Source organism: Rahnella selenatireducens (assembly GCF_046449555.1).
GTDB classification, from domain to species: domain Bacteria; phylum Pseudomonadota; class Gammaproteobacteria; order Enterobacterales; family Enterobacteriaceae; genus Rahnella; species Rahnella selenatireducens.
Map to the genome: position 1 here is coordinate 57,672 of NZ_JBKEZJ010000012.1, position 57,671 is coordinate 115,342.

A 57,671-nucleotide genomic window follows, 5' to 3' on the forward strand; every position below is an offset into this window, starting at 1 on the left:
ATTTCACGCGGTGAATTACCGCCAAACCCGGCAGAGTTGCTGATGCATGAGCGCTTTGGGAAACTGGTGAACTGGGCATCGCAAAAATACAGTCTGGTTATTATCGATACACCACCGATTTTGGCAGTGACAGATGCCGCTATTATTGGTCGATATGCCGGAACCACCTTGTTAGTAGCACGCTTTGAAATGAATACCGTTAAAGAAGTAGAAGTAAGCATTCGCCGCTTTGAACAGAGTGGTGTGGCTGTCAAAGGATGCATACTGAATAGTGTAGTGAAAAAGGCCAGTAGCTATTATGGCTACGGGTATAGCCATTATGGTTATGCTTACGCTGAACATAAATAGTGAATGCCGTTGTAGCCGGTTCTCGTGAGTCGGCTTGTTATCTAGATTTTTTAATCGCTACAAAGGTATTTTCAATGGTTGCATCATTAAGGTCTAAGGCACTGACCGGGTTAATATGGAGTGCTATTGAAAGGTTTTCAGTGCAAGGTGTTCAGTTTGTAGTAACTATCATTCTGGCTAGGTTGGTTTCTCCAGAGGATTTCGGGCTGATAGGTATGATAACGGTATTCATATTACTATCAGATATTATAATTAATGGCGGGTTTTCTCAGGCTTTAATACAAAAGAATAATCGAACACAGGTGGATTATTCTACTGTTTTTTATTTTAACTTATGCATAGCAATCATCTTGTATCTGATAATATATTTTTCCGCTCCTTATGTAGCGGATTTCTATAGTCAGGATAAATTAACAACGGTGTTAAGGGTTCTGGCTATTTCAATTGTGATAAAGTCACTTTGTGTTGTGCAGAACGCTATTGTATCTGTAAATTTGAATTTTAAGCTCAGGACTAAAATAAATTTAATTAGTGCACTGATAAGTGGAGGTTTAGCTGTCTTTTTTGCTTATCATGGGTATGGTATTTATGCGCTAATTTATCAGGTGATAATTTTCTCATCACTTGTCTCACTGTTTTCTTTTATGTTGATAAGATGGTTTCCGTCAGTTGCATTTTCTTTTCATTCGTTGAGAACGTTATTCAATTTTGGTTCGAAATTGCTTATAGCAAGCATGGTAAGAACTGTGGTTGATAACTGCTACGCGATATTGATAGGCAGATTTCTTTCAATCAGAGATGTTGGGTTTTATACGCAGGGAAGAAACATCCCCGACGTGCTATCTATGAATTTATTCAACGTTTTACAAAATGTATTTTTCCCTTTGATGTCTTCCGTGCAGAATGATAAAGAAAGATTATTAAGAATCTATATAAAAAGCATAGAAGGGACTGCGTTTATAATTATACCTGCAATGGTAGGTTTAATGTATATAGCGGACCCATTCGTTATGTATTTCTTATCAGCTAAATGGGCCGGCGCGATTGTTGTCATTCAATGGATAGCCCTGTCACGTATTATTATTCCTATTAGCGCATTGAATTGCAGCATAATGAATGCGATTGGACGATCGGATGTGTATTTACGCGTAGATTTAATGAAACTGCCACTGACAGTTGGCGCACTTCTCATAACATTCTCGTATGGTCTGCAAACTATCGTTATAGGTAACATAGTTGTTTCTATTATTTGCTATTTTATAAACGCTTACTACCCGGGTAAGTGGTTTGGTTTTGGTGCAATAGCCCAATTGAAACGTATTATGCCAATTGTTGGTTGCACATTGCTTATGGCAATAGTCCTTCATTTTGTTTCCTCGCAGAATCATTTATTAGAAATCATTTACAAGGTTATTATTGGTGCGCCTGTTTATATTATAGCAAGTCTATTCTTTAAAATAAGACCGTGTGTCGAATTGATAAAGATCTTGTCAGAGAAAGTTAAGTCAAGAAAACCCAGAGGGAAAAAAGATGAAAAGTATTCTGATTATAAATGAAAGTTGCTCTGATAATATTGGTGACCATGCGATAAATTTTGGGGTTAATAATCTTGTCGAGCAGTCAGGTTTTGTTCCGGTGAATCATGGTTTTGATGCTGATAAAAAAAATGAAACTCCAGTGGTTATAAAAAACGAAACGCGTGCTTCCATAATCAAAGGGAATGTAAGAAAATTTCTTATCAGTAATAACCAAATTCTTAAATACACCGTTTGGGTAATAAGAAATATAAATCGGATAAAGAAAGTTACTGATGGCAGTTTCCATGCGGTGATAATTGGAGGAGGGCAACTTGTCCAGACAGGCGGTACTTTTCCCATAGCGATGTATATATGGACGCTTTTATGTAGTTATAGGAATATCCCTGTATGTGTTTTAGGTGTTGGTTGTGCTGAACATTTTAGCATCATTGATAAATGGTTATTCAGGAAATCATTTAAACGAACAAAAGAAATATATGTACGTGACAATGCCTCGATCAGAAAACTAGAATCTTTTTTTAATGCAAAAGCAAACTATATACCTGATATTGCATATGCATTGTATGAAGAAAGTGAAAAGCATAAAAATAATATTACCGTTATTGGTGCAACTGCTTATTATGTATATCTGAAAAACATCAAAGAGCTCGCTCAGTCAGTCAAGATTTCATTAGATGACTACATACAATTATGGGTTGATAAAGTCATTTCAGAAGTCGAAGGCGGCAATAAAGTATTACTGGCATCGACGACAATCCAGGATGCTGTTCTAAACAAATTAGTCTTCGAACGGATAGTGTCGAGAAAAATTAATGATAATGGTGCCATCGAGCTGTTATCTGATGTCCCCACGACATTCGAATACATAGAAATTTTGAAAAAATCTAAGAAAGTATCTTCAGGGCGAATGCATTCACTTATTCTTGGTCACATTTCTGGATGTGAGTTAGAACCTTATAACATTAATAAGAAAATCGAACTGTACATGAATGAATATTCATCCAAGGATCCGAAAAATATTCATAAAATGTTGGGGGATATTTTTATGAAAGCTGTGTCTATTTAGTGCTAACTCGTAATTCGAGTGGTTCTTTAAGAAATAGCAGTACAGGAGGTTATGTTGAAGAATGTATTAATACTGACAAATGAATATTATCCATTTAAAGGTGGAATTGGTCGTTATTGTGAAGAGGTTATTCGGGAAATAAAAGATGACTTCTCTGTTACGCTGGTCGCTCCAAGCTATGATGGTTCTCTCCGAGGTCATAAATTATCAGATGGTTTGAATTTGAATCTAATTGGTGGTGGGCAGTTCAAATATTGGCATTTCCCCGCGCTAATTAATAAAATAATGTCGATTGATTTTTCGAAATACGACAAGGTATTAGTCGCTGACTGGCCATTCTGGATCGCACTATGTTTTGTTAATCGTTATCTTCCCTGGAAGAAAACGATTGGTTTTTCTTTGATGCTTCATGGGAGTGAAGTTCTTAATCTTAAGAATGGTAAAGCCTCTGTTTTTCCTAAATTTATTAATATTTTCCATGGTGTAAAAAATATCTATACAAACAGCAATTATACGAAAGATATTTTGTTCTTACATCATAAAGTTCCTGTGAACATCCCTGTGGAAGTCACTTACTTAGGGGTTTCTCAATCTGATAATTTGAGTAATGAAACCTACAAAGAAAATGTTGACGATAGTGCTTTAGAGCTGTTATCGGTTGGTCGCCTGGATGACCGTAAGGGATATGACCATGTTATTAATTCAATTGGGCTTCTACAACAAGATGTCAGAGAAACTATAAATTACACCATAGTAGGCAATGGAACAGATGAGTTTAAAAGTCAGCTTAAGTCTCTTGCGGATAAGCAGGACGTAAGGATACATATCCTTTCTGGCATTAGCGATGAAGAATTAGACCGTATTTATCTCCGAAGTCATATTTTCATATTAGCAGCTAAAGAAAATGAACGAAAAATTGAAGGTTTCGGACTGGTTTTTCTTGAGGCTGCAAAATACGGTGTTCCTTCGATTGCGACTGATGTTGGGGCAATTAAAGAGGTTGTAAAACATGGTATGACCGGTTTTGTCGTGAAGGAGAAGGTCGAAGACATATCACAAGCAATTTCGTGTTGCTACAACGACAGAGGACAGTTGAAAATTTTTTCTGATAATTGCATTTCAAATGTCAAAAATTATAAATGGTCAACGTTAGTAAGGAAAGTATTCAGGGATTTATATGCATAATAATATGAAAAAGAAGAAAATATTATATGTTGATACTTGTCATGATGTGGCAGGTGGTCAACGAAGTCTGATAGCACTTTTAGAAAAGATAGGTGATGAAATTGAATTCGCTATCCTGATAGACAGAGATAATCGTCAATATAGGAATGAGTTATTAAAGTCTGGTATCAACGAAGCTAAAATTTGTTATATAGACAGTAAACCAATGAGTTCGCGAATTTTGGGAGGGGTAAGTCTGATATTCAAAACATTCATTAAAAGCAAGAATTACTCGATTGTCCATTGTAATACCTTTTACGATGGTTTGTTTGCAATGCCTTCCTTCAGAATTCGGGGAAAGAAAACAGTTTTCAGGGCTCGTTGCGGTATTGAGTTATCTGATCATGGTTTTGTTGATAATATTATTTATAATCTTTCTTCGGTAGTTTTAGCTAATTCCGAGTATGTAAAAAGCACATTCGTTAGGGTATCAAATTCTCTGTCAAAGGTTAAGGTTATATACAACCCGTTAGACCTGAAATTTCTTAGGGAATCAGAGGGTGAATGTTCAAATAAAACAGACGGTGATAATAACTACGTTATAGCCGTTATTGGTGCAATCACGGAAGTTAAAAATCAGATGGAGGTTTTAAAAGCTTTTGCACTAATGAGCGACAATTCCGTAAAACTTCGTTTTATTGGCGAACCAAGAAGTTCCGAGAAAGATAAAGATTACTATAAAGAAGTACAGCGATATACTCAGAAGCATAATCTTCAGGATCGTGTAGAATTTACGGGGTTTATCTCCGACGTCCGTGATCAGTTGCAAGATGTTAATCTGGTTTGTGTACCTTCAGACCGGGAACCGTTAGGGCGAGTTATCTTCGAAACACAACTTTATGAAATTCCTATTTTAGCATCGAATTCTGGCGGGAATGTTGAATTAATTGAAGATAATCACACGGGATACCTCTATGAGTTAGGTAATATAGAGCAACTTTCCGAGAAACTACAACTCGTAAAGAATGATCACGCAAGAGTCATAGCCAGTGCCAGAAGTTTTATAATCAGCCGATTTTCTCCAGAACAAACTTATCTTGCTGAACTAAATTTATATAGTGATCTTATAAAATGATGAAGGTTTTTAATGCAACTTGTAAATAAAGATAGTATTGCAATTCAATTTTCGTGTCTTGCCATGGCAATCATTACGTTAATACCCTTTGGAAGGGGGAACCTATCTGGATTAGAAGTTGCATTTCCATTTTCTATGCTATCTTTGTTTTTTTTTCTGTTAACGAAAAAGAAAAAAAATGGACTTTCTTTATACATTATATTATTTATTTCTATCTGGTTTGTGTGGGTGTTGTTAGGGGTCACATATAGTTATCTCTATTATCCAGGGGCGATAGATCACATACCTGCATATTTAAGATACCTTAGAATGCTGGAAATGTATGTTCCTGGTGTTCTTATATTAGCTTTCGGCCGTGGAGTTACTGATAGCCAGCAGAAAAGAGTAGCGTATTTTTTTATAGCCCTTTTTGTGTTAGTGACTCTTGAAGCATGTATTGGCTTTTTTCTACAAAGTGAGGCTTTGACAGCGACGCAAAGGTATAAATATCCTGGAATGGGCTATGTATTTAGAGCCGGTGGCGTTGCAAAGGATTCAAGTGCTTATAGTAATCTGGTTCTTCTTTTGGGGCTCACTGCATTTATTGAGCTCAAGAAATCTGGAAAAAATGTTCTAATTTTTACCGGTATTTTACTTTGTTTTATGATTAATATTTATCTGTCGATGTCCAGAAGTCTCATCGTGGCTGTATTTGTCTATCTTGCTATAGCATTAGGAATGGAACGCAAGATAAAGCCTGTAACACTCATGTTTATATCTGCATTTATTATTTCAATTTTTATTTTTGGCATGAATAATGATTACCTTAACTCTTTTTGGGGAAGGATTTCAGGAGCTAATCAGGACGATATCAGTTCAGGAAGATTCACGACCTGGGCGCTGCTTTTAGGCTTGATAGGTGATAATCCGTTACTAGGTGTAGGTTATCGTTTATCAACAGAAAAGTATGGCTTGATACCAGATAATATGTTTCTTTCACTTTCAGTCGAAACCGGAGTCATTGGCTTGATTCTCTATTTTTCTTTCTTGCTTTCGATGTGTATATTCGTTTATAAAAACAATAAGGAAAAATTCCCATTGGTTATTGCTTACATAACCTCTGGTGTGTTCATTGACGTATCAACTTTTTGGGTAAGTGTGCCATTGTTTTTATTCACGATGAGTTTATACAAAAAAGACATTCATAAGCCATGATGAGGGTAATCAAAGATGAATCAAGATGAATATCTGGAAGAATGTATAAATTCTGAAAGACGATTGTTTTTAAAGAATTCAATTATCGGTTTGCTGGGAACATACTTTTTTGTTAATAATTCTTGCTGTGCAGTTACGAAACCTTCTGAGGAAAACTTATTAAATATCATGGATTTTGGGGCGCGAGGTGATGGTATAAACGATGATGCATCAGCTTTTCAAGACGCCTGTGATTATGCTTTCAAGATAGGGGGGGCAAAGATACATATTCCTAAAACGGCTAACTATTATAAATTAAGTTTCCCGGTGTATTTATCTGATAACACAGAGGTTTTTGGGGATGGTAAAAATACGCGAATAGTCTTTGAAGACCCTATATTTATTAAAGGGCGTGGAGGTTTTGTTATAGGTTCCAGTCAGGAGGCAAATAAAAAAATTGCTAATAACTGGTATAAAGACAAGAAAAACCCCACGACTATTAATCTTGATTTTTCAAACCCATCCCAAAGAGAATACCTCCGAGATAATCCTCAATTCTTACAAGCCGAAAATGCATTAATCCATGATGTTTTTTTGGAGGCAAGATTCACAAGAAAAAATGCAAGAGGGTGGGGAGGCTATGGGATTAATTTCGTCAATGCCCGTGATTGTCATGCTTATAATATTTGGGGAAGTGGTTGGACGCAATTGATTGGGATGGGGTCTGATGTTCCTCCTGAAACCCCTTCAAACCATAATTGTTCAGCACGTAATTTATATGTTATTAGCCCGGATCTGGAGAGGACATATTATTCCATTGGGTTTATTGCAAACTCAACAAGTTGTATAATTGATAACGCCGTTCAATATAGTCCAATGACTCCGGGCAGCCTGAATGGTAGTGGTATAGCCACAAATCTTTGTGAAGACTGTACGATAAGAAACATTCGTATTCCCGATCTTGGCTGGACAGAAACGTCAGAAGGCATTCTCATTAATAACTCATCTGGTTGTCTGGTTGAGAATATCTATATTGGTAATGCTAAAACTGCCGTGTCTGTTTTTTATAGTATGCCTGAAACATTAAATAGTAAGAAAAAAAACATATTCAATAATATTGAAGGAGTCAATTGTGATGTTGTGATGGCAGTTTATTCAAAATTCAATATTATAAAATCGATCTCTGCTGTTAACAGCAGGTTTAAAATTATTCTAAAAAATAGTAATGCGACCAATAATTATATTTATTCACCCTCTGGCGATGTTACTGTTTCTACAAATCTCCGTCGCAGGCTCCTTTTAGATGATAAGTTCATTACTTCCCAGTTAAGATAGTAAATTTCGTTTGTAATTATGATTGCCATAATTATATCAGGCTATATTTTTCTTGAAAATATTGTTATAAAAACTGATGCTAAAAAACTTGCAGTATCGCTTTTCGCAGCGTAATTAAATTTTTATAAATACGTACTGTAATGTTCACATTTTTCATGATTATTTCATTATACCTGTCTCAACATAAAATAAACCCCAATGTAATTGGCGGATTTTTTTTAATTTTACACGTCATTCTTCCTTCTTAAATATAAATAAATTCATTTTAATTATAAAGTGATTTTATTCATGTTGAATTATAAATAAGTTGAGGGTAATCATGATCCTTCCAGTAATCATGGCCGGTGGAACCGGCAGTCGTTTATGGCCAATGTCTCGTGAACTTTATCCTAAACAATTCCTTCGTCTTTATGGCGAGCAATCGATGTTGCAAGAAACGGTCACGCGATTAAAGGGTTTAGGGGCTTCTGAACCTTTGGTTATTTGTAATGAAGAGCACCGGTTCCTTGTTGCAGAACAATTACGGCAGATTAACCGGTTATCAAAAAATATTATCCTGGAACCTGTGGGGCGTAATACTGCGCCGGCGATTACGCTGGCGGCGCTCAGTGCAATCGATGAAGGCTGCGACCCCTTATTACTGGTTCTGGCCGCTGACCACGTGATTGAAAATCCCGAAGCCTTTCATCAGGCGGTGCAGAATGCCATTCCGTTTGCCGAGCAGGGGAAGCTGGTAACGTTCGGTATTGTGCCGACCGGCCCTGAAACTGGGTACGGGTATATTCAGCGTGGGATGGAGCTGGGCAGTAACACAGAATCTATTTATCGGGTACAGCGTTTTGTGGAAAAGCCCAATTTACCGACGGCACTGGAATATCTTGAAACAGGGGAATATTACTGGAATAGCGGGATGTTTCTGTTCCGGGCAAAACGTTTTCTCGAAGAGATGGCTACATTCAGGCCCGATATTCTGCAAGCTTGTCTGAAAGCTATAGAAACACTGGTGCCTGATGAGCAGCAGAATTTTATCCGCGTAGATAAGGAATCATTTTCGGCCTGTCCGGATGAATCTGTCGATTATGCGGTTATGGAAAAAACGACTGATGCCATTGTGGTTCCGTTAGATGCGGGCTGGAATGATATTGGTTCCTGGGCGGCATTGTGGGATGTCAATAATAAGAATACCGCCGGGAACGCCGTTACCGGCGACGTGTTTACCCATAATGCTGAGAATTGTTATATCAATACCGATGAAAAACTTGTGGCGGCAATTGGCGTTGAGAATCTTGTTATTGTTAATACCAAGGATGCCGTTTTAGTTATTGATAAATCCCAGGTGCAGGACGTTAAGAAGGTCGTTGAATATTTAAAGAGTGCTCAGCGCCGCGAATATCGTTTCCATCGCGAGTCTTATCGCCCGTGGGGCAGAAACGATATTGTTGTTAATACGCCGAGATATCACGTTAACCGAATAACAGTTAAACCGGGCGGTCAGTTCTCCCTGCAGATGCATCATCATCGTTCTGAACACTGGGTCATTCTTTCAGGAACGGCCAGAGTCACAATTAATGATGAGAACTTTCTGCTGACTGAAAACCAGTCAACGTTCATTCCTATCGGGGCGCAGCACAGATTGGAGAACCCCGGCAAGATCCCACTCGAACTTCTTGAAATTCAGTCAGGCTCCTATCTGGAGGATGACGATATTGTCCGTACGCAAGATCACTATGGTCGTTGTTAATTTGGGGATGAATTATGTCAGATAAATTGACCTGCTTTAAAGCCTACGATATTCGCGGTGAACTGGGTGTTGAACTTAATGAAGATATCGCTTATCGGATTGGTCGGGCTTACGGTGAATATTTAAAACCAAAAAAGATGGTATTAGGCGGGGATGTTCGTTTAACCAGTGAAGCGTTAAAACTGGCACTCGCGAATGGTTTACAGGATTCAGGAACAGATGTTGTCGATATTGGTGTGACCGGGACTGAGGAAATCTATTTCGCGACGTCTTATCTGGCACTGGATGGCGGAATAGAGGTGACAGCCAGCCATAATCCGATGAACTATAACGGCATGAAATTAGTTCGTGAAGAATCTAAACCTATAAGCGGTGATACCGGGCTTGGGGAAATACAACGTCTGGCAGAAGAGAACAATTTTTTACCCGCCGATCCTGCACAACGCGGAGCCTACGAAAAAGCGTCGGTGCTCGAAGCCTATATCGACAAATTACTCAGTTATGTCGATTTAAAGAATTTTACCCGTCCGCTGAAACTGGTCATTAACTCGGGTAATGGCGCTGCGGGGCATGTTATTGATGCCATCGAAGCGCGCTTCAAACAGGCCGGTGCGCCGGTTGAGTTCATCAAAGTACACCATCAGCCAGACGGCACTTTCCCTAACGGGATCCCCAATCCGCTATTACCAGAATGTCGTCAGGACACCACCGACGCCATTATCAAACACAACGCCGATATTGGGATTGCGTTTGACGGTGATTTTGACCGGTGTTTCCTGTTTGATGATCTGGGGAATTTCATCGAAGGTTATTATATTGTCGGGTTACTGGCAGATGCTTTCCTTGAAAAATATCCTCAGTCACGGATTATCCACGACCCGCGTTTAAGCTGGAATACGATCGATATTGTTAATGGTGCCGGTGGCATTCCCGTAATGTCGAAAACCGGCCATGCTTTTATTAAAGAACGTATGCGACAGGAAGATGCAGTTTACGGCGGTGAGATGAGCGCCCATCATTACTTCCGTGATTTCTATTATTGTGACAGCGGGATGATCCCGTGGCTTCTGGTCGCGGAATTATTGCATGTAAAAGGCAAGTCACTGCGGCAACTGATTAATGACCGTATTAATGCCTATCCGGCTTCGGGTGAAATAAACAGTTTCCTGCATCACCCGAAAGAATCCATTGCGCGCGTGCTGGCAGTTTATGAAGGCGAAGCGATTCATGTCGATCATACGGACGGTATCAGCCTTGAGTTTGATGAATGGCGGTTTAATCTTCGCAGCTCAAATACGGAACCGGTTGTGCGGCTGAATGTGGAGTCCCGGGCTAATTCAAAACTGATGCAGGAACAGACCAGGAAAATTCTTTCTATTCTCCGCAGTATGTAATTTTTCATAAATACCCATCAGGTGAGTAATAACCACTTACTGCTGAGTCCGTGTTACTCACTTTTATTATTTAAATTTTTTCGGTTTTATGCTTGTTTGTTTTTTCTAACCATCATACCAAAATAATAATTTATGAGGTTTTAATGATGTCACAAGAAGTGAGTGTTGGGATTGTCGCTGACTGGTTGGTGACTTTTGCCGGGGCAGAAAAAGTTATTGCAGAATTTATAAAACTTTATCCTGAATCAGAGCTTTATTCGGTTGTTGATTTTCTCTCTGATAAATCCAGAAAACAATTTTACGGTAAAGATGTTAAGACATCTTTTATTCAACGCCTGCCGTATGCAAAAACAAAATATCAGCAATATTTGCCACTGATGCCGTTAGCCATCGAGCAGCTGGATGTCACAAAGCACAATATTATTCTTTCCAGCAGCCATGCCGTAGCAAAAGGGGTTCTCACCGGGCCCGACCAGCTGCATATCAGTTATGTCCATTCTCCGATACGTTATGCCTGGGACTTTCAGCATCAGTACCTCAGGGAAGCTGGTTTAGATAAAGGCCTCAAGGGTAAATTAGCACGATGGTTTTTGCATAAAATACGCATCTGGGATTGCCGTACCGCTAACGGCGTGGACCATTTTATCGCTAATTCACATTTCATCGCGCGGAGAATTAAAAAAGTCTACGGGCGTGATGCAGATGTTATTTATCCGCCGGTGAGCGTGGACCGTTTTACGTTGCAGGAAAATAAAGACGACTTCTATTTTACCGCATCCCGTATGGTGCCCTACAAGCGTATCGATATTATTGTGGAAGCGTTCAGCCAGATGCCGGATAAAAAGCTGGTGGTCATTGGCGACGGATCTGAGATGGCCAAAATAAAGGCAAAGGCGGGTAAGAATATTGAGATTTTAGGGTATCAGCCGGACGAGGTCATGCAGGATCATATGCGTCGTGCGAAGGCGTTCGTTTTTGCTGCCGAAGAAGATTTTGGCATCACGCCGGTTGAAGCGCAGGCCTGCGGTACGCCGGTTATTGCTTTTGGCAAAGGCGGCGTGCTGGAGTCCATCCGGCCTTACGGCGAAGTAAATCCTACCGGTATTTTCTTTGCGGAGCAGACGGCAGATTCACTCCTGCGCGCTGTTTTGCACTTCGAGACCATTCAGGAATCGTTCCTGCCAGTGAATTGCCGCAACAATGCATTGCGGTTCTCTGAGGAACGTTTTCACAGTGAACTGGATGACTATATTAAAACAAAGTGGCACGCGTTTAATGAAAGTAAGAAAGTCATCTATTAATTCTTAACGGTTCACTTATGCCATTTATTAAACCGTTTCTGCATCTTAATTCTGGTTCGCTCTCTGCCTTCCGGTGAACAACCTTACGATTATAATCGGACATCATTCCAGATGTGTTTATTAAATTGTAATCAAAGGATCTTATATGTCTAAAGTCGCACTGATTACCCATATAACCGGGCAGGATGGTTCTTACCTTGCCGAGCTTTTATTAAAGAAGGGATATACTGTTCACGGGATTGGCGGGAATGTCGTTCCGCTTAGTATCGGTAATGCGGGCAGTAATTTTCACGATAAATCCTCTGATGTTCATATTTATGCCTATGCTGATATCAGCACGGGCACGGCCCGCGATTTGCTTGCTATTATCCGGCCGGACGAAGTTTATAATCTGGGCGGAGCGGGTCAGTTTTCTGAAAACTCTGACTCCGCAGATGATCTGTTTTCCACGGGGGAATTCAGTGCGCTGAAGGTGCTGGACGCTATCCGTATTCTCGGGCTGGAAACGAAAACGCGTTATTATCATGCGTCGCCTTCGGCGTTATGCGGTCTGGTGAATGGCATCGCGATTAATGAAATGGTGAGCCTGAATATTTATCCTTCCTGGTACGCTACCGCTATTTCTGATTTCTGGACCATTGTGAATTATCGCGAAACCTTCGGGTTATATGCGTGCAGCGGCATTCTTTTTAATCATGAATCACCGCGCCGCAGCGAGAACTTTGTCACGCGTAAAATTACCCGCAGCCTGGCCAATATTACGCAAGGGCTGGAGAAATGCCTGCATTTGGGGAATCTGAATGCGCTGCGTGACTGGGGCCATGCCCGGGATTACGTCAAAATGCAGTGGCTGATGCTGCAACAGGATAATCCCGAAGATTTTGTGGTGGCTACCGGCGTACAGTATACCGTCCGCCAGTTTGTGACGTTTGCCGCGCTGGAGCTCGGGATCAAGCTGCGCTTTGTCGGTAAGGGCGTGGAAGAGAAGGGGATTATTACCGCTATCATCAGCCCGGTTGCGGCGGCTCTGAAAGTTGGGGATGTGATTGTTGCCGTCGACCCGCGTTATATCCGGCCTGCCGAAGCCTGTAAGGTTAATGCCAATCCGACCAAAGCACGCCGTAAACTCGGCTGGGCACCGGAAACCTCTTTGCAGGATATGGTGATTGAGATGGTGCAGGCAGACCTTGCTTGCGCGAAGAAAGCTGCACGGCTGAAATTGTACGGATAACACCAGTTGCTGTTTCTGAGATATATAAAAAAGCCGGAGAATGCGCTGACATTCTCCGGCTTTTTTTCGCCTGCTTTTTACCGTCCGTATTCCAGCCAGAGTACCAGTAAAACAGCAGCGATATTGGCAGCGATACTGAGCATAAATCTCGTTCTGAAAGGTTGCTTCTGCGTTTTATGCCGGAAAAGTTGCTGACCCGCCAGCGCACCAGCCCAACCGCCGAGCAACCCGAACAGCAGTAATGTGTTTTCCGGTATCCTGCGCCAGCTTTTGCGGGCGGCAAGCTTGTCGGCACCGTAAATCAGCAATGTCAGCAGGTTGATCAGCAGTAAGCCAACCGGGACAGGATAAGGAGAGATGAGACTGACACCGGCCGCCAACATCAGCAGGACATAACAGACAGCGTTCATTGAAATATCACCGGCAATTGAAGGAAGACCCTGAGTAACTATAAAGAAAATAAAGGACAGAAAGCAAAAAACCAGCCGTTAAGCTGGTTTCTTTAAATATGGTGCCCGGACTCGGACAATGCTGCGAAGCAGCTTTGAACAGCGCTTGCGCTGGCCCCGAAGGGGTGAGTCTCAGCATGAGACGAATAATCGAACCGAGTTCGATGGAGAGTCCGTAGCTCAGAAAGCAAAAAACCCGCCATAGGCGGGTTCTTCTAAATAGTGGTGCCCGGACTCGGAATCGAACCAAGGACACAGGGATTTTCAATCCCTTGCTCTACCGACTGAGCTATCCGGGCAACGGGGCGCATTAAACCGTATTGGGCATGTGCCGTCAACGGCTTTTTGTCACATCGGTGGGGTTCATCACACGACTGATGCTTTTTACCGCATTTTGGCGATTTAACTTACGATACCGGGAAAGTGCTCGTCAAAGCAGGGCGTGATGGGGTGAGTTTTCGCGTTTTGTGATGTCGCATTCTGTAAGAATTTCCCGCAATGTTCAGGGTTGAACAGGGGAATAAAAGATGCCATTATTGCGCCGATTTATTAAACAACTCTGATCCCGTTTTCACGCGACAGCTCAAGAGGGTTGCGGCATGGCTGGTTTATCACATCGCGCTTTTCATAAGTGCAGAAAAAATCTGATGATGATCTCCGGGTGCTGTAAACACCACGATTTCAGTTTTCCTCCTTTTGCAGATCCTTTCATGCGGTAAGGCTACCGTTTGCCTGCTGTTAGATATTAGTAAAAACAGAGCGCACCTCTGATTTTACTGTTGTCTATCAGACGTGGCCGGGCCTGAACGTCGATTTGTTACCACTTTGCCCCTCTGGCATCGTTTCATCGCAATCGTCACCGCGCTCAAGCCAACGTCATTTGTCGGGCTGGACTCTGCGCACTATACCTTTTAAGACGTAAGAACCAGCTCATTGCCGTGCCCTGTGGCACACCCTCTTACTTAACCGTTTGAGAGTCTGAATGAAACACTTAAAACTTGCAGCAAGCGCTTCTGTCGCCCCTTATCTCCAAACGTCCCGCCTGGTCGTCGATCTGCGTCGTGCCGATTATGCCGACGTGGCGGCCATCATTATTTCTGTCGGGGATCTGAATCACGGCAGGCTGGCGGAGATAGAAACGCTGGGATTCGGGATCCCCGCGTTTGTTGCAGTGCAGGGAACGGAGCAGATTTCGCCGGAGTTTTTGCCGTCGCTGAAAGGCGTGATTACGCTGTCCGATGCCAATCAGGCATTTTATGCCGCGCAGATTGAATCAGCTGCGCAGGGCTATGAAGAAGCTTTGTTCCCGCCGTTTTTCGACACGCTGAAAAAGTATGTTGAGATGGAGAATGCGACCTTTGCCTGTCCGGGGCATCAGGGCGGTGAGTTTTTCCGTCGCCATCCGGCAGGGCGTCAGTTCTATGAGTTTTACGGCCCGAACATTTTCCGTTCTGACATGTGCAACGCCGACGTCAAACTGGGCGATTTGCTGATCCACGAAGGCTCGGCGAAGGATGCGCAAAAGTATGCGGCGAAAGTCTTCAGCGCGGATAAAACCTATTTTGTGCTCAACGGGACTTCTGCGGCGAACAAAGTTGTGACTAACGCGCTGCTGACCCGCGACGATCTGGTGCTGTTCGACCGTAACAACCATAAATCTAACCACCACGGCGCACTGCTTCAGGCGGGCGCGACGCCGGTGTATCTTGAAACCGCGCGCAACCCGTTTGGTTTTATCGGCGGCATTGACGCAGCCTGTTTCGATGAAGCCTATCTGCGTAAGCAAATCAAAGAAGTGGCGCCGCACCGTGCTGCGGAAAAACGTCCGTTCCGACTGGCGATTATCCAGCTCGGCACGTATGACGGCACCGTGTATAACGCGCGTCAGGTGGTCGATAAAATCGGGCATCTGTGCGACTACATTCTGTTTGATTCTGCATGGGTCGGTTATGAGCAATTCATCCCGATGATGAAAGAGTGCTCGCCGCTGCTGCTGGAACTCAACGAAAACGATCCGGGCATTATCGTCACGCAGTCCGTGCATAAGCAGCAGGCCGGGTTCTCGCAGACGTCGCAGATCCACAAAAAAGACAATCACATCAAAGGCCAGAAGCGTCATTGCAGCCATAAGAAGCTCAATAATGCGTTCATGATGCACGCCTCGACCAGCCCGTTTTATCCGCTTTTTGCCGCGCTTGATGTTAATGCGCGTATTCATGCCGGTGGCAGCGGTAAACATATGTGGATGGAGTGTGTGAAGCTGGGTATCGAAACCCGTAAAATGCTGCTCGATCAGTGCGCTATGATTCTGCCGTTTGTTCCGCCGGTGGTCGGTGGAAAGCGCTGGCAGGATCATGAAACCGCTGAGATGGCGAACGATGTGCGTTTCTTCGATTTTGTGCCGGGCGAGCGCTGGCATGCCTTCTCAGGTTACGCGGAAAAACAGTATTTTGTTGATCCGTGCAAGCTGCTGCTGACCACGCCGGGCATTGATGCGTCCAGCGGGAAATATACCGAGTTTGGTATTCCTGCGACGATCCTGGCGAACTACCTGCGTGAGAACGGCATCGTGCCGGAGAAATGCGATCTCAACTCAATTCTTTTCCTGCTGACGCCAGCCGAAACGCCGGCCAAAATGCAGTTGCTGGTGGAAGAGCTGGTTCGCTTCGAGCAGTACATCGAAGAAGACGCGCCGCTGAGCGAGGTGTTGCCGACCGTTTACCGTAAAAACGAAGACAGATACCGCAACTACACCATCCGCCAGCTGTGCCAGGAAATGCATAACCTGTACGTCAGTTTTGATGTGAAAGAGCTGCAAAAAGAGATGTTCCGCGAGAAGAGTTTCCCGAAAGTGGTGATGAACGCGCAGGACGCTCACAACGAGTTTATTCGCGACAATATTGAACTGGTGCCGATCGGTGAAGCCGAAGGCCGTATCGCGGCGGAAGGTGCGTTGCCGTATCCGCCGGGCGTTCTGTGCGTCGTGCCGGGCGAGCTTTGGGGCGGCGCTGTGCAGCGTTACTTTATGGCGCTGGAAGAAGGGATTAACCTGTTGCCGGGCTTCTCACCTGAACTTCAGGGCGTTTATATCGAGAAAAAACCGGTCGGCTGGAAGCGCATTATGGGCTACGTCGTCGCGGAGTAATCTGCACGTTTTTACGCTCACGCAGAAATGAGAACGGAGGCCAGCTGGCCTCCGTTTTTTTGTACCGCAATCACATCAGTCTACGCGACGATAGCTGCGCTGCGTGTTGTTCACTTTATACAGATAGCGGCGCGATTCGGCTGACGGATGTTTGGTGGTCAGCGTGGTATAGACATCGCCCGGTGCCATGTTGTTGATGATGTTGAACGCCTGCGTTTTGTTCTGTGAGAACACGCGCAGCACGCTGCCTGCACCGCCATTGTAGGCCGTGATCACGGCGTAACGGCGCGACGTCGGGTTACTGATGTTCCCCAGATACGTCGTTTGCAGCATCGCCAGATACGCGGTGCCGGTATTGATATTGTTCTGCGGATCAAACAGATAGCTTCGGCTCGGTTTGCCCCACTTGCCTTCGGATTTAAAGACGTCAACCCCGGCGGAATGCTGCACAACCTGCATCAGGCCCAGCGCATCGGCGTTACTGACCGCATACGGGTTAAAGGCGGATTCGGTTTGCATGATCGCCAGGATCAGCGACTGATCGACGCCGTATTTGGCGGAGGCTTCGCGGATCATCGGCAGATATTTATGCGCACGCTGATTCAGGTGGTTGGGCACCATCTGGATCGTGACGGAATAAATGATATGCATGCCGGACTGGCGGCGCATCAGTTTGTTTTGCACCAGATAATCGGCAAAACTGTTGGCACGGCCGACCCAGCGGATAGGCTGCCCGGTGTTGTCGAGAACCTGCCCGTAAAGCATCGGCTCACGGCTGATCTGGATATCGTTGGCGTCGGAATAGAGGTCAACATTGCCCGGATCATCGCCCACCAGTAAGGTGCTGACGATCGCCTGACGCAGGCTCGCGGCCGGATCGGTGCCGGAAATGGTTTCAATCGTGATGGTACCCGCATCAAAGTTGATGTGGCTGCGGGTGTAATACTGATCGCTATACTTTACGTAGTCCTTCGGACCCGCAATCAGGACTTCATTCATACCCCAGATATTTTCGATGTTATGAGCGAACTGGCCCATCAGAATATCGAATCCGTTGGTGTCTTTTACAAAAGCTTCGTCGAACTGGTTTTTTTTACTGCCGGAGCAGGAAATCAGCATCGGTGCGATAACCAGCAAAGCTAAAATTTTCTTCATCTGAAAACCATTTCTGGTGAAAGAAGCAGGCCACGCACGAGCCTGCCTAAATTTCTGTTCATGAACGTTATTTTGAAGGCGGGGTGTAGCCTTCAATATGAACATCCTGACCTTCAAACAGGAAATTAACCATTTCCTGTTCCAGCAGTTTGCGGTCGTCCGGGTTCATCATGCTGAGTTTCTTTTCATTGATCAGCATGGTTTGTTTGGTCATCCACTGAGACCAGGCTTCTTTCGAAATTTCGTTGAAAATACGTTTGCCGATCTCACCCGGATAAAGCTGGAAGTCCTGTCCTTCGGCGTCGCGTTTCAGAAAAGTACAAAAAATCGTTCTGCTCATGCTAATTCCTTATGATCATTCTGTTGGGACGGTTTTTTGCCATCGGCCTGTTTTGCCAGAGAGGTCAGCAAACGCTCGACCGGCGCGGCCAGCCCGACCTGTTGGGGTTGCGCTAAGTTATACCAGAGACCCGCACCTTCATCCATGCAACCCGCTGTCGTTCGCAGATTTAACCACATCGGGACGATATCCAGATGGAAATGGCTGAAAGTGTGGCGAAAAGCGGTCTGCTGCTGCAACTGATTTTGCGTAACACCGTATTTTTGAAGCCCCCGCGCCAGTTCTTCTTCTGTCGCAAATTGCGGGAAGCAGAATAAACCGCCCCACAGGCCCACCGGCGGCCGCTGCTCCAGCCAGACTTTTTCGTCCTGCTGGATCATCAGCATAAAGGCCGTTTTTTCCGGCAGCGTCGTCTTGGGTTTTTTACCCGGATATTTTGCCCAACTGTGATGTGCGTAGGCTTCGCAACCGGATTTCACCGGGCAAAGTTCGCATTTTGGTTTGCTGCGGGTGCAGACCATCGCACCTAAATCCATCATCGCCTGATTAAACTGCGCAACGCCTTCAGCGGGCGTGACGTCTTCGCTTATCTTCCACAAACGGTTTTCAGTTTTCTTTTCGCCCGGCCAGCCGTCAACGGCATAGCACCGGGCCAGCACGCGCTTCACGTTACCGTCTAAAATGGGATAGTGCTGGTTTAACGCCAGCGACAATACGGCGCCTGCGGTAGAACGACCAATGCCCGGCAGCGCGAGAATTTCATCAAAGGTGGTCGGAAACACGCCATTGTGCTGAGTGGCAATAGTTTGCGCCGCTTTATGCAGGTTACGCGCGCGGGCGTAATAACCCAGGCCGGTCCACAGGTGCAGCACTTCATCGAGCGGGGCGGCGGCGAGATCTGACACCGTTGGGAAGCGTTCCATAAACCGTTCGAAATAAGGAATCACGGTCGCGACCTGCGTTTGCTGCAACATCACTTCTGAAAGCCAGACTTTATAAGGCGTTTTGGCGATTTGCCATGGCAGCGTTTTACGGCCATAGCGCTGATACCAGTCGAGCACCAGCGGCGAAAAAGTGAGGGCTTCCATCATGGGTGAATTACAGTCCGGCAGGGTTAAAAGACGGGGCTGATCACATCACAGTTCCCGTCTGGCTGTAAACCGGAACTTTCCGCACTGTATTGACGGATTTCCTGCCCGCAAGCCTTGCTAATCGGGAGTAAGTTTGGATAATGCGCCATTCTTAACAGTTAATGACCAAAATACAGCAGTGACTGAATACCGCGTCTTGCGTAACGGAGTGGAAACACCATGAAAAACGACGTCATTTCTCCGGAGTTCGATGAGAACGGTCGCGCGATGCGCCGTATCCGCAGCTTTGTCCGCCGTCAGGGCCGTCTGACCAAAGGTCAGCAATTTGCGCTGGATAACTTCTGGCCGGTGATGGGCGTGGAGTTTCAGCCGGAAACGCTGGCAATTGATACCTTATTCGGTCGCTCCGCACCTGTTGTGCTGGAAATCGGTTTCGGGATGGGCACCTCGCTGGTCACTATGGCGCAGCAGAATCCGGACCAGAATTTTATCGGCATTGAAGTCCACTCACCGGGCGTCGGTGCCTGTCTGGCGACCGCGCACGAAGAGGGCGTCAGCAACCTGCGCGTGATGTGTCACGATGCGGTCGAAGTGCTGGAAAAAATGATTCCGGATGGCTCGCTCGACATGGTGCAGCTATTCTTTCCTGACCCGTGGCATAAAGCGCGTCATAATAAGCGCCGTATCGTGCAGCCTGAATTCGTTGAGAAACTGCGCAGGAAGTTGAAAGTGGGTGGCGTATTACATATGGCAACCGACTGGGAGCCGTATGCAGAACACATGCTTGAGGTGATGACCAGTCTCGAAAGCTGGGCAAACCTGTCGCAGGAAAACAACTATGTACCGCGCCCGGAATCGCGCCCGGTAACCAAGTTCGAAATGCGTGGCCAGCGTTTAGGCCACGGCGTATGGGATCTGATGTTTGAGAGGAAGCAATAATGGCTACAAATCGCAGTCGTCGTTTACGTAAGAAGTTACACATTGCCGAGTTCCAGGAACTGGGCTTCTCTGTAAAATGGCGTTTCCCGGAAGGTACCGCGGTAGAAACCATTGACGAATCACTGGATAAATTCATTGACGGTGTGATCGAGCCAAACAAACTGGCCTTTGACGGCAGTGGCTATCTGCAATGGGAAGGTCTGGTTTGCCGTCAGGATATCGGTCACTGCACTGATGAACAGCGCGCTCAGGTCAAAAAATGGTTAGAAGACCATAAAATGGAAGACGTTGAGGTATCAGACCTGTTCGATATCTGGTGGGATTGATTCTGCCAGCGGTTGAACACTGAATCTTTTAAAGGTGCCTTTCCGGCACCTTTGTTACATCTGGAGGAAGGACGTTGGGTACCGAGCTCAATAACAGTTTGCTGGAAGATATTCTTGCGCAGGTCAGGCCGCTGATAGGCCGTGGCAAAGTCGCCGACTATATTCCCGCGCTGGCAGAAGTCAGCCCTGATCATCTGGGGATTGCCGTGTGTACCACGAAAGGTGAGATCTTTCGTGCCGGTGATGCCAATACCCGGTTCTCAATCCAGTCGATTTCTAAAGTGCTCAGCCTGACACTGGCGCTGACCCGCTATCAGGAAAGTGAAATCTGGCAACGCGTGGGCAAAGAGCCTTCCGGCCAGCCGTTTAACTCGCTGGTTCAGCTTGAGCTGGAACAGGGGAAACCGCGCAATCCGTTTATTAACCCCGGTGCTTTGGTGGTTTGCGATATGCTGCAAACTCGTCTGACTGCGCCCAAGCAAAGAATGCTGGAAGTGGTGCGTCAGCTGGCCGGTTCGGCCGATCTCAACTACGATCGGCACGTTGCGCGTTCTGAATTCGATCATTCCGATCGCAACGCCGCCATCGCTTACCTGATGAAATCTTTCGGTAATTTCGATAACGACGTCATCACTGTGCTGCATACTTATTTCCACTATTGCGCATTGCGCATGAGTTGTGAGGAACTGGCTCGGACGTTCGTTTATCTTGCGAACAAGGGCCATCCGCTGGGCAATGAGCAGCCGCTGATTGATGCCCGTCAGGCGCGACAGATTAACGCAATGATGGTGACCAGCGGCATGTACGACGGTGCCGGTGAATTCGCTTACCGCGTCGGCATGCCGGGCAAGTCCGGTGTCGGTGGCGGCATTATTGCTATCGTGCCGGGAGAGATGTGTATCGCTGTCTGGTCGCCGGAACTTGATGCGGCGGGGAACTCTTTGGCAGGTATTGCTGCCTTAGAATTACTGGCGCAACGTATTGGCCGTTCAATTTTTTGAGTTTGCTGTCTTAAGGGAGAGTACATGTTAGTAAAAACTGGATTTGTTAAAGCATCCGTAGCGGCCTTGCTGGCGCTGACAGCGTGGAGTGCGCAGGCGGATTATCAGTGCGCCGTGCAGCCGAAAGATGATGTGATCATCAAACCGCAGACCGTGCAGGTTGTAGGTAACAGCGGTGATTTGCTGATCACGCCAAACGGCAACGTGACTCTCAATGGAAAAAACCTTACCCTGAGCGCGAAACAACGCCAGGAAGCGATCGATTATCAGGCCTCGCTGCGCCGTGATTTACCGTGGATTGACCAGGGGGCCACCGCGCATCTGGAAAAAGGCCGCGTCGCCGTGGATCGTGTGATCGTGAACAAACTGGGCAGCGACAGCAATGTGCGTAACCGTCTGGTGACCCTCGACAAGCAGCTTAAAGAGCAGATGAACCTTATCCTTGAACATCGCCCTGATGGCCTGACCTTCCACCATAAAGCCGTGGAACAGGTGAAACAGAACGGTCAGAAGCTGATGGAACAAACCATGGGCGGCGTCATGCAGGACAGCATCAATGAGATGGGCCTGAAACAAGCCACAAGCGGCGGTAACCCGCTGCAGGCGATGATGGGCAATCTCGGCGGTCTGCAACAAGCTGTGCAGGAAGAGTGGAACAAACAGGAAAAAGAATTCAAAGCCTTCGGTGACGATGTCTGTAAACGCGTCACAGCGCTGGATACTCAGCATAAAACCTTGCTGACGGATTTGAAGCAGTAACTTCGTTCCTCAAAATTCAGAAACAAAAAAACCGCAATTAAGCGGTTTTTTTGTTGGGAAAAGCAGTTAGCGCTACATCTCCCTGGATCCTACTTTCGTGAATATCGCGAAAGCCAGCACTCCAATAGCGGCGATATTATACCCAATTTAGTCCCACGACAAATACTGACTATGCAGATTCAATGGCTGAATTTGTCAAGGGTAGCGCCAGCTTTACTCACCCAAAAACAGCTCCAGCAGTGAATTCAGGAACAGTTTGCCTTTGCGGGTGATCTGCCAGTTCGTTTCGGTTTCCAGCAGATATTCTTTGCTGATGGCTTCATCGAGCTGCGCGCGGATAACCGATTCATCCAGCCCGGTATACAACCCAAACTCTTCGCGTGGTGCGGCTTCGAGCAGACGGAAACGGTTCATGAAGAATTCAAACGGCAAATCTTCTGTTTCCACCGGATGCTGTTTGTCCATGTAACGTCCCTGCATATAACCACGCGGATGCTTGGTTTTGACCGTGCGCAGGATTTGCCCGTCGGGCTGTGTCAGCTTGCCGTGCGCACCGCAACCGATGCCGAGATAATCCCCGAAGCGCCAGTAGTTGAGATTATGCTGGCACTGATAGCCGGGTTTAGCATAGGCAGACGTTTCATATTGCTGATAACCGGCGGCCGTCAGCAGCTGATCGCCTTGCTCAAAGATATCCCACAGCGCGTCTTCATCCGGCAACGTTGGCGGACGTGAGGCGTACATTGTATTAGGCTCGATGGTCAGTTGATACCACGATAAATGCGGCGGATTCAGTGCGATGGCCTGACGCAAATCGTCCAGCGCTTCTTCGAGTGTCTGATCCGGTAAACCGTGCATCAGATCCAGATTAAAACTGCGCAAATTCAGGCCGGTCGCCAGATGGGCGGCGCGTTTTGCTTCTTCCGGCCCGTGAATACGGCCCAGACGCTCCAGTTTTTGCGCATCGAAACTTTGCACACCAATTGAAATGCGGTTCACACCGGCGCGCTGATAGCCGCTGAAGCGGTCTGCTTCGACGGTGCCCGGATTGGCTTCCATGGTGATTTCTGCATTTGCATCAAGAGGCAAACGCGCGCGTACGCCGTCGAGCAGGTTTTGCATTGCTTCGCTGCTCAGCAGGCTTGGGGTTCCGCCGCCGATAAAAATTGTCCCTACGCTTCGGCCAGCGGCCAGATGCAAATCTGCATCCAAATCGGCCAGCAGGTGCGCGACATAGTCGTCGTGCGGCACTTCACCCTTTAACGCATGCGAGTTGAAATCGCAGTAAGGGCATTTTTGCACGCACCACGGAATATGAATGTAGAGACTCAGCGGCGGCAACTTACGCATTCTTCTGTACAGCCTCTTTCATCGCCGCCAGCAGCAGTTTCAGCGCCTGACCACGGTGCGATACCGTACTTTTTTCTTCACGCGTCAGCTCTGCGGCTGTTTTGCCCAGTTCCGGAACGAAGAAAATCGGGTCGTAACCAAAACCGCCTTCACCGGCTTCTGCAAAGGCAATTTCACCCGGCCAGCTGCCGTGACACACCAGCGGCGTCGGGTCTTCTGCGTGGCGCATGTAAACCAGAACGCAATGGAATTGTGCGCTGCGCTTGCCCTGCGGCACGTTTTTCAACGCGACGAGCAGTTTGTCGAGATTTTGCTGATCGCTGGCATCAACACCTGCATAACGCGCGGAATAAATCCCCGGCGCGCCGCCCAGAAAATCAACGGCCAGGCCGGAGTCATCGGCCACAGCCGGTAAACCGGTTTCTGCCGCCGCGTGGCGGGCTTTGAGGATGGCGTTCTCAATGAACGTCAGGCCGGTTTCTTCAGCGGATTCAACGCCGAGTTCGGTTTGCGCGACGACGTCCAGCCCGAAATCGGCCAGAAGATGTGCGAGTTCACGGACTTTACCGGCGTTGCCGGTAGCCAATACGACTTTTTGCATAAAATAACGTCCTGAAGACCATCTGAAATGAGTTTATTCAGCGAGCAGTACCGCGACCTCGGTCGGGATATTTTGCGGATTCGTAATGCGGACTTGTTTATGGCGGCCCAGCTCGCCCTTTTCAATGCTTACCTGACTTTTGGCGACTTTAAACTGTTTGGCGAGAAATTTCACCAGATGTGTGTTGGCCTGACCGTCCACCGGGGGCGCGGTGATGGCGACTTTGAATTCGTCGCCATGCAAACCGACCAGGCTGTCGCGGCTGGCTTTGGGCTGAATAATCAACCGCAAAACCAGCGCATCGGATTGCCAGCTCACCGGATTTACGGCAACTGCCATAATGTGCCGATGTAATTTAAGTTCGCGAAGAAATTATCGAGAATATAAAGAATAATCACGATAATCATGCCTGAAAAATCGATGCCACCCAGCGCAGGTAAGATGCGGCGAATCGGCCCCATCAGCGGTTCGGTTAACTGCATCAGCAGATAATCCATCGGCCCACGGCCCTGAGTCACCCAGCTCAGCAGGGAGCGGATAATCACCACCCAGAAAATCAGCGAGCCAGCGGTTTTAATCAACGAAACCAGACCTGCCAGCAAATTCACCAGGCTCAGTGAAATCCCGCCGCTGATAATCAACTCCATCAGCGGGTATTTGAGGGTCAGCAGCAAAAATGCAATCAGCAATGACGCGCTGTCAATCGGCCCCAGCGGCGGGATCACTCGGCGAAGCGGACGGATAACCGGCTGCGTCACCTTCACGACAAACTGCGATAGCGGATTATAAAAATCGGTACGCGCCCATTGCATCCAGATGCGCAGAAGCAAAATCATTGCGTAAGTATTAATTACCATGACTAACAAATTGGTCAGCATAAATTGCCTTATCTAAGTATGTTAAAACTGTTTTTCCATTTCCTGTGCGCGGGTAATGGCGGCCTGCATGGCTTCGGAGACAATCTCCGGTAATTTACGATCGGTGAAAACTTTCAGTGCTTCAAATGTCGTGCCGCCTTTGGACGTCACATTCTCACGAAGTTGTGACAATGGCGTGTCCGGGCTGGCGGCGACCAGCGCAGTCGCCCCGCTTGCAGCCTGTTCCACCAGCATCCGCGCCGCTTCTGCACTAAAACCCAGACGCTGCGCTTCGGCCTGCATCGCTTCCATAAACAGGAAGAAATACGCCGGTGCACTGCCCGCGGCAGCAATAATATGGTTGATGCCTTCTTCGGTATCGACCCAGCACACTTTGCCGACGGCGGTCATCAGCTCGCCGCTGTAATCGCGGTCAGCCTGTGAAACCTGTTCTGGCGCGAACAAACCGCTCATGCCTTTTCCGACCAGAGACGGCGTGTTCGGCATAATACGCACAATGTTCAGATTATCGCCCAGCAGCTCGCAGAAACGCGCCACGCTGACGCCTGCGGCAATCGACAGTACCAGCTTGCCGCTAAAATCCACGTCTTTTTGCAGTGTTTTACATACATCGGCCATCATTTGAGGTTTTACAGAAAGCACCACCACATCAGCGTCTTTTGCGCAGCCGCTGTTATCGCTGCTGCTTATCACGCCATATTTTTCAGCCAGCGCGTCGCGGTGCGTGGTGGAAGGGGCACAAACGCTGACCAGATTTGCCGGATAGCCGCTTTCGACCAGACCCGCAATAATCGCGCCTGCCATGTTACCGGCGCCGATAAAACAGAGTTTACGATGTTGCATTGGTGCTCCTTGCTGTCAGAACAGGGGATAAGTAAGTCATTTATTGATGATTTAAAACAGTTTACTGCATCGCAGCGGTTACTGTTTGGCGCTGTAATCGCGGGCACCAAAAATCGCCGTCCCGATACGCACCATGGTGCTGCCCGCCGCAATGGCTGCCGGCATATCGTCGGTCATGCCCATTGAAAGCGTATCTGCCTGCGGGCAAATGACCTGCAATGCCTTCAGAGCGTCGCGCATCTGGCTGAAAACGTCCAGCTGGCGTGTGTAATCGGTTTCTGCCGCCGGAATTGCCATCAGGCCGCGCAGATTCAGGTTAGGCATCGCCATGATTTGCGCCGCCAGCTCCGAAACTTCTTCCAGCGCAATACCGGATTTGCTGGCTTCATCGCTGATATTCACCTGAATCAAAACCTGCAATGGCGCCAGATCAGCCGGACGTTGTTCATTGAGACGTTGGGCAATTTTCAGACGATCAATCGTATGGCACCAGTCGAAATTCTCAGCAACGAGACGGCTTTTGTTTGATTGTAATGGCCCGATGAAATGCCAGGTGAGCACAGGCAGATGCCCGGCAAAGTGGGCAATTTTATCCACGCCTTCCTGCACGTAGTTTTCACCGAAGGCAAACTGTCCGGCAGCGATAGCTTCTTCGACAGCGCTCGCAGGTTTTGTTTTGCTGACTGCAAGCAAAGTAACTTCTTCTGGAGACCTGCCGCAAAGCTGTGCAGCGGCTGCGATTTTCTCGCGGACATTCTGTAAGTTCTGCTCAATAGCGTTTTGCTGACTCAGGCTCATAAGGACTCGGGAGGATTTCAACATGGATATTGATGGATTAGTGGGGCGTAGTGTAAAGCAAAATGCCTCAGATCTGCACCTTTGTACCGGCTATCCGCCAATGTTACGCATTGATGGCGAATTATGCCGCTGCGAAGACCTGCCGGTTGTGAAGGCGTCGGTGATGCAGGCCCTCAGCCAGAAGTGGCTGGATACCGCGCAACTCGCCTGTTTGCATCAGGCAGGACAGGTGGATAAAGCGCTGACGCTGGGCGCGGGTGTGCGGATGCGGCTCAACATTTTTCAGCAATGGTACGGGCTTTCCGCAGCGCTGCGGCCCATTCCGGTGCAGTGCCCGGACCTGGCCTCACTTCGTGCGCCGGATATTTTACAGCAACTGATCATGCAGGAAGATGGTTTGATTCTGGTCACCGGTGCGACCGGCAGCGGGAAATCCACCACGCTGGCGGCGCTGATTGATCATCTCAACCGGCATACGGCGCGTCACATCATTACGCTTGAGGATCCTATTGAGCTGATTCATACCAGCCGTAGTTGTCTGATCCAGCAGCGTGAACTGGGGCAGCATACGCGCTCTTTCTCTGAGGCCGTGCGCGGTGCTCTGCGTGAGGATCCGGATGTGTTGCTGCTGGGTGAACTGCGTGATACCGAAAGTATCCGACTGGCGCTGACCGCGGCAGAAACCGGGCATCTGGTGCTGGCAACCTTGCATACGCGCAATGCCACGCAGGCGATTGACCGGCTGGTCGATGTTTTTCCCGCAGAAGAAAAGGCATTTGTCCGGGCGCAGCTGGCAGGCAGTTTGCGGGCGGTGATTGCTCAAAAGCTGACGGTAACGAAAGCGACGGAGGAACAGCAGGGCGGAAGGGTGGCATTGTTTGAAGTGCTGACATCAACGCCGGGTGTGTGCAATCTGATCCGCGAGGGGAAAACACATCAGCTGGCGGATGTGCTGCAAACCGGTGCACTGGCCGGAATGCAGACATTTGCGCAGAGCCGCCATCAGCGGCAAAGCGCCGGGCTACTGGCTGCGGATCAGGACTGACTCCATTGTTTCTCGAACCAGCTTTCCAGAATGATGACCGCCGAAGCCGCGTCCACGCTGCCTTTATCCAGTGCGCGAAAACCGCCACGGTCAAACAAATCCGCGCGGGCTTCAACGGTGCTCAGACGTTCATCATGCAGCTCCACCTGAACGCCAAAACGGCCATGCAGACGGTTGGCAAACTTACGCGCACGCGCCGTCAGCGGCTGTTCTGTGCCATCCATGTTCAGCGGCAGGCCAACCACAACCAGATCCGGAAGCCATTCTTTCAGCAGCTTTTCGATCTTCTGCCAGTCCGGCGTGCCGTCCTGTGCTTTAAACGACGTCAGCGGGCGCGCCGTGCCGGTGACTTCCTGGCCGATCGCCAGACCGATGCTTTTGGTGCCGAAGTCGAAGGCGAAGACTGTGCGGTTACCCATTATGCGTGCCCTGCGTGGGTAGCAAGCTGGCTGACATCCACGCCGATCATTTTCGCGGCTTCACGCCAGCGGTCTGCAATCGGAGTGTGGAACAGAATGTCGCTGCTCGCTTCAATGGTCAGCCATGAGTTTTCCAGCAATTCCTGCTCCAGCTGCCCCTGTTCCCAGGCCGCATACCCGAGCGCCACCAGCACATTTTTCGGCTGGTCAGGCGTGCCCAGCGTTTCGAGAACGTCTTTGGACGTGGTGATCATGGTGCAGTCTGAAATCCGGATACTGGAACCAAAACCTTCACGCGGTGTATGCAAAATAAAACCACGATCGTCTGCCAGAGGGCCGCCGGAAAAGACCGGACGGTCGAGGCGGATCGCCGGATCGCGTGGCTCAGGGCTGATATCGAGTTTATCGAGCACATTTTCGACGGTGAAATCTTCGACCAGTTTATTAATCACCAGACCCATTGCGCCGTCTTCATTATGTTCGCAGATATACACGACCGAACGTTTGAACTGGGGTTCGTCCAGTCCGGGCATCGCAATAAGAAAGTGATGTTGTAGATTCATGGTAAGTAGGATGTTTAACCTCAAAATAGAAACAAAATCAGACAAGCCAGTTTATTACGGCAGCGTCATCAAAAAAAGCGGGCTATCCGGCAGAGCGGATAACCCGTTAATGACGGTATTGCGTGATTAGCGTGCAGCCAGACGTTTTTCGATAGCGTCCATCAGCATACCGGTGATGGAAATCGGGAATGCTGCTTCAATTTCACGCGCACAGGTCGGGCTGGTGACGTTAATTTCGGTCAGGCGATCGCCGATGATATCCAGACCGACAAAAATCAGGCCTTTTTGCTTAAGGATTGGTGCCACGGTGCGGGCAATCGCCCAGTCGCTTTCGCTCAGCGGACGTGCTTCACCGCGACCACCTGCAGCCAGATTGCCGCGGGTTTCGCCTTGTGCAGGAATACGCGCCAGGCAGTAAGGCACCGGCTCGCCGTCAACAACCAGAACGCGTTTGTCGCCGTCTTTAATAGCAGGCAGATAGTTCTGCGCCATACAGAAACGGCTGCCGTGCTCGGTCAGCGTTTCGATGACAACGGAAACGTTCGCGTCTTCCGGTTTCAGGCGGAAGATTGATGCGCCGCCCATGCCGTCGAGCGGCTTGAGGATCACATCGGTATGTTCTTTATGGAACGCTTTCAGCTGCGCCGCGTTACGAGTTACCAGCGTGTCCGGCGTCAGTTCCGGGAACCAGGCGGTGAACAGCTTTTCGTTACAGTCGCGCAGGCTTTGCGGTTTGTTGACGATCAGCGTGCCTTTTTCTTCGGCGCGTTCAAGGATGTAAGTGGCATAAATAAATTCGGTATCGAACGGCGGATCTTTACGCATCAGGATCACGTCGAGCTCTTGCAGGGCGATATCCTGTTCGGTGCCGAATTCATACCAGCCATCGTAATCTTGCTTCACGCTGAGCTTTTTGGTGGTCGCACGGCCTTCGCCGCCGCGCAGATACAGGGAATTCATTTCCATGTAATGCAGCTCGTAGCCACGACTCTGTGCTTCGAGCAACATGGCGAAACTGGTGTCTTTTTTGATGTTGATGGAAGAAATCGGGTCCATCACGATGCCAAGCTTGATCATTTGGTCTCCTCTTAACCCAGATCGCCGAAACGAACCTGTAAGGCCGTTATCGCGGTGAGTGCTGTAGTTTCTGTACGCAGAACACGGGGTCCCAGCAGGATATCAGTAAATCCGTAACCGGAGGTCATTGCAATTTCGTCGGCGGATAAACCGCCTTCCGGGCCGATCAGCAGGCGAACATGATTCACCGGCAGCGGCAGGGTATTGATGCTGTGGCTGGCGCGCGGATGCAGGTTCAGCTTCAGGCTGTCGTCCTGCTCGGCGCACCAGGCTTCTAGGTGCATGACCGGACGAATTTCCGGAATGCGGTTTCGGCCACACTGCTCGCAGGCTGCAATGGCGATTTTCTGCCACTGCTGCAATTTCTTTTCCAGACGCTCACCGTCCAGTTTCACGCCACAGCGTTCGGAAAACAGTGGCGTAATAGTATTCACGCCCAGCTCGATGGATTTCTGGATGGTGAATTCCATCTTCTCGCCGCGTGAAATCACCTGGCCGAGATGCAGATTCAGTGGCGATTCATTGTCTGACAGCACGCCTTCGCCCAGGCTGACGCGCACGTTCTTCTTATCCACCTGCGTAATGCTGGCGTCGAAGATCTGATTACTGCCGTCAAAAAGCTGAATGACCTGACCAGGCTGCATGCGCAGAACGCGCCCGACGTGATTCGCGGCATCTTCACTGAGCGCAATTTCGCTGTGCGCGGTTAACGGTTCAGGGTGATAAATGCGAGGTATGCGCATGTGAGGCTGCTGTCCTTAAAGTCTTGAGAGGGGTTATTTTGGCGACATTAGTCCGCATTGTCGCGAACTAATGTGCTCTGATGATGAGTTTAATACTAAGTTAGCTTTTTCTTTTCGCGCAAGCCTGCTGAACGTACGGATTATGATTTCCCTGCACATTCGCAATGCGGTTGTCGCGTTCGCATTCCCAGGCAGTGACCGGATACTGCCGATCCCAGGCGGTAAACAGCTGAGTTTGCTGGCGTGACAGATTCAGTTTGTACTGGTCGCGCATGTAGAAATAGGTGCGGGCGATGGCGCCGCGCGCACGGGCTGGCGGTTCGGCGGCTTTGGCTTTGAAGTCGATTTTCATCCCGCATTTGCCGTACTGGCCTTCACCGCCGTTCCACTGGCTGTACATGAAGTTGTTGCGGTCGCCGTTCACTTCGCCAATAGCCGGTTCAAGGTTGTGCAAATCCGTTTCTATCTGGCGATAGTCGGCGCTTTTCGCACAGTTTTTACGTCCGCCGTCCTGCCAGCATTGCATCTGGTGGCCAAACTGCCAGGCGGGCACAACGTGTTCCCATTCAATACGGTTGGCGCGTTGCTCGCTTTTGCGGACTTCATAGCCGCAGGATTTCAGATCCGGTGTCCCTTTTTTCCCCTGCCAGCTAATGTCACAGCCGCAGTAGAACGTCGGCGCGCCCTGATTGATTTTGACCGCTGCCGCTTTGGCCTGAGTGAAATTATTGATGGCGTTGCCAGACTGGCTGAAAGCGCTCAGCGGTGCCAGAGCACCGATAAACAGAAAGGATAAAAGTGTTTTACGAAACATGTTTCCGAATAGCCCGAGTGTAAAAGGTCGCAAGGGTAACGGATGCGAAGCGGTGTGACAATCAGACAATATAGCTATTTAGTGATTGAAAAATCAGCAGTTAGAGGTGCCTTTAGCGTTAAAACGTAACAGCTCGCCGCAATGCCGGCAGCGGTATTCCGACTCTTTACGCATTACCTTATTGTGGCGGCGAACCGTCAGCTGATGGTCACGGCAGGCGCACAGATACGGGTACGTTTTACTTTGCACGGAGGCGACTTCGAACTTGTGCGTCCGGCTGGCCGAAACGCCCAGCACGTGCTCCATCATCCAGCGCCATTCTTTACCGTGCGGAGCCGGTGCCCGCCCGAAACGCCGGTAAACCAGCAAATGTGCCAGCTCGTGCGGAACCACTTCATCAATAAAAGGTTGCTGGTTTTCCATCAGCAAGACGGAGTTAAGACGGATTTGCCAGTGCTGGAGGTACGCGCTGCCCGCGCTGGTGCCGCGTTGCTGATACGTGATTTCCGGCTCCGCGTAATCGGTGCCAAAAAACTGATTTGCCATCTGGAGTTTTTCCCGCAGGCAGCGCATGACGGCTTGTTGCAGGGCGATGGGAAGGCGTGAAGTTTTCATCAGGCGAAGGATAAATCTGTGGGAAGTGAGATGCAATATTGAATTCCTCCCCTTTGCAGGGGAGGAATGGCGTGCTTACTTACCGATGTCGCGCAGTGCTTCACCTTTCATCAGGTTGCGTTCGATGTGTTCCAGAGAAACGTTTTTGGTCTCTGGGATCAGCGCAATGGTGATAAAGATGAACACGACGTTCAGCGCGGCGTACACCCAGAAGGTGTTGGCGTTGCCGAGGCTGTCGAGCATGGTCAGGAAGGTTGCGCCGACGATCATGTTGGCAATCCAGTTGGTTGTGGTGGAAACGGTGATACCGAAGTCACGGCCTTTCAGCGGCTGGATTTCAGAACACAGAACCCAAATCAGCGGACCCGCACTCATCGCAAAACCAACGATGAACATCAGCAGCATCGCGATAGAAAAGTATTTCGCGGCATCGGATTCCACGCCGATGTGCAGCATCGTTCCGAGTACACCCATACCAATGGCCATAACGAGGAAGCCCAGTTTCAGCGTAGGTTTACGGCCCCAGCGGTCAACCAGACCGATGGCAATGAAGGTCGCCAGAACGTTCACAAGACCGACAATGACCGTGCCCCACATTTGCTGAGAGGTGCTGGCGAAACCGGCGATACCGAAGATTTTCGGTGCATAATACATGATGACGTTCATGCCCGTGAACTGTTGCATGACCTGCAACAGGATGCCGAGATAAACCGCACGACGGAAGTTTTTGTTGTTAGTGAACAGACCCCAGCCGCTTTGTTTTACTTTCAGGCTTTCACGGATTTCGTCCAGCTCACGTTTTGCCTGTTCGCTGGAATCACGCAGTTTTTCCAGAACACGGCGGGCTTTCCCATCGTCACCGCGTGCGGCCAGCCAGCGCGGGCTGTCCGGCAGGAAAAACACGCCAATCAGCAGTAACAGGGCGGGGATGGTAATAACGCCCAGCATCCAGCGCCATGCGCCGGTGTAGCTGAATGCGGTATCAGACAGGTACGCCGCCAGAATACCGATGGTGATCATCAGCTGGTACATGGAAATCATGCTGCCGCGGATTTTTTCCGGTGCAATTTCTGACAGGTAGATTGGCGCAGTGTAGGAGGCTACGCCGACTGCCAGGCCTAGCAGGACACGGGCAATAATCAGGATTTCTGTATTTGGCGCGAAGGCGGAGCACAGGGAACCGGCAACGAAGAGGATCGCGCCAATCATCAGGCTGTACTTACGGCCAATACGGAAGTTCATCCAGCCACTGCCAACAGCACCGACAGCGGCACCAAACATCATGGAGCTGACCACCCATTCCTGCTGGTGGCTGGTGATTTGAAAATCATGGCTGATAAATGGAAGGGCACCAGCGATGACGCCGATATCTAAACCGAACAACAGTCCGGCCAGTGCAGCGAGAAAACACACAAAGAAAGTGACGCTTTTGTTCGAGCGTTTTCCTTTGGTCGAAGTTGAGTTGTTCATCCGGTCTCCAAAATAATGCAATCGTTTTGAGTTTGTAATAATGCTTAGGCTGTTATGTTATTTACCCTGTACACAGCTTAACGTGAACCCGGTCACAGTGTTGTAATCGTTTACACTTATAGGTGTCATCGGGAATGTTGTTCGGTAAGGGTTTCAAGGAGATATGCAGCAGGGAAGGGGCTTTAATGCAGAGTAATAGCCCATAAATTGATTTATATCAATCAAAATTATGTGACACAATTTCAATCATTAAAATAATCTATTAATTTATAACAAGTTATTATCTGTAACCGTTTTCACTGGTATTTAAAAATCAGATACCATCCCTATTCATTCCGCGCTAATCCTCTAAAAACAGGCAATAAAAAACCCCGCCGCAAGGGCAGGGTTTCAGTGCAGAACAGTCTGAAAAGCTTATTTCAGGCCGGCAGCTTCGCGCAGTTGAGCCGCTTTGTCGGTTTTTTCCCACGGGAAATGTTCGCGACCAAAGTGACCGTATGCAGCGGTTTCTTTGTAGATCGGGTGCAGCAGATCCATCATCTGAATCAGGCCATATGGACGCAGGTCAAAGAACTCGCGAACCAGCAGGGTCAGTTGTTCGTTAGAAACTTTACCGGTGCCGAAGGTTTCCACCATGATGGAAGTCGGTTCAGCCACGCCGATGGCGTAAGACACCTGGATTTCACAACGGTCAGCCAGACCGGCTGCCACGATGTTTTTCGCCACATAACGTGCAGCGTAAGCGGCAGAACGGTCAACTTTAGACGGATCTTTACCTGAGAACGCACCGCCGCCGTGACGGGCCATGCCGCCGTAGGTATCAACGATGATTTTACGTCCGGTCAGACCGCAGTCGCCCATCGGGCCACCGATGACGAAACGGCCAGTCGGGTTGATGTGGTATTTGGTGCTGGCGTTCAGCCATTCTGCTGGCAGTACAGGTTTGATGATTTCTTCCATCACCGCTTCCTGCAAATCTTTCAGCGCAATGTCTTCAGCGTGCTGAGTGGACAGCACAACGGCATCGATGCCGACGATTTTGCCTTCGTCATACTGGAAAGTGACCTGGCTTTTCGCATCAGGACGTAGCCATGGCAGGGTGCCTGATTTACGAACTTCAGCCTGACGCTGCACCAGACGGTGTGCGTAAGTGATCGGCGCTGGCATCAGAACGCTGGTTTCGTTGGTGGCATAACCAAACATCAGACCCTGGTCGCCCGCGCCTTGTTCCAGCGGGTCAGTACGGTCAACGCCCTGATTGATGTCCGGAGATTGCTTACCAATAGCGCTCAGAACGGCACAAGAGTTGGCATCGAAACCCATGTCAGAATGGATATAGCCAATTTCGCGAACGGTCTGACGCGTGATTTCTTCAACGTCTACCCATGCGCTGGTGGTGATTTCACCACCAACCAGGACCATGCCGGTTTTGACATAAGTTTCACATGCAACACGTGCTTTCGGGTCTTGCTCTAAAATTGCGTCCAGTACTGCGTCAGAAATCTGGTCTGCAATTTTATCTGGATGTCCTTCTGAAACAGATTCGGACGTGAAGAGGTGTTTAGCCATTATGTTCTTTACCTTACATACGACGGGTTAGATATCACTGCATAGCACCGGGGAGACGGGCAGATGAGGAGCACAGCTCGTCATTGTCACAATGCGTCCTGCATGTCCCCATTAGGCAAAGCCTTAAAGCAGTTTGCGCATTAATCCCTAAAATTGCTACGGACGGATTAACATCTGGACGGCTATTTTAGGATAGCACCCGTGCTGAAAGCCAGTCATTTTTGTGACGAACATGGGGTTATTGTGCGGGTTTGCAGTGATATTCACGCATAGAAACAATCCTGACGTCATTTTCATTTTGCAATTTCAGCAGGTTGCCGGTATAAACGGCGCGCGCTGTACATATTTATAGAGACTGTAGATCCCAGCGTATTCCAGTGATTACTGTTTTCTCAGCTCGAATGCCCGCGGGTGATGCGTGGCACGTGTGGAGGTGGTTAGGTTAATGACCCACTTTTTACCGGTTGTTACATTTCAACAGCATCCCCTGCAGCCTTTAATGCGCCTTGCAGCACTTCTTTCAGCGGACCTTCTTTCAGAGAAATGTCTGCCCACTCTGCGATGTTACAGACAGCCTGACTACAGACAGGTCAGTCGCCGACATCTGTACGCTACTCAGTAAAACCGGGTTTCTGAACATCGCATTCCCGACATATAACTGATGTAGCCTGCGACCTCCGGGGTAATTTCCCCTGATTTCTTCCGACTCGTTACACGGAGTCTAAAAACGTGTTTTACAATGATATGAGTGAAAAACAGTCCCATGGCTGTGGCTCGCAGGGTTTTATCCTGTCTGAAAGCCAGCCTTGCGGGTTGTTCTCACCTGTTGTTACTGCGATAGTGGCTGGCCATGTTGTCAGTATAGAAAGAGGATTTACCTATGTCTGATGACATCCAGTCCCACCGTCCGTCACAACCGGGCGATACTGTTTCTTTGCGCTCCATGCAGGAGGTTGCCGTGAACGATCGTGATGCCAGCAAAATGCTGCGCACTTACAACGTTGCCTATTGGGGTAACAACTATTTTGACGTCAATGAACTGGGCCACATCAGTGTTTGCCCGGATCCAGACGAGCCTTCTGCCCGTGTCGATCTGGCGCAACTGGTAAAAGACATGCGCGAACAGGACGGTCAGCGTCTGCCTGCGTTGTTCTGTTTCCCACAAATTCTTCAACACCGTCTGCGTTCGATTAACGCCGCGTTCAAACGTGCGCGTGAATCGTTCGGTTATGAGGGTGATTATTTCCTGGTTTATCCGATCAAGGTTAACCAGCATCGCCGCGTGATTGAATCTCTGGTCGAGTCCGGCGAACCTTTGGGCCTTGAAGCCGGTTCAAAAGCGGAACTGATGGCGGTTCTGGCTCACGCCGGAATGACCCGTTCCGTGATCGTCTGCAACGGTTATAAAGACCGCGAATACATTCGTCTGGCGCTGATCGGTGAGAAACTCGGTCACAAGGTTTATCTGGTTATCGAGAAAATGACCGAGATTAAACTGGTGCTGGAAGAAGCTGAACGTCTGAACGTCATCCCGCGTCTGGGCGTGCGTGCGCGTCTGTCTTCGCAGGGTTCCGGCAAATGGCAGTCCAGCGGCGGCGAAAAGTCCAAGTTTGGTCTGGCGGCTTCTCAGGTTCTGCAACTGGTCGAAATGCTGCGTGAAGCAGGGCGTCTGGAAAGCCTGCAACTTCTGCATTTCCACCTCGGGTCACAGCTGGCGAATATCCGTGACATCTCAACCGGTGTGCGTGAATCTGCGCGTTTCTACGTTGAGCTGCACAAACTGGGCGTCAATATTCAGTGCTTCGACGTGGGCGGTGGTCTGGGCGTGGATTACGAAGGAACGCGTTCCCAGTCCGATTGCTCCGTGAACTACGGCCTGAACGAATACGCCAACAACGTCATCTGGGGCATTGGTGATGCTTGTAATGAGCACGGTCTTCCGCACCCGACGGTGATCACGGAATCAGGTCGCGCTGTCACGGCTCACCACACCGTGCTGGTTTCCAACGTGATTGGCGTTGAACGCAACGAATTCAAAGAGCCGGTTGCGCCGGAAGATGATGCACCCCGTGCGCTTGGCAGCATGTGGGATACCTGGAATGAAATGCACGATCCGGAAAACCGCCGCTCACTGCGCGAATGGCTGCACGACAGCCAGATGGATCTGCACGACGTCCATTCAGCCTATGCACACGGTATTCTGGATCTGACTCAGCGTGCCTGGGCGGAAGATATTTACCTGAATATCTGTAATAAAATCCAGGATCAGCTGGATCCAAGCAACCGCGCGCACCGCCCGATCATCGACGAACTGCAGGAGCGTATGGCCGATAAGCTGTACGTAAACTTCTCACTGTTCCAGTCCATGCCGGATGCGTGGGGTATCGATCAGCTGTTCCCGGTTCTGCCGCTGGAAGGGCTTGACAAACCGCCGGTTGGACGCGCTGTATTGCTGGATATTACCTGTGATTCTGACGGCTCTATCGATCACTATATCGACGGTGACGGCGTGGCGACCACGATGCCAATGCCTCCGTATGATCCTGAGAACCCGCCGGTGCTGGGCTTCTTCATGGTGGGCGCGTATCAGGAAATTCTCGGCAACATGCACAACCTGTTCGGCGATACCGCGGCAGTCGATGTGTTTGTGTTCCCTGACGGCAGCATTGAAGTGCAGCAGTCGGACGAAGGCGACACCGTGGCCGATATGCTCGAATACGTGCAGCTTGACCCGAATGTGTTGCTGACCCGTTTCCGCGATCAGGTAAAAGAAACCGATCTGGATGCGGAACTGCAGGCGCAGTTTGTGGAAGAGTTTGAATCCGGTTTATACGGTTATACGTATCTGGAAGAAGACGAATAAGGGCCGCCGGTTTTCAGCCCTGAATGACAGATAAAATAAAGGCACCTTCGGGTGCCTTTATTATTTAGGTTATGAATGTTCTATTTTTGGGAATATAAATAACGAATTTATTTCGCGATTATTTATCTTCGGCGATACGTTTTTTAATATTATCTGCGCGCTCCTGAGAAGGCGGGTGAGAGCTGAATAAACTTTTCTCACTGCCACCGCTCATTTTTGCCAGTTTCTCAAAGGCAGTGACCAGCCCTTTGGTCGGAAGGCCGCGTTTTTTCAGCAGGTCGTAGGAATAATCGTCCGCGTCGGATTCCTGTTTCTGCGAGAACTGTGCATTAACCAGCTCTTCACCCAAATCGGCCAACTGCGTACTGGAAAGTTGCCCGGCAATGCCACCGGCCGCGCCTGCGGCACTGTGCGCGGCGGAAGCGCTGTACGCCACCTGCATGGCTTTTTTGCTGTGGCCCAGTGCGACGTGGCCCATTTCGTGGCCCAGAACGCCTTCGACTTCATCGTCGGTCATCATGTCCATCAGTCCGCTGTAGACGCGGATACAGCCGTTAGCCATCGCCCATGCGTTGACGTCGCTGGTGAGATAGACTTTATAGTTAGCCGGTCTGCCATTGATGTCGTTACCGAGGTTTTTGGCAATTTTATTCAGGCGTTTTGAGTATTTGCTTTTTGATGAAGCAATTTTAGATTCGGCATCCAGCGCTTTACAGGAACCTTCCGTCATATTGATGACATCCTGATCGGTCAGCGTGGCCGCTTTGTAAGCATCTGAGCCGGATTTCATTAATGCGTCTGTATTGAGTGCGCCATTCTGACAACCGCTTAATAATACGGTGATCCCTAACGCAATTGCAGTTATGCGAAAATTCATAATCCATCTTCCTTTGATAGTTAAATTAAATAAAAAACGCAGGAAGAATAACCAAACGTTTTTACTTAGCGAGGAAAAGTCTTCATGGAAGGTTATTTTCAGAATTTGTGCGATATTTAGTTCTGAAAAATGGATTTTTAATAAAATTAGGAAGCTTCACTTATACCGATAATAAAAGATGCGCCCTTTAGCGGGCGCATCTGTATGAAGGAATTAATTACCGGCAGCTATGCGATCGCGGATATGTTTGGCACGCGCTTCGGACGACGGGTGATCGTCAAACCAGCCAATGCTGCTTCCCTGATCCAGTTTTGCCAGTTTTTCAAAACTGGTCGCCAGCCCGGTCGGATCTATTCCGCGTTTCTTCAGCAGATCGAACGAGTAATCGTCGGCTTCGGATTCCTGTTTCTGCGAGAACTGCGCGTTAACGTATTTCTCACCGAGATCGGCCAGCTGCGATTGCGAAAGCGTGGTGCTGACGCCGCCCAGTGACGCCACCGCCGTTCGCGCTGCTGTGGCGCTGTATGCAACCTGCATCGCTTTGCGGGTGTGTCCCAGTGCGACGTGGCCCATTTCGTGGCCGAGTACGCCTTCGACCTCGTTGTCGTTCATCATATCCATCAGGCCGCTGTACACGCGGATACAGCCATTCGCCATCGCCCAGGCGTTGACGTCTTTCGTCAGGTACACCTTATAGTTGGCTGGCGTGCCGTTGATGTTGTCCCCAAGTGCGGCCGAGATTTTTTTCAGACGTTGCGCATATTCGCTGCTTTCTGGTGCAATTTGCGCTTTTTTATCCATTTCTTCGCAGGACTGGACGCTCAGTGTTTTCACATCGGCGTCGCTCAGTGTATAAGCCTGATAGGCCTGCGCGCCGGACTGCATCAGGGTATCGGTGTTAATGGTTGAACAACCGCTGACCAGTGCGGCCGCGCAAAGACTCAGCAAAACGGGGTGGAATTTCATCAGTTTGGGTTCCCGGAGAACGTTAATAAAAAAGTCAGTACGGCCTGAAAAAGGCCCTGATTGTAAGAATAGCGTTAAGATAGGTTTTTGGGATCGCCCGATCTATAGTGTAAGTCTGAAAAAACACACTGATTTAAAAGCGAATTCTGTGAACTTAATCACGAGAGTGATTAAGGATTGCCGTTTTAATGCCGAGTCTGAGAAAATGACTTTCTTGACTGCTTTTTTAATCCGACCTGGAGTAGAACATGTCCTCTCGTAAAGAGCTTGCGAACGCTATCCGCGCACTTAGTATGGACGCCGTGCAGAAAGCGAATTCCGGCCACCCTGGCGCCCCTATGGGCATGGCAGACATTGCCGAAGTCTTGTGGCGTGATTACCTGAATCATAACCCGTCAAACCCGAACTGGGCTGACCGCGACCGCTTCGTGCTGTCCAATGGCCACGGTTCCATGCTGATTTATAGTCTGCTGCACCTCACAGGTTATGACCTGCCAATCAGCGAACTGGCGAACTTCCGTCAGTTACATTCCAAAACTCCGGGTCACCCGGAATACGGTTATACCCCTGGCGTAGAAACCACCACTGGCCCGCTGGGTCAGGGCATTGCGAACGCAGTGGGTATGGCGATTGCTGAACGTACACTGGGCGCGCAGTTTAACAAACCAGGTCACGACATCGTTGATCACCAGACTTACGCATTCCTGGGCGACGGCTGCATGATGGAAGGCATTTCTCACGAAGTGTGTTCTCTGGCCGGTACCATGAAACTTGGCAAACTGACCGCGTTTTATGATGACAACGGCATCTCTATCGACGGCCACGTAGAAGGCTGGTTCACCGATGATACCGCTGCCCGTTTCGAAGCTTACGGCTGGCACGTTGTGCGTCACGTTGATGGTCACAACCCTGATTCCATCAAAGCGGCTATCGAAGAAGCGCACAAAGTCACCGACAAACCTTCCCTGCTGATGTGCAAAACCGTGATCGGTTTCGGTTCTCCGAACAAAGCCGGTACTCACGATGTGCACGGCGCAGCGCTGGGCGCAGCCGAAGTGGCCGCCACCCGCGAAGCACTGGGCTGGAAATATGCTGCGTTTGAAATCCCGCAAGACATTTATGCACAGTGGGATGCTAAAGAAGCGGGCAAAGCGAAAGAGTCTGCATGGGATGAGAAATTCGCCGCTTACGCGAAAGCGCACCCTGAACTGGCAAAAGAGTTCAAACGTCGTATCAACGGCGAATTGCCTGCTAACTGGGAAAACGACGCACAGAAATTTATCGAAGAGTTGCAGGCAAAACCTGCCAACATAGCCAGCCGTAAAGCGTCTCAGAACGCGCTGGAAGCTTTCGGTAAAGTGTTACCAGAATTCCTGGGCGGCTCCGCTGACCTGGCACCAAGCAACCTGACCATGTGGTCCGGTTCTAAGTCTATCGGCGACGATCAGGCGGGTAACTACATCCATTACGGTGTGCGCGAATTCGGTATGACCGCGATCACCAACGGTATCGCGCTGCACGGTGGTTTCCTACCGTACTCCGCAACCTTCCTGATGTTCGTCGAATACGCACGTAACGCCGTGCGTATGGCAGCACTGATGAAGATCCGTAATGTGTTCGTTTACACCCATGACTCTATCGGTCTGGGCGAAGACGGCCCGACGCACCAGCCGGTTGAGCAAATCGCCAGCCTGCGCGTAACGCCAAACATGAGCACATGGCGTCCGGCTGACCAGGTCGAATCTGCGGTGGCATGGAAATACGCCATCGAACGTAACGATGGCCCGGTTACCCTGATCTTCTCCCGTCAGAACCTGACCCAACAACCGCGTACTGCTGAGCAACTGGCGAACGTGGCACGTGGGGGTTATGTCCTGAAAGATTGCGACGGCACGCCAGAAGTGATTTTGATTGCGACCGGTTCTGAAGTAGGGATCACCGTTGAAGCCGCAGACAAACTGGCTGCAGCCGGCACCAAAGTGCGCGTAGTTTCCATGCCGTCTACTGACGCCTTCGACAAACAGGACGCGGCTTACCGTGAATCTGTATTGCCGAAAGCCGTTTCTGCACGCGTGGCAGTTGAAGCGGGTATCGCTGATTACTGGTTCAAATACGTTGGCCTGAACGGCGCTATCGTGGGCATGCACAGCTTCGGCGAATCTGCTCCGGCAGAGCTGCTGTTCAAAGAGTTCGGCTTCACGGTTGATAACGTTGTGGCTCAGGCACAAGCATTACTGAAGTAATCTGCCCCTGATGTCATCTTAAAAAAGCACCTGCGGGTGCTTTTTTTTCGCCCTGAATTCGGGCTCTGTTCTGATTTTCGCGTGAGATGACGCAGGTCAAACCCTTTTGCGGCACTCTCCGCTACACTCCTGCATTCCGAAACTGTTTCATTCCGTCAGTTTTTGCGAAAAATCACTGTCGAAAAGGTGATGAAAAAGTAAAATCACTGTGAACACACGGAATTTGCTGGTGTTTTTTTCAGCGATCAGCGCGATTAACGCGTCGAAATTCCGGGAATTATTCCTTTTGTTCATAGTTTGGTTTATTCTCAGCTGAACCGTTTCAGTCAGGCTATTTGAGCTTAACATCGTCACCAGGTTGTTAACGTGCCGCAAACTGAAATTTTTCTACTGCACTGAACGTGCGGGCAGATGACGATGGTGATTCACCGTAAACGCACGCTGCATTACTATAGGTGTTACTGATATTAAGTAACACCCGTGTAACAGGGAGATGTATGCCAATACGTATTGCAATTAATGGCTTTGGTCGCATTGGCCGTAGCGTATTGCGCGCGTTATACGAATCCGGGCGTCGGGCGGAAATTTCCGTCATTGCCATCAATGAAATCGCCAGCCCGGAAGGCATGGCTCATCTGCTCAAGTACGACTCCAGCCACGGGCGCTTTGCCTGGGATGTCCGCCAGGAAGGTGAAAACCTTTACGTCGGCGATGACTCCATCCGTTTACTCCATCAGCCTGATGCCAGCCAGTTGCCCTGGGGCGAACTGAGCATTGACGTGGTGCTCGACTGCACCGGCGTTCACGGCAGCCGTGCAGACGGTGAAACGCAGCTTGCGGCGGGAGCCAAAAAGATTCTGTTCGCGCATCCGGGCGGTCATGATTTAGACGCCACAGTGGTTTATGGTGTGAACCACGAGTTGCTCGAACGCCAGCACCGCATTGTGTCCAATGCGTCCTGCACCACCAACTGTATTATCCCTGTGATTAAGCTGCTCGACGATGCCTTTGGCATTGAATCCGGCACGGTAACGACCATCCATTCTTCAATGAATGATCAGCCGGTTATCGACGCCTATCATGCGGATTTACGCCGCACGCGCGCCGCCAGCCAGTCCATTATTCCGGTCGATACCAAACTTGCCGCAGGGATCACGCGGATCATGCCGAAGTTCTGCGATCGCTTTGAAGCGATCTCCGTGCGGGTGCCAACCATCAATGTCACAGCCATTGATCTGAGCGTGTTTGTCGAGGGTTCTGTGACGGTAGACGAGGTGAACCAGCTGCTGCAAAAGGCCGCAACAGGCGCTTTTCGTGGTATAGTTGACTATACCGAACTACCATTAGTCTCGACAGATTTTAACCATGATCCCCACAGCGCCATCGTAGATGGAACGCAGACGCGGGTAAGTGGACAGCACCTAATAAAAACACTGGTCTGGTGCGATAACGAGTGGGGTTTTGCCAACCGAATGTTGGATACAACATTGGCAATGTCCACGAGCGGTTTCTAGTACGGCTGTTCCGGCCTTCTGGCCGAAATTGCCTTCAAGCAACTTTAAAGAGAATCAACGAGAGGATTCACCATGTCTGTTATTAAGATGAGCGATCTGGATTTAGCGGGTAAACGCGTACTGATCCGTGCCGATCTGAACGTGCCAGTTAAAGATGGCAAAGTAACTTCAGATGCACGTATCCGCGCTTCTTTGCCAACCATCGAAATTGCCCTGAAACAAGGCGCACGCGTGATGGTTACCTCGCATCTGGGTCGTCCGACTGAAGGCGAATATAACGAAGAGTTTTCTCTGCTACCAGTTGTTAACTACCTGAAAGACAAACTGTCTTCTCCTGTACGTCTGGCTAAAGACTATCTGGATGGCGTTGAAGTTGCCGAAGGCGAGCTGGTTGTTCTGGAAAATGTTCGCTTCAACAAAGGCGAAAAGAAAGACGACGAAGCTCTGTCCAAAAAATATGCTGCCCTGTGTGACATCTATGTGATGGACGCATTCGGTACTGCGCACCGCGCGCAAGCTTCTACCCACGGCGTAGGCAAATTTGCTCCTATCGCGTGTGCCGGTCCGCTGCTGTCTGCAGAACTGGAAGCACTGGGTAAAGCACTGGGTAACCCGGCTCGTCCGATGGTTGCTATCGTGGGTGGCTCTAAAGTTTCAACCAAACTGACTGTGCTGGATTCCCTGTCCAAAATCGCTGACCAGCTGATCGTTGGCGGTGGTATTGCGAACACTTTCGTTGCAGCACAAGGCAATAACGTCGGTAAATCTCTGTACGAAGCAGACCTGGTGGGTACCGCAAGCAAACTGCTGGAAACCTGCGACATTCCAGTCCCAACTGACGTTCGCGTTGCGACTGAGTTCTCTGAAACTGCGGTTGCTACCGTGAAGTCTGTTAAAGACATCAAAGATGACGAACAAATTCTCGACATGGGCGATGAGTCTGCAAACCGTCTGGCTGAGATCATTAAAAACGCTAAAACCATTCTGTGGAATGGTCCTGTAGGCGTGTTCGAGTTCCCTAACTTCCGTAAAGGGACCGAAATTGTGGCGCAGGCGATTGCTGACAGCGAAGCATTCTCTATCGCAGGCGGCGGCGACACTCTGGCAGCTATCGACCTGTTCGGTATCGCTGACAAAATTTCCTATATCTCCACTGGCGGTGGCGCATTCCTGGAATTCGTTGAAGGGAAAGCACTGCCAGCGGTTGTGATGCTGGAAGAGCGTGCTAAGAAGTAATGAACCCTGAATGAGCAGCAGTAAGGCTGCTCGTTCTTCTTTGCCGCGCGAGGGGCTGCACAGTGGAACTCGCGCGACATAGCAAACCGATTCAATCCATCTACGGCCGAAGAATACAGGACAAAGAACTATGTCTAAAATTTTTGATTTCGTAAAACCAGGCGTTATCACTGGTGATGATGTACAGAAAGTTTTCGCTATCGCTAAAGAAAACAAATTTGCACTGCCAGCGGTTAACTGCGTAGGCACCGACTCAATCAACGCCGTTCTCGAAGCTGCTGCGAAAGTCCGTTCACCGGTTATCGTTCAGTTCTCTAACGGTGGCGCTGCGTTCATCGCAGGTAAAGGCCTGAAAACTGACGTGCCACAAGGCGCGGCAATCCTGGGTGCAATCTCTGGCGCACACCACGTACATCAGATGGCAGAACATTACGGCGTGCCAGTCATCCTGCATACCGACCACTGCGCGAAAAAACTGCTGCCATGGATCGACGGTCTGCTGGATGCGGGTGAAGCTCACTTTGCGAAAACCGGTAAACCACTGTTCTCTTCTCACATGATCGACCTGTCTGAAGAATCTCTGGAAGAAAACATCGAAATTTGCAGCAAGTATTTAGCCCGCATGGCAAAACTCGATATGACTCTGGAAATCGAACTGGGTTGTACTGGTGGTGAAGAAGATGGCGTGGACAACAGCCATATGGACGCATCTGCACTGTATACTCAGCCACAAGACGTTGATTACGCATACGAAAAACTGAACGCAATCAGCCCGCGTTTCACTATCGCTGCGTCATTCGGTAACGTACACGGCGTGTACAAACCAGGTAACGTTAAACTGACTCCAACGATCCTGCGTGATTCTCAGGAATACGTTTGCAAGAAACACAACCTGCCACACAACAGCCTGAACTTCGTATTCCACGGCGGTTCCGGTTCTACTGCAGCAGAAATCAAAGAATCTGTAGGCTACGGTGTTATCAAAATGAACATCGATACCGACACACAATGGGCAAACTGGGACGGCATTCTGCAATTCTACAAGAAAAATGAAGCTTACCTGCAAGGTCAGTTGGGTAACCCGGAAGGCGCGGACAAACCTAACAAGAAATTCTATGACCCGCGCGTATGGCTGCGTTCTGCACAGTCTTCCATGGTGACTCGCCTGGAACTGGCATTCAAAGAACTGAACGCAATCGACGTACTGTAATCCTTACCCTTCCGGTGCTTGACTACCGGAATGTAAGGAGAATCGTCAAAGGGGCTTCGGCCCCTTTTTTATCGCCCGTTTTCCAGACACAATAGCCCGTTACGTATTTCCGACCGCCCCCTAAGAGAGAGCCATGAAGCCAAAATCTGTCACCCTCGATGACGTCGCGCGCCAGGCGGGTGTTTCTTATCAGACCGTATCACGCGTGCTGAATCAGGCGGCGCACGTCTCGGCAAAGACGCGGGAAAAAGTCGAGCAGGCCATGGCGGCGCTGAACTACGTGCCGAATCGCGTTGCCCAGCAGCTGGCCGGGAAACAAAGTTATACGCTGGGGCTGGCGACCACTGAACTCGCGCTCCATGCGCCGTCACAAATTGCTTCCGCAATGAAAACCCGCGCCAATCAGTTAGGCTTTAACGTCGTTATCTCGATGATTGATAATCTGAGCCTTCCGGCCTGCCGCACGGCGGTGAACGAACTGATGTCGCAGCGGGTTGATGGCGTGCTGATCAACGTGCCGCTCTCGAATGATGATGCCGGTGCGATTGCGCAACTGTGTGGCGATTTGCCGGCGCTGTTTCTGGATGTCGATCCGCAGACGGACGTCTTTAAAATTCTGTTCGATCCGCATTGCGGGGCAGAGCAGGGCGTTGAACATCTTCTGGCGCTGGGGCATCAGAAAATTGCGGTGCTGACCGGCCCGCTGGAATCTATCTCTGCACGACTGCGCTACGAAGGCTGGCTAAGTACGCTGGCAAAGCACCAGATTACGCCCTGTGCTGTACAACATGGCGACTGGAGCGCTGCTTCCGGCTATCAGCAGGCATTATTGCTGCTCAACCAGCCGGTGCGCCCTACGGCGATCCTGATTGCCAATGATCAGATGGCACTCGGAGTGCTGCGTGCGGTGCATGAATTTGGCCTGCGTGTGCCGGAGCAAATTTCTATTATCGGATACGATGACACGGAAGACAGTGCGTTTTTCTTCCCGCCGCTGACCACCATTAAGCAGGATTTCCGCCTGCTCGGGCACGAAAGCGTCAACCGGCTGGTTGCCCATCTGCATCATCATGGCGATAAGCAGCAATCGTCGCTATTATTGCCGACTTCTCTGGTGGAGCGCCACACGACGTCGAAACCCGGTGAGTCGGCTGTTTCACAGGAAGCGATGTCTCAGGAACTTCTACGTATCGCCCGTCAGCTCAGCCCGCGCTGATTCACTTTTTTGCTTTTCTGACGCGGAATTTGTGATCCGCGTCCCTTTCCCGTACTCCCTTGCTTTACTTAATCGTTCCCGTTACGCATGTTTATCTTATTGTGAGCGCATAACAATTTTGCAGGGGAATCATTATGACATTATCAGCGGATGAAAAACTGTCGTCACTCGCCACCGTTCTGGGGCGTCGTGACTGGGAAAAACCGTCATCGACGCAGTACAACCGTCTGGCGGCACACCCGCCTTTTAACAGCTGGCGTGAAAGTGAAAATGCAAGATTTAACAAGGATTCTGCCAATGTAATTTCCCTGAACGGGGAGTGGCACTTCAGCTATTTTAGCCGGCCGGAAGCCGTACCCGAACAATGGCTGGAAAACGATCTTGCCGATGCAGATAAAGTTCTGGTGCCGTCAAACTGGCAGCTTGCGGGCTACGATGCACCGATTTATACCAACGTTCAGTATCCGATCCCGGTTAATCCGCCGTTTGTGCCGGAAGAAAACCCTACCGGTTGTTACTCGCTCACAGTTAGTGTGGATAAAGACTGGCTGTGCAGCGGCCAGACGCGCATTGTGTTCAATGGCGTAAATTCCGCCTTCTATTTATGGTGCAACGGCAAATGGATCGGTTATTCCCAAGACAGCCGTTTACCGGCGGAATTCGATCTCAGCGACGTGCTGCATGCAGGTGAAAACCGGCTCGCGGTGATGGTGCTGCGCTGGAGCGACGGCAGCTATCTGGAAGATCAGGACATGTGGCGTATGAGCGGGATTTTCCGCGACGTCACTTTGCTGCACAAACCGGCGGAACAAATCACGGATTATCAGGTTCGCACGCATTTGTTCCACGGTTTCACGCAGGCTGAACTGGAAGTGCAGGTCAGCGCCGCTGTGCCGCAGGAAAGTGCTGCGAATTATCAGGTTCGCGTTCAGCTCTGGCAGGGTGATAAGTTCGTTGCAGAATACCAGCAGCCGCTGGGCAGTGAAATTATTGATGAACGCGGCAATGCGTTTGATAAAACCACGCTGCGGTTGCCGGTCAGCCAGCCGGATTTGTGGAGCGCCGAACAGCCTTCGCTCTACCGCGTGGTTATTTCCCTCATCTCTGCGCAAGGCCAGCTGATTGAAGCCGAAGCCTGCGACGTCGGATTCCGTCAGGTGGAAATCAGCAACGGGCTGCTGAAAGTTAACGGCCAGCCGGTATTGATCCGCGGAACCAACCGGCACGAACATCACCCGGAAAACGGTCAGGTGATGGATGAAGCGACCATGCGCCGCGACATAGTGCTGATGAAACAACACAACTTCAACGCGGTGCGGTGCTCGCATTATCCGAACCATCCGTTGTGGTACACACTTTGCGATCAGTACGGTCTGTACGTGGTCGATGAAGCCAATATCGAAACCCACGGCATGCAGCCGATGAACCGGTTATCGGACGATCCGGTCTGGCTCAATGCGTTCAGCGAACGCGTCACCCGCATGGTTCAGCGCGATCGCAACCATCCGTGCATCATCATCTGGTCGCTGGGCAATGAATCCGGCCACGGTGCGAATCACGATGCGATGTACCGCTGGATCAAATCCGTCGATCCGACGCGTCCGGTGCAGTACGAAGGCGGCGGCGCCAACAGCGCGGCGACCGATATTATCTGCCCGATGTATTCCCGCGTGGAGCAGGATCAGCCATTCCCGGCGGTACCGAAATGGTCCATCAAAAAGTGGATCAGCATGCCGGATGAAACGCGTCCGCTGATCCTCTGCGAATATGCCCACGCGATGGGCAACAGCTTTGGTGGCTTTGACAAATACTGGAAAGCCTTCCGTCAGTTCCCGCGCTTGCAGGGCGGTTTTGTCTGGGACTGGGTTGACCAGAGCCTGCTGAAAACGGGCGAAAACGGCGAGCGCCATATGGCGTACGGCGGTGATTTTGGCGATACGCCGAATGATCGCCAGTTCTGCATGAATGGCCTGGTCTTTGCCGACCGCACGCCGCATCCGTCACTGTTTGAAGCGCAGCGCGCCCAGCAGTTTTTCCAGTTTTCACTGGCCAGCACATCGCCTCTGACGCTGGAAATTCAAAGCGAATACCTGTTCCGCCGCAGCGATAACGAACAGCTGGTCTGGCGTATCGAACGCGATGGTGAAGTGATTGCGCAGGGTGAAGCGACGCTGGATATTGCGCCGAACGGCGTGCAAAAACTCGAACTGGGAGCGATGCCGAAAACTGACGGCGATTTGTGGCTGAATATTGCCGTTCATCAGCCGCAGGCGACGGCGTGGTCGCAAGCGGGTCACCGCAGCGCATGGGATCAGTGGCAGTTACCGCAGGCGCTGAGCCTGCCGGAGCCGGAAAAAGCTTCTGCCGCCGCGCCGGTTCTGGATATTCAGGGCGGAAATATTTCCGTGGTTCACGGCGCACAACGCTGGCAGTTCTGCCAGAAGAGCGGCCTGCTGGAACAGTGGTTTGATGGCAAAACGCCACGCCTGCTTTCGGCGCTTCGCGACCAGTTTGTCCGCGCCCCGGTTGATAACGATATCGGCGTCAGCGAAACCACGCGCATCGATCCGAATGCGTGGGTGGAACGCTGGAAAGCGGCCGGAATGTATCAGCTTGAATCGCAGTTAATCAGCATCAGCGCCGGGCAGATTCAAGACGGCGTAATCATCAACACCTCGCATGCGTATCTGGCTGGCGGAGAAACCCGCTTGCTGAGCCGTAAAACTTACCGTATCGACAATCAGGGCGAACTGCATATCAGCGCGAATGTTCGCGTGGCGTCAAATGTGCCGTCGCCGGGGCGCATCGGCATGACCTGCCAGCTGGCAGATACCGCTGAGAATGTCCGCTGGCTGGGACTGGGACCGCACGAAAATTATCCGGATCGCCGCCTGGCTGCACAGCATGGGCGCTGGACATTGCCGCTTCGTGAACTGTATACGCCGTACGTTTTCCCGACTGAAAACGGTTTGCGCGGTGAGACGCGTGAACTGGAATTCGCCGGATGGACGCTGCAGGGTAATTTCCACTTTGGCCTGAGCCGTTACAGCCTGCAACAGCTGATGGACACCAGCCACCGCCATTTATTGCGTGAAGAAGAAGGGACATGGCTGAACATCGACGGCTTCCATATGGGCGTCGGCGGTGATGATTCCTGGAGTCCGAGCGTCAGCCCAGATTTCCTGCTGACCTCAACCCACTATCACTACGCTTTCACCTGGAAACGTGCCTGACGCGCCGTGGCGTTAACCCGCTGCGGCGCAGCGTTCAGTCGTAAGGAAACTGCTTATGTATTACCTGAAAAATACTAACTTTTGGATGTTCGGGCTGTTCTTCTTCTTCTATTTTTTCATCATGGGGGCGTATTTTCCGTTCTTCCCTATCTGGCTGCACGACATCAATCAGATCAGTAAAAGTGACACCGGCATAATATTTGCCAGCATTTCGCTGTTCTCCCTGCTCTTCCAGCCGGTCTTTGGGTTGCTGGCCGATAAGCTGGGGCTGAAAAAGCATTTGCTCTGGGTGATCACCGGCATGCTGGTTCTCTTCGCGCCGTTCTTTATTTACGTGTTCGGCCCGCTGCTGAAAATTAATATCTATCTCGGTTCGGTGGTCGGCGGGATTTATCTCGGCCTGATTTACAACGCCGGTGCGCCTGCGATTGAAGCGTATATCGAAAAAGTCAGCCGCCGCAGCAGCTTTGAATTTGGCCGCGCGCGGATGTTCGGTTGTGTCGGCTGGGCGCTTTGCGCGTCGGTGGTCGGCATCATGTTCACCATCAACAACGAATTTGTTTTCTGGCTCGGTTCAGGGTGTGCGGTCATTCTGGCAATCCTTTTACTGATTGCCAAACCGGAAGTCACGCCTACCGCGCGGGTAGTAAATGAACTGGGCGCGAACACCAAACCGTTCAGCCTGAAGATTGCCCTTGAGCTGCTCAAAGACCGCAAACTCTGGTTTCTGGCGCTATATGTGATCGGCGTGTCCTGCACCTACGACGTCTTCGACCAGCAGTTCGCCAACTTCTTTACCTCGTTCTTTGATTCGTCATCCGAAGGCACGCGTGTGTTCGGTTACGTCACCACCATGGGCGAGCTGCTGAACGCCTGCATCATGTTCTTCGCACCGCTTATCGTGAACCGTATTGGTGGAAAAAATGCGCTGCTGTTAGCCGGGACGATTATGTCGATCCGCATCATTGGCTCGTCGTTTGCCTCATCGCCGCTGGAAGTCGTGGTGCTCAAAACGCTGCACATGTTTGAGGTGCCGTTCCTGATTGTCGGCTGCTTCAAATACATCACTTCAGTGTTTGAGGTGCGCTTCTCCGCGACGATTTATCTGGTGACATTCTGCTTCTTCAAACAGGTGGCGATCATGTTTATGTCCGTCTTCGCCGGGAATATGTATGACCGTATCGGCTTCCACGGCACGTACCTGATCCTGGGATTAGTGGCGCTGACATTCACGGTGATCTCAGCTTTCACGCTGAGCGGAAGAGGGCCGTTGCAGGCATTCAAAACGCCCGAAACGCTTAAGAACAGCCGCGTAAATTCCTAATCTGATAGCCTTTCTCATCGGGCGATTGGCACTTCATCGCATTGTTCGTTAACCTTAAAGAGCACTTGCTGCCCGTTGTATCGGGCAGCTTTGGTTTCTTTCAGCCCGACAGGGTTTTATTTTGGGGTACGCTAAATGGATGATTTAAACGTTGTGGACGGTATTAATAGTGCCGGCAACTGGTTGGTGAGAAACCAGGCTTTACTGCTTCATTATGCTGTGAATATTGTGGCCGCCATCTTTATTCTGATTGTGGGCCTGATTGTTGCCCGTATTGTCTCGGGTGCCGTCAGCCGTGTGCTGAAAATTCGTGGTATTGACCTGACCGTTTCCGATTTCCTCTCCGCCATGGTGCGTTACGCGATTATCGCCTTCACGCTGATTGCGGTTCTGGGGCGAATCGGCGTACAAACCACGTCGGTGATTGCTGTTATCGGTGCAGCAGGTTTGGCCGTCGGTTTAGCATTACAAGGTTCGTTGTCCAACTTTGCCGCAGGCGTCCTGCTGGTGATCTTCCGTCCGTTCCGCGCGGGCGAGTATGTGGATCTGGGGGGCGTGGCGGGTACTGTCACGCAGGTGCAGATTTTCTCCACTACGCTGTTAACCCCGGATGACAAAATGATCGTCGTACCGAACGGTAAAATCATCGCCGGTAACATCATCAATACCTCACGTGAGCCGAATCGTCGTACCGAAATCATCGTGGGCGTTGGCTATGATTCCGATATTGATGTCGTGAAGAAAGTGCTGGGCGATATTATTGCCGCTGACAAGCGCATTCAGCATGAGCGAGGGGTGACCATTCGTCTGAACGAAATGGCCGCATCAACACTGAATTTTGTGGTGCGCGTCTGGAGCACCAACGGCGATGCTCAGGAAGTTTACTGGGATTTGCTGGAAGCGTTTAAACGCGCACTCGACGAGAACAAAATCAATATCGCGTACCCGCAACTGGATGTGCATTTGCACCGTGTGGCCGATGCCAGCCAAGAGGCAGAACAGCGGGCGTGATAGAATAAACCGCATTACAGATTTTTACTGTTCGGGCGCCTGCGGGCGCCTTTTTTGTGTCTTAAAATCGGGCTTCTCACAAATAAGCCAGGCTAATGACCGATTAGAAATATCCATTTCCTCTTATGACACCAAAGCCCTTACACTGCGCGCAATCTCTGTTATTACTCTTTAAGGATACTCACGTGCTGGCTATTTTCCTGCAAGGACTGGCGATGAGCGCCGCAATGATTTTACCCCTCGGGCCGCAGAATGCGTTTGTGATGAATCAGGGCATTCGCCGTCAGTATCATCTGATGATTGCGTCTTTATGCGCGCTGAGCGATATCGTGCTGATTTGCGGCGGGATATTTGGCGGCAGCGCGCTGCTGAGTAAATCGCCGTTGTTGCTGGCTCTGGTGAGCTGGGGCGGCGTGGCATTTCTGCTGTGGTATGGCTGGGGTGCGTTCCGTACGGCGTTCAGCAAAAATCCTGAACTGGCGCAGGCCGAAGTGGCGAAGCAAAGCCGCTGGAAAATTGTCGTCAGCATGCTGGCGGTGACCTGGCTCAATCCGCATGTTTATCTCGATACGTTCGTCGTATTGGGCAGCCTGGGCGGAAGCCTGAGCCACGATGAACGTTCGTGGTTTGCGCTCGGCGCGGTCAGTGCTTCTGTGCTGTGGTTCTTCGGGCTGGCTATTCTCGCTGCATTACTCGCGCCCTGGTTAAACACCGGCAAAGTGCAGCGCGTCATCAACTTTATCGTCGGCACCATCATGTGGGGGATCGCGATTCAACTCGCGCGTCAGACCGGCGTATTTTGAGTTTTTGCCCGAAAACAGGTTTTTGTCACTAATCTTAGTTTCTGTTGTAACGGTTTGTGCTACGGTTTTGCGGATTGAATGAATTAACTATTGCCAGATCTTTGATGATTAATGGAGGCACTGTGAAACTGAAAGCATTGGCTGTAGCAGCGATGTTGGGATTAGGGACTTTACCTTTGGCGTTGCACGCGGCAGAAGTTCCTGCCGGGCCGCACGTGGTGACATCAGGTACGGCAAGCGTTGACGCCACACCGGATATCGCGACGCTGGCGATTGAAGTGAGCGTATCGGCAAAAGATTCCGCGAGCGCCAAGAAACAGGCCGACGATCGTGTGGCGGAGTATTTTGGTTTCCTGCAGAAAAACGGAATTGAAAAGAAAGACATCAATGCCGCGAATCTCAGCACGCAGCCGGAATATAACTACCTGAAAGACGGCAGTTCAGAGCTGAAAGGCTACCGTGCGGTGCGTCAGGTTCAGGTGACATTGCGTCAGCTGGATAAACTGAACGATTTGCTGGATGGCGCGTTAAAATCCGGCCTGAATGAAATCCGTTCTATCGAACTGGGTGTGGCAAATCCTGATCGTTTCCGTGACGAAGCGCGTCAGAAAGCCATTGATAACGCCACACAGCAGGCAAAATCTTTGGCAGAAGGTTTCCACACCAAGCTGGGGCCGGTTTACAGCATTCGTTATCACGTCGCTAACTACCAGCCAATGCCGGTTGCGCGGATGTTTAAAGCTGCCGCCGCACCAACGCAAAATGATGCCGCTGAAACCTATGAACAGCAAAGCATTCACTTTGATGATCAGGTGGATGTGGTGTTCGAACTCCAGCGTTAATATCTTTCATACTTCGAGCGGCAGATGCGTTCAGTCACCTTCCAGCAACTCGAATTATTTCAGATATTCAGAGACAGACGTCCATGTAAAAACCCGCCTCGGCGGGTTTTTTGTTTTGTATAGCGGGGGAATCAGTCCTGACGCAACACCTGATGGCCGTGTGCCAGCAGGGCGTCGGTGACTTTACGCATCATGCGGCTTTCCGGTGCGAAGCGGTGCCAGTAGAGCATACGGCGCTGGAACAGGCCCGGCGTCAGGTCGATAAGCTCGCCGCTTTCCAGTTCTTTCTCGATTTGCAGATGCGGGATCATACAACAGGTCGTGCCCTGACGGGCCAGCTGCACGAAGGCTTCCGACGAGTTAACGATATGACATGGCACGCTGCCCGGTGACAAATCGAAGTTTTGTTGCAGGAACGCCTGATGCATATCGTCGAGATGGTCAAACGCAACCGCCGGCGCTTTCAGCAGCGCGGAACGGGTGACGCCGTTCGGGAAATACCGATCGGCAAATGGTTTGGAAGCGACAAACAGGTAATCCAGTGCGCCAAGTTGATCGACCAGACAGCTCGGAAGCGGCTGCGGCTGAATACTCACCGCGCCGACCACTTCACCGCGGCGCAGACGTTCCTGCGTCCGGGTTTCATCTTCAACCTGTAAATTCAGGCGGATAGGTGAATCGACCAGCACAGATTTCAGCGCCGGTAACAACCAGGTTGCCAGGCTGTCGGCGTTGACCGCCAGCGAAAGCAGCAGCGGCGTATCATTACTGTCGCTGTTACTGTCACTGCCGAGCCACTCTTCTTCAAGCAATTCCACCTGATGCAACAAGGCCAGTAATTTCTGCCCCTGTTCTGTCGGACGAGGCGGCACGGTGCGCACCAGCAGAGGCTGGCCGAACAAATTTTCCAGTTGTTTAATGCGCTGAGAGACCGCCGATTGGGTGATGCAAAGCTTTTGTGCGGCGCGCTCAAAACCGCGCTCACGGATCACCGCGTCCAGTGCCTGTAGCGTTCTATAGTCCGGGCGTTTCATCGGAGTTCTGTCCCTTGGATTTAATTTTATCCGAACACTATGCCACAGATTGTCAGGTTTTGTGGTGAGGAAAATCGGGGCGTTTACAACCCAATTGCACTTAATAAGTGTGATCTGGTCACGCTCTTGTCTGCCCAATCTGCCGGCACATGCTTTATAATCACCGACACTTTTCCGTATTCACGCCACTTACGTTATCAGACAGAGAAGCCATTATGACGCAGGAAGAATTGAAAAAAGCAGTCGGCTGGGCCGCACTGGATTACGTGACCCCGGGCACCATCGTCGGTGTCGGAACCGGATCCACCGCCGCCCATTTCATCGATGCACTGGGTTCGATCAAAGGTCAGATTGAAGGCGCCGTTTCCAGTTCTGACGCTTCAACGGCAAAATTGAAAAGCTTAGGCATTCACGTTTTCGACAGCAACGAAGTGGACTCTCTGGACGTTTACGTTGACGGCGCGGATGAAATCAACGGTTTCATGCAGATGATCAAAGGCGGCGGCGCTGCGCTGACCCGTGAAAAAATCATTGCCGCGATCGCCAAAAAATTCGTCTGTATTGTGGATGCTTCCAAGCAAGTCGATGTGCTGGGTAAATTCCCGCTGCCGGTAGAAGTCATCCCGATGGCGCGTTCTTACGTTGCGCGTGAACTGGTGAAACTCGGTGGTCTGCCGGAATACCGCCAGAACGTTCTGACTGACAACGGCAATATCATTCTCGACGTCCATAATCTGAGCATTCTGGATGCAGTCGCGATGGAAAATAAGATCAACGGAATTGCGGGCGTGGTGACAGTAGGGCTGTTCGCTAACCGTGGTGCTGACGTTGCGCTGGTCGGGACTTCTGAAGGCGTAAAAACTGTCACACTGAAGTAACCTATCAATAAGCAGAAGATCTGGCTGCTTTTGCTGAAAGCAGCCAGTCATCTCCCTGTCATAACACAATGTTATGAAGATGATAATTTTCTGACTGAATCATCTTTTCTTCAAAAGCCTTAATTTGGTGACTTATGTCACATTTCTCACTAACGCCTCCTGAACGTCTTGCTCTGTAAAATTTAACCAGCAGGAAATGCTGAAAACCAACAGGCGCGATGAGCCTTCTGCTGTCAGGCAGGCAATCGTTTGTATTGATGATGGCGTATTTTTTGTTATGTTGACTGTGAGCAGTCACCTAGCAGTTCGAATTCAGCCAGAAAAAATATAGGGTCGGGAAATGGCAAAAGTATCACTTGAGAAAGACAAGATTAAATTTTTGTTAGTGGAAGGCGTCCACCAAAGTGCGGTTGATACACTCCGTGCCGCGGGTTACACCAATATTGAATTTCACAAAGGTGCTTTAGATACGGAATCGCTGAAAGAATCGATCCGTGATGCGCACTTTGTTGGACTCCGATCGCGTACTCAGCTGACCGAAGAAGTGTTCCAGGCAGCAGAAAAACTGGTGGCTGTAGGGTGTTTCTGTATCGGTACCAATCAGGTTGACCTGAAAGCGGCAACCCGTCGCGGTATTCCGGTCTTTAATGCACCGTTCTCCAATACCCGTTCTGTCGCCGAAATGGTGCTGGGCGAAATGTTGCTGATGATGCGCGGCATTCCTGAGGCCAACGCCAAAGCGCACCGCGGGATCTGGAACAAACTGGCCGTCGGCTCTTTTGAAGCGCGCGGTAAACGTCTGGGTATTGTCGGCTACGGCCACATCGGTACACAGCTGGGTATTCTGGCGGAAAGCCTGGGGATGCGCGTCTTCTATTACGACATCGAAAGCAAATTGCCGTTGGGTAATGCGCAGCCGATTGCGACTCTGGAAGAATTGCTCAGCACCAGCGACGTCGTGACCCTGCACGTTCCTGAAACACCAGGCACCAAAAACATGATTTC

The 57,671-nt window shown here is 49.9% G+C and carries 51 protein-coding genes and 1 tRNA gene (2 of these 52 cut by a window edge); 30 read left to right on the forward strand and 22 right to left on the reverse strand.

The window, feature by feature from the left end:
• From ACLBVC_RS18515 to ACLBVC_RS18565, 11 genes are all read left to right on the forward strand, one after another.
• Window positions 1-348: the 3' end of a polysaccharide biosynthesis tyrosine autokinase gene (locus ACLBVC_RS18515; protein WP_410150837.1), read on the forward strand. Its footprint begins 1,824 nt before the window's first position; only the last 348 of its 2,172 coding nucleotides appear in the window; the start codon falls outside the window, past its left edge; the stop codon is at window positions 346-348.
• Between the two features lie 74 nt (window positions 349-422).
• Window positions 423-1,904: a lipopolysaccharide biosynthesis protein gene (locus tag ACLBVC_RS18520; RefSeq protein WP_410150838.1), complete on the forward strand. Its 1,482-nt coding sequence runs from the start codon at window positions 423-425 to the stop codon at window positions 1,902-1,904.
• Window positions 1,879-2,952: a polysaccharide pyruvyl transferase family protein gene (locus tag ACLBVC_RS18525; RefSeq protein WP_410150839.1), complete on the forward strand. Its 1,074-nt coding sequence runs from the start codon at window positions 1,879-1,881 to the stop codon at window positions 2,950-2,952. The genes ACLBVC_RS18520 and ACLBVC_RS18525 overlap by 26 nt, the downstream gene beginning before the upstream one ends.
• A 51-nt stretch (window positions 2,953-3,003) precedes the next feature.
• Entirely contained in the window at window positions 3,004-4,137 is a 1,134-nt protein-coding gene (locus tag ACLBVC_RS18530; RefSeq protein WP_410150840.1) for a glycosyltransferase family 4 protein, read from the forward strand.
• Window positions 4,130-5,251, forward strand: a complete 1,122-nt coding sequence (locus ACLBVC_RS18535) for a glycosyltransferase (protein WP_410150841.1) — start codon at window positions 4,130-4,132, stop codon at window positions 5,249-5,251. The genes ACLBVC_RS18530 and ACLBVC_RS18535 overlap by 8 nt, the downstream gene beginning before the upstream one ends.
• Window positions 5,252-5,263: 12 nt before the next feature.
• Window positions 5,264-6,445 (forward strand): O-antigen ligase family protein, encoded by a 1,182-nt coding sequence (locus ACLBVC_RS18540; protein WP_410150842.1) that lies wholly within the window; start codon window positions 5,264-5,266, stop codon window positions 6,443-6,445.
• A 15-nt stretch (window positions 6,446-6,460) separates the two neighbouring features.
• A complete protein-coding gene (locus tag ACLBVC_RS18545; protein WP_410150843.1) occupies window positions 6,461-7,759 on the forward strand; it encodes a glycosyl hydrolase family 28-related protein in 1,299 nt (432 codons plus the stop codon).
• A 319-nt stretch (window positions 7,760-8,078) separates the two neighbouring features.
• On the forward strand, window positions 8,079-9,500 hold the full coding sequence (locus ACLBVC_RS18550; RefSeq protein WP_410150844.1) for a mannose-1-phosphate guanylyltransferase/mannose-6-phosphate isomerase: 1,422 nt from the start codon (window positions 8,079-8,081) through the stop codon (window positions 9,498-9,500).
• Window positions 9,501-9,514: 14 nt separating this feature from the next.
• Window positions 9,515-10,894: a phosphomannomutase CpsG gene (cpsG, locus tag ACLBVC_RS18555; RefSeq protein ID WP_410150845.1), complete on the forward strand. Its 1,380-nt coding sequence runs from the start codon at window positions 9,515-9,517 to the stop codon at window positions 10,892-10,894.
• A 146-nt stretch (window positions 10,895-11,040) separates the two neighbouring features.
• Complete coding sequence (locus ACLBVC_RS18560; RefSeq protein ID WP_410150920.1) at window positions 11,041-12,195, forward strand: glycosyltransferase family 4 protein; 1,155 nt, start codon at window positions 11,041-11,043, stop codon at window positions 12,193-12,195.
• A gap of 145 nt (window positions 12,196-12,340) precedes the next feature.
• Entirely contained in the window at window positions 12,341-13,426 is a 1,086-nt protein-coding gene (locus ACLBVC_RS18565) for a GDP-mannose 4,6-dehydratase (RefSeq protein WP_410150846.1), read from the forward strand.
• Window positions 13,427-13,503: 77 nt separating this feature from the next.
• Here ACLBVC_RS18565 and ACLBVC_RS18570 read toward each other — a convergent pair whose 3' ends face one another.
• Window positions 13,504-13,842, reverse strand: a complete 339-nt coding sequence (locus ACLBVC_RS18570; RefSeq protein ID WP_410150921.1) for a DUF1294 domain-containing protein — start codon at window positions 13,840-13,842, stop codon at window positions 13,504-13,506.
• Between the two features lie 256 nt (window positions 13,843-14,098).
• Window positions 14,099-14,174: transfer RNA gene (locus tag ACLBVC_RS18575), tRNA-Phe, on the reverse strand.
• Between the two features lie 683 nt (window positions 14,175-14,857).
• Here ACLBVC_RS18575 and speF point away from each other — a divergent pair.
• On the forward strand, window positions 14,858-17,020 hold the full coding sequence (speF, locus tag ACLBVC_RS18580) for an ornithine decarboxylase SpeF (RefSeq protein WP_410150847.1): 2,163 nt from the start codon (window positions 14,858-14,860) through the stop codon (window positions 17,018-17,020).
• Window positions 17,021-17,095: 75 nt separating this feature from the next.
• Here speF and mltC read toward each other — a convergent pair whose 3' ends face one another.
• The 3 genes from mltC to mutY all read right to left on the reverse strand — a co-directional run bounded on the left by mltC (window position 17,096) and on the right by mutY (window position 19,606).
• Window positions 17,096-18,175 (reverse strand): membrane-bound lytic murein transglycosylase MltC, encoded by a 1,080-nt coding sequence (gene mltC, locus ACLBVC_RS18585; RefSeq protein WP_152327729.1) that lies wholly within the window; start codon window positions 18,173-18,175, stop codon window positions 17,096-17,098.
• Window positions 18,176-18,242: 67 nt separating this feature from the next.
• Window positions 18,243-18,515, reverse strand: a complete 273-nt coding sequence (locus ACLBVC_RS18590) for an oxidative damage protection protein (RefSeq protein ID WP_101075311.1) — start codon at window positions 18,513-18,515, stop codon at window positions 18,243-18,245.
• Entirely contained in the window at window positions 18,512-19,606 is a 1,095-nt protein-coding gene (gene mutY, locus ACLBVC_RS18595; protein WP_410150848.1) for an A/G-specific adenine glycosylase, read from the reverse strand. The genes ACLBVC_RS18590 and mutY overlap by 4 nt, the downstream gene beginning before the upstream one ends.
• A gap of 219 nt (window positions 19,607-19,825) precedes the next feature.
• Here mutY and trmB point away from each other — a divergent pair, with 219 nt between their 5' ends.
• The 4 genes from trmB to ACLBVC_RS18615 all read left to right on the forward strand — a co-directional run bounded on the left by trmB (window position 19,826) and on the right by ACLBVC_RS18615 (window position 22,631).
• Window positions 19,826-20,545, forward strand: coding sequence for a tRNA (guanosine(46)-N7)-methyltransferase TrmB (gene trmB, locus ACLBVC_RS18600; protein WP_410150849.1), 720 nt, complete (start codon window positions 19,826-19,828; stop codon window positions 20,543-20,545).
• The gene (locus ACLBVC_RS18605) at window positions 20,545-20,871 is read left to right on the forward strand and encodes a YggL family protein (protein ID WP_015698505.1); all 327 of its coding nucleotides are present in this window, start codon (window positions 20,545-20,547) and stop codon (window positions 20,869-20,871) included. The genes trmB and ACLBVC_RS18605 overlap by 1 nt, the downstream gene beginning before the upstream one ends.
• 74 nt (window positions 20,872-20,945) lie before the next feature.
• On the forward strand, window positions 20,946-21,872 hold the full coding sequence (gene glsB / locus ACLBVC_RS18610) for a glutaminase B (protein ID WP_410150850.1): 927 nt from the start codon (window positions 20,946-20,948) through the stop codon (window positions 21,870-21,872).
• Between the two features lie 24 nt (window positions 21,873-21,896).
• Window positions 21,897-22,631, forward strand: coding sequence for a YggN family protein (locus tag ACLBVC_RS18615; RefSeq protein WP_410150851.1), 735 nt, complete (start codon window positions 21,897-21,899; stop codon window positions 22,629-22,631).
• A gap of 213 nt (window positions 22,632-22,844) precedes the next feature.
• Here ACLBVC_RS18615 and hemW read toward each other — a convergent pair whose 3' ends face one another.
• From hemW to ACLBVC_RS18645, 6 genes are all read right to left on the reverse strand, one after another.
• Entirely contained in the window at window positions 22,845-23,981 is a 1,137-nt protein-coding gene (gene hemW / locus ACLBVC_RS18620) for a radical SAM family heme chaperone HemW (RefSeq protein WP_410150852.1), read from the reverse strand.
• Entirely contained in the window at window positions 23,974-24,582 is a 609-nt protein-coding gene (locus tag ACLBVC_RS18625) for an XTP/dITP diphosphatase (RefSeq protein WP_410150853.1), read from the reverse strand. The genes hemW and ACLBVC_RS18625 overlap by 8 nt, the downstream gene beginning before the upstream one ends.
• A 33-nt stretch (window positions 24,583-24,615) precedes the next feature.
• Window positions 24,616-24,921: a DUF167 family protein YggU gene (yggU, locus tag ACLBVC_RS18630; RefSeq protein WP_410150854.1), complete on the reverse strand. Its 306-nt coding sequence runs from the start codon at window positions 24,919-24,921 to the stop codon at window positions 24,616-24,618.
• Window positions 24,906-25,460 carry a YggT family protein gene (locus tag ACLBVC_RS18635; RefSeq protein ID WP_104923215.1) on the reverse strand — a complete coding sequence of 185 codons (555 nt, stop codon included), beginning with the start codon at window positions 25,458-25,460 and terminating at the stop codon, window positions 24,906-24,908. Before ACLBVC_RS18635 ends, yggU begins: the two co-directional genes overlap by 16 nt.
• A gap of 21 nt (window positions 25,461-25,481) precedes the next feature.
• A complete protein-coding gene (proC, locus tag ACLBVC_RS18640; RefSeq protein ID WP_410150855.1) occupies window positions 25,482-26,303 on the reverse strand; it encodes a pyrroline-5-carboxylate reductase in 822 nt (273 codons plus the stop codon).
• A gap of 78 nt (window positions 26,304-26,381) precedes the next feature.
• Window positions 26,382-27,101, reverse strand: coding sequence for a YggS family pyridoxal phosphate-dependent enzyme (locus ACLBVC_RS18645; protein WP_410150856.1), 720 nt, complete (start codon window positions 27,099-27,101; stop codon window positions 26,382-26,384).
• A 22-nt stretch (window positions 27,102-27,123) separates the two neighbouring features.
• Between ACLBVC_RS18645 and ACLBVC_RS18650 the strand changes: the two genes are divergently transcribed.
• Window positions 27,124-28,146 (forward strand): type IV pilus twitching motility protein PilT, encoded by a 1,023-nt coding sequence (locus ACLBVC_RS18650; RefSeq protein ID WP_410150857.1) that lies wholly within the window; start codon window positions 27,124-27,126, stop codon window positions 28,144-28,146.
• On the opposite strand, the gene ruvX is transcribed toward ACLBVC_RS18650, so the two are convergent.
• The 8 genes from ruvX to metK all read right to left on the reverse strand — a co-directional run bounded on the left by ruvX (window position 28,137) and on the right by metK (window position 35,416).
• Window positions 28,137-28,565: a Holliday junction resolvase RuvX gene (gene ruvX, locus ACLBVC_RS18655; protein ID WP_195813862.1), complete on the reverse strand. Its 429-nt coding sequence runs from the start codon at window positions 28,563-28,565 to the stop codon at window positions 28,137-28,139. The genes ACLBVC_RS18650 and ruvX overlap by 10 nt on opposite strands.
• Entirely contained in the window at window positions 28,565-29,128 is a 564-nt protein-coding gene (locus tag ACLBVC_RS18660; RefSeq protein ID WP_152327741.1) for a YqgE/AlgH family protein, read from the reverse strand. Before ACLBVC_RS18660 ends, ruvX begins: the two co-directional genes overlap by 1 nt.
• Before the next feature lie 126 nt (window positions 29,129-29,254).
• On the reverse strand, window positions 29,255-30,205 hold the full coding sequence (gene gshB, locus ACLBVC_RS18665) for a glutathione synthase (RefSeq protein WP_152327742.1): 951 nt from the start codon (window positions 30,203-30,205) through the stop codon (window positions 29,255-29,257).
• An 11-nt stretch (window positions 30,206-30,216) separates the two neighbouring features.
• Complete coding sequence (gene rsmE, locus ACLBVC_RS18670; RefSeq protein WP_410150858.1) at window positions 30,217-30,948, reverse strand: 16S rRNA (uracil(1498)-N(3))-methyltransferase; 732 nt, start codon at window positions 30,946-30,948, stop codon at window positions 30,217-30,219.
• A gap of 100 nt (window positions 30,949-31,048) precedes the next feature.
• Window positions 31,049-31,762: a deoxyribonuclease I gene (endA, locus tag ACLBVC_RS18675; protein WP_410150859.1), complete on the reverse strand. Its 714-nt coding sequence runs from the start codon at window positions 31,760-31,762 to the stop codon at window positions 31,049-31,051.
• 93 nt (window positions 31,763-31,855) lie between these two features.
• On the reverse strand, window positions 31,856-32,377 hold the full coding sequence (locus tag ACLBVC_RS18680; protein WP_410150860.1) for a SprT family zinc-dependent metalloprotease: 522 nt from the start codon (window positions 32,375-32,377) through the stop codon (window positions 31,856-31,858).
• A 75-nt stretch (window positions 32,378-32,452) separates the two neighbouring features.
• Window positions 32,453-33,847 (reverse strand): sugar porter family MFS transporter, encoded by a 1,395-nt coding sequence (locus ACLBVC_RS18685; RefSeq protein ID WP_410150861.1) that lies wholly within the window; start codon window positions 33,845-33,847, stop codon window positions 32,453-32,455.
• Between the two features lie 414 nt (window positions 33,848-34,261).
• The gene (gene metK, locus ACLBVC_RS18690) at window positions 34,262-35,416 is read right to left on the reverse strand and encodes a methionine adenosyltransferase (RefSeq protein WP_152327747.1); all 1,155 of its coding nucleotides are present in this window, start codon (window positions 35,414-35,416) and stop codon (window positions 34,262-34,264) included.
• Window positions 35,417-36,296: 880 nt separating this feature from the next.
• On the opposite strand from metK, the gene speA reads away from it, so the two are divergent.
• Window positions 36,297-38,279, forward strand: coding sequence for a biosynthetic arginine decarboxylase (gene speA, locus ACLBVC_RS18695; protein WP_410150862.1), 1,983 nt, complete (start codon window positions 36,297-36,299; stop codon window positions 38,277-38,279).
• A 118-nt stretch (window positions 38,280-38,397) separates the two neighbouring features.
• Here speA and loiP (ACLBVC_RS18700) read toward each other — a convergent pair whose 3' ends face one another.
• Together loiP (ACLBVC_RS18700) and loiP (ACLBVC_RS18705) are read right to left on the reverse strand one after the other, a co-directional pair.
• Window positions 38,398-39,156: a metalloprotease LoiP gene (gene loiP / locus ACLBVC_RS18700; protein ID WP_410150863.1), complete on the reverse strand. Its 759-nt coding sequence runs from the start codon at window positions 39,154-39,156 to the stop codon at window positions 38,398-38,400.
• 213 nt (window positions 39,157-39,369) lie between these two features.
• A complete protein-coding gene (loiP, locus tag ACLBVC_RS18705; RefSeq protein ID WP_410150864.1) occupies window positions 39,370-40,122 on the reverse strand; it encodes a metalloprotease LoiP in 753 nt (250 codons plus the stop codon).
• 248 nt (window positions 40,123-40,370) lie between these two features.
• Between loiP (ACLBVC_RS18705) and tkt the strand changes: the two genes are divergently transcribed.
• The 10 genes from tkt (at window position 40,371) to ACLBVC_RS18755 (ending at window position 54,754) form a co-directional block, all read left to right on the forward strand.
• Window positions 40,371-42,365 (forward strand): transketolase, encoded by a 1,995-nt coding sequence (gene tkt / locus ACLBVC_RS18710; protein WP_410150865.1) that lies wholly within the window; start codon window positions 40,371-40,373, stop codon window positions 42,363-42,365.
• Between the two features lie 497 nt (window positions 42,366-42,862).
• Entirely contained in the window at window positions 42,863-43,879 is a 1,017-nt protein-coding gene (gene epd / locus ACLBVC_RS18715; protein WP_410150866.1) for an erythrose-4-phosphate dehydrogenase, read from the forward strand.
• Between the two features lie 72 nt (window positions 43,880-43,951).
• A complete protein-coding gene (gene pgk, locus ACLBVC_RS18720; protein WP_101075336.1) occupies window positions 43,952-45,115 on the forward strand; it encodes a phosphoglycerate kinase in 1,164 nt (387 codons plus the stop codon).
• A 130-nt stretch (window positions 45,116-45,245) separates the two neighbouring features.
• A complete protein-coding gene (fbaA, locus tag ACLBVC_RS18725; protein ID WP_056773197.1) occupies window positions 45,246-46,325 on the forward strand; it encodes a class II fructose-bisphosphate aldolase in 1,080 nt (359 codons plus the stop codon).
• A 133-nt stretch (window positions 46,326-46,458) separates the two neighbouring features.
• Window positions 46,459-47,541 carry a LacI family DNA-binding transcriptional regulator gene (locus ACLBVC_RS18730; protein ID WP_410150867.1) on the forward strand — a complete coding sequence of 361 codons (1,083 nt, stop codon included), beginning with the start codon at window positions 46,459-46,461 and terminating at the stop codon, window positions 47,539-47,541.
• A 134-nt stretch (window positions 47,542-47,675) separates the two neighbouring features.
• Window positions 47,676-50,774: a beta-galactosidase gene (locus ACLBVC_RS18735; RefSeq protein ID WP_410150868.1), complete on the forward strand. Its 3,099-nt coding sequence runs from the start codon at window positions 47,676-47,678 to the stop codon at window positions 50,772-50,774.
• Window positions 50,775-50,829: 55 nt separating this feature from the next.
• Window positions 50,830-52,098 carry an MFS transporter gene (locus ACLBVC_RS18740; RefSeq protein ID WP_410150869.1) on the forward strand — a complete coding sequence of 423 codons (1,269 nt, stop codon included), beginning with the start codon at window positions 50,830-50,832 and terminating at the stop codon, window positions 52,096-52,098.
• Between the two features lie 135 nt (window positions 52,099-52,233).
• Window positions 52,234-53,109, forward strand: coding sequence for a small-conductance mechanosensitive channel MscS (mscS, locus tag ACLBVC_RS18745; protein WP_410150870.1), 876 nt, complete (start codon window positions 52,234-52,236; stop codon window positions 53,107-53,109).
• A 185-nt stretch (window positions 53,110-53,294) separates the two neighbouring features.
• Window positions 53,295-53,912, forward strand: a complete 618-nt coding sequence (argO, locus tag ACLBVC_RS18750) for an arginine exporter ArgO (RefSeq protein WP_195823736.1) — start codon at window positions 53,295-53,297, stop codon at window positions 53,910-53,912.
• A 122-nt stretch (window positions 53,913-54,034) separates the two neighbouring features.
• A complete protein-coding gene (locus ACLBVC_RS18755; protein WP_195813876.1) occupies window positions 54,035-54,754 on the forward strand; it encodes an oxidative stress defense protein in 720 nt (239 codons plus the stop codon).
• 131 nt (window positions 54,755-54,885) lie between these two features.
• On the opposite strand, the gene ACLBVC_RS18760 is transcribed toward ACLBVC_RS18755, so the two are convergent.
• On the reverse strand, window positions 54,886-55,788 hold the full coding sequence (locus ACLBVC_RS18760; RefSeq protein WP_101075345.1) for a LysR family transcriptional regulator ArgP: 903 nt from the start codon (window positions 55,786-55,788) through the stop codon (window positions 54,886-54,888).
• A gap of 215 nt (window positions 55,789-56,003) precedes the next feature.
• On the opposite strand from ACLBVC_RS18760, the gene rpiA reads away from it, so the two are divergent.
• Together rpiA and serA are read left to right on the forward strand one after the other, a co-directional pair.
• On the forward strand, window positions 56,004-56,666 hold the full coding sequence (rpiA, locus tag ACLBVC_RS18765) for a ribose-5-phosphate isomerase RpiA (protein WP_152327761.1): 663 nt from the start codon (window positions 56,004-56,006) through the stop codon (window positions 56,664-56,666).
• A gap of 340 nt (window positions 56,667-57,006) precedes the next feature.
• On the forward strand, window positions 57,007-57,671 hold the 5' portion of the coding sequence (serA, locus tag ACLBVC_RS18770; protein WP_195813877.1) for a phosphoglycerate dehydrogenase. The gene runs 574 nt beyond the window's last position; 665 of the gene's 1,239 nt are visible here — the first part of the coding sequence; it begins with the start codon at window positions 57,007-57,009; its stop codon lies off the right edge, out of view.

What these genes read in the sequence shown, in the direction of transcription:
- loiP (WP_410150863.1), bottom strand. Translation starts at nt 39,156, where the DNA reads ATGAATTTTCGCATAACTGCAATTGCGTTAGGGATCACCGTATTATTA.
- ACLBVC_RS18760 (WP_101075345.1), bottom strand. Translation starts at nt 55,788, where the DNA reads ATGAAACGCCCGGACTATAGAACGCTACAGGCACTGGACGCGGTGATC.
- proC (WP_410150855.1), bottom strand. Translation starts at nt 26,303, where the DNA reads ATGCAACATCGTAAACTCTGTTTTATCGGCGCCGGTAACATGGCAGGC.
- rpiA (WP_152327761.1), top strand. Translation starts at nt 56,004, where the DNA reads ATGACGCAGGAAGAATTGAAAAAAGCAGTCGGCTGGGCCGCACTGGAT.
- trmB (WP_410150849.1), top strand. Translation starts at nt 19,826, where the DNA reads ATGAAAAACGACGTCATTTCTCCGGAGTTCGATGAGAACGGTCGCGCG.
- ACLBVC_RS18540 (WP_410150842.1), top strand. Translation starts at nt 5,264, where the DNA reads ATGCAACTTGTAAATAAAGATAGTATTGCAATTCAATTTTCGTGTCTT.
- loiP (WP_410150864.1), bottom strand. Translation starts at nt 40,122, where the DNA reads ATGAAATTCCACCCCGTTTTGCTGAGTCTTTGCGCGGCCGCACTGGTC.
- ACLBVC_RS18625 (WP_410150853.1), bottom strand. Translation starts at nt 24,582, where the DNA reads ATGCAAAAAGTCGTATTGGCTACCGGCAACGCCGGTAAAGTCCGTGAA.
- fbaA (WP_056773197.1), top strand. Translation starts at nt 45,246, where the DNA reads ATGTCTAAAATTTTTGATTTCGTAAAACCAGGCGTTATCACTGGTGAT.
- ACLBVC_RS18605 (WP_015698505.1), top strand. Translation starts at nt 20,545, where the DNA reads ATGGCTACAAATCGCAGTCGTCGTTTACGTAAGAAGTTACACATTGCC.
- speF (WP_410150847.1), top strand. Translation starts at nt 14,858, where the DNA reads ATGAAACACTTAAAACTTGCAGCAAGCGCTTCTGTCGCCCCTTATCTC.
- gshB (WP_152327742.1), bottom strand. Translation starts at nt 30,205, where the DNA reads ATGATCAAGCTTGGCATCGTGATGGACCCGATTTCTTCCATCAACATC.
- ACLBVC_RS18545 (WP_410150843.1), top strand. Translation starts at nt 6,461, where the DNA reads ATGAATCAAGATGAATATCTGGAAGAATGTATAAATTCTGAAAGACGA.
- ACLBVC_RS18740 (WP_410150869.1), top strand. Translation starts at nt 50,830, where the DNA reads ATGTATTACCTGAAAAATACTAACTTTTGGATGTTCGGGCTGTTCTTC.
- cpsG (WP_410150845.1), top strand. Translation starts at nt 9,515, where the DNA reads ATGTCAGATAAATTGACCTGCTTTAAAGCCTACGATATTCGCGGTGAA.
- ACLBVC_RS18525 (WP_410150839.1), top strand. Translation starts at nt 1,879, where the DNA reads ATGAAAAGTATTCTGATTATAAATGAAAGTTGCTCTGATAATATTGGT.
- yggU (WP_410150854.1), bottom strand. Translation starts at nt 24,921, where the DNA reads ATGGCAGTTGCCGTAAATCCGGTGAGCTGGCAATCCGATGCGCTGGTT.
- pgk (WP_101075336.1), top strand. Translation starts at nt 43,952, where the DNA reads ATGTCTGTTATTAAGATGAGCGATCTGGATTTAGCGGGTAAACGCGTA.
- ACLBVC_RS18590 (WP_101075311.1), bottom strand. Translation starts at nt 18,515, where the DNA reads ATGAGCAGAACGATTTTTTGTACTTTTCTGAAACGCGACGCCGAAGGA.
- epd (WP_410150866.1), top strand. Translation starts at nt 42,863, where the DNA reads ATGCCAATACGTATTGCAATTAATGGCTTTGGTCGCATTGGCCGTAGC.
- mutY (WP_410150848.1), bottom strand. Translation starts at nt 19,606, where the DNA reads ATGATGGAAGCCCTCACTTTTTCGCCGCTGGTGCTCGACTGGTATCAG.
- ACLBVC_RS18685 (WP_410150861.1), bottom strand. Translation starts at nt 33,847, where the DNA reads ATGAACAACTCAACTTCGACCAAAGGAAAACGCTCGAACAAAAGCGTC.
- metK (WP_152327747.1), bottom strand. Translation starts at nt 35,416, where the DNA reads ATGGCTAAACACCTCTTCACGTCCGAATCTGTTTCAGAAGGACATCCA.
- mscS (WP_410150870.1), top strand. Translation starts at nt 52,234, where the DNA reads ATGGATGATTTAAACGTTGTGGACGGTATTAATAGTGCCGGCAACTGG.
- mltC (WP_152327729.1), bottom strand. Translation starts at nt 18,175, where the DNA reads ATGAAGAAAATTTTAGCTTTGCTGGTTATCGCACCGATGCTGATTTCC.
- tkt (WP_410150865.1), top strand. Translation starts at nt 40,371, where the DNA reads ATGTCCTCTCGTAAAGAGCTTGCGAACGCTATCCGCGCACTTAGTATG.
- ACLBVC_RS18530 (WP_410150840.1), top strand. Translation starts at nt 3,004, where the DNA reads ATGTTGAAGAATGTATTAATACTGACAAATGAATATTATCCATTTAAA.
- ACLBVC_RS18635 (WP_104923215.1), bottom strand. Translation starts at nt 25,460, where the DNA reads ATGCTGACCAATTTGTTAGTCATGGTAATTAATACTTACGCAATGATT.
- ACLBVC_RS18645 (WP_410150856.1), bottom strand. Translation starts at nt 27,101, where the DNA reads ATGAGCCTGAGTCAGCAAAACGCTATTGAGCAGAACTTACAGAATGTC.
- ACLBVC_RS18535 (WP_410150841.1), top strand. Translation starts at nt 4,130, where the DNA reads ATGCATAATAATATGAAAAAGAAGAAAATATTATATGTTGATACTTGT.
- rsmE (WP_410150858.1), bottom strand. Translation starts at nt 30,948, where the DNA reads ATGCGCATACCTCGCATTTATCACCCTGAACCGTTAACCGCGCACAGC.
- endA (WP_410150859.1), bottom strand. Translation starts at nt 31,762, where the DNA reads ATGTTTCGTAAAACACTTTTATCCTTTCTGTTTATCGGTGCTCTGGCA.
- ACLBVC_RS18730 (WP_410150867.1), top strand. Translation starts at nt 46,459, where the DNA reads ATGAAGCCAAAATCTGTCACCCTCGATGACGTCGCGCGCCAGGCGGGT.
- ACLBVC_RS18560 (WP_410150920.1), top strand. Translation starts at nt 11,041, where the DNA reads ATGTCACAAGAAGTGAGTGTTGGGATTGTCGCTGACTGGTTGGTGACT.
- ACLBVC_RS18660 (WP_152327741.1), bottom strand. Translation starts at nt 29,128, where the DNA reads ATGAATCTACAACATCACTTTCTTATTGCGATGCCCGGACTGGACGAA.
- ACLBVC_RS18520 (WP_410150838.1), top strand. Translation starts at nt 423, where the DNA reads ATGGTTGCATCATTAAGGTCTAAGGCACTGACCGGGTTAATATGGAGT.
- speA (WP_410150862.1), top strand. Translation starts at nt 36,297, where the DNA reads ATGTCTGATGACATCCAGTCCCACCGTCCGTCACAACCGGGCGATACT.
- ACLBVC_RS18565 (WP_410150846.1), top strand. Translation starts at nt 12,341, where the DNA reads ATGTCTAAAGTCGCACTGATTACCCATATAACCGGGCAGGATGGTTCT.
- ACLBVC_RS18650 (WP_410150857.1), top strand. Translation starts at nt 27,124, where the DNA reads ATGGATATTGATGGATTAGTGGGGCGTAGTGTAAAGCAAAATGCCTCA.
- hemW (WP_410150852.1), bottom strand. Translation starts at nt 23,981, where the DNA reads ATGCGTAAGTTGCCGCCGCTGAGTCTCTACATTCATATTCCGTGGTGC.
- ACLBVC_RS18735 (WP_410150868.1), top strand. Translation starts at nt 47,676, where the DNA reads ATGACATTATCAGCGGATGAAAAACTGTCGTCACTCGCCACCGTTCTG.
- ACLBVC_RS18615 (WP_410150851.1), top strand. Translation starts at nt 21,897, where the DNA reads ATGTTAGTAAAAACTGGATTTGTTAAAGCATCCGTAGCGGCCTTGCTG.
- ruvX (WP_195813862.1), bottom strand. Translation starts at nt 28,565, where the DNA reads ATGGGTAACCGCACAGTCTTCGCCTTCGACTTCGGCACCAAAAGCATC.
- ACLBVC_RS18550 (WP_410150844.1), top strand. Translation starts at nt 8,079, where the DNA reads ATGATCCTTCCAGTAATCATGGCCGGTGGAACCGGCAGTCGTTTATGG.
- ACLBVC_RS18680 (WP_410150860.1), bottom strand. Translation starts at nt 32,377, where the DNA reads ATGAAAACTTCACGCCTTCCCATCGCCCTGCAACAAGCCGTCATGCGC.